General features: G+C 68.9%; 31 protein-coding genes, 1 tRNA gene and 2 pseudogenes. 13 read left to right on the top strand and 21 right to left on the bottom strand.

From position 1 onward, the window contains the following. The 4 genes and pseudogenes from ACZ43N_RS10450 to ACZ43N_RS10435 form a co-directional block, all read right to left on the bottom strand. Nucleotides 1-226, bottom strand: a pseudogene (locus tag ACZ43N_RS10450) (hypothetical protein); the annotation flags it as partial. A gap of 140 nt (nt 227-366) precedes the next feature. After that, nucleotides 367-1,863, bottom strand: a complete 1,497-nt coding sequence (locus tag ACZ43N_RS10445; protein WP_468096530.1) for a vanadium-dependent haloperoxidase — start codon at nt 1,861-1,863, stop codon at nt 367-369. Between the two features lie 397 nt (nt 1,864-2,260). Continuing rightward, on the bottom strand, nt 2,261-4,156 hold the full coding sequence (locus tag ACZ43N_RS10440) for a PA domain-containing protein (RefSeq protein WP_468096528.1): 1,896 nt from the start codon (nt 4,154-4,156) through the stop codon (nt 2,261-2,263). Nucleotides 4,157-4,735: 579 nt separating this feature from the next. Continuing rightward, complete coding sequence (locus tag ACZ43N_RS10435) at nt 4,736-5,581, bottom strand: DUF4394 domain-containing protein (RefSeq protein WP_468096526.1); 846 nt, start codon at nt 5,579-5,581, stop codon at nt 4,736-4,738. A 353-nt stretch (nt 5,582-5,934) separates the two neighbouring features. Here ACZ43N_RS10435 and ACZ43N_RS10430 point away from each other — a divergent pair, with 353 nt between their 5' ends. From ACZ43N_RS10430 to ACZ43N_RS10420, 3 genes are all read left to right on the top strand, one after another. Then, nucleotides 5,935-7,188, top strand: coding sequence for a PucR family transcriptional regulator (locus ACZ43N_RS10430; RefSeq protein WP_468096524.1), 1,254 nt, complete (start codon nt 5,935-5,937; stop codon nt 7,186-7,188). Nucleotides 7,189-7,860: 672 nt separating this feature from the next. Continuing rightward, complete coding sequence (locus ACZ43N_RS10425) at nt 7,861-10,347, top strand: phospholipase D-like domain-containing protein (protein ID WP_468096523.1); 2,487 nt, start codon at nt 7,861-7,863, stop codon at nt 10,345-10,347. Nucleotides 10,348-10,630: 283 nt separating this feature from the next. Next, nucleotides 10,631-11,311, top strand: a complete 681-nt coding sequence (locus tag ACZ43N_RS10420; protein ID WP_468096521.1) for an esterase/lipase family protein — start codon at nt 10,631-10,633, stop codon at nt 11,309-11,311. A 521-nt stretch (nt 11,312-11,832) separates the two neighbouring features. Here the strand turns inward: ACZ43N_RS10420 and ACZ43N_RS10415 are convergent. Next, on the bottom strand, nt 11,833-12,318 hold the full coding sequence (locus ACZ43N_RS10415; RefSeq protein ID WP_468096519.1) for a DUF4265 domain-containing protein: 486 nt from the start codon (nt 12,316-12,318) through the stop codon (nt 11,833-11,835). A gap of 528 nt (nt 12,319-12,846) precedes the next feature. Beyond that, nucleotides 12,847-13,611, bottom strand: coding sequence for a hypothetical protein (locus ACZ43N_RS10410; protein WP_468096517.1), 765 nt, complete (start codon nt 13,609-13,611; stop codon nt 12,847-12,849). Between the two features lie 644 nt (nt 13,612-14,255). Between ACZ43N_RS10410 and ACZ43N_RS10405 the strand changes: the two genes are divergently transcribed. The 5 genes and pseudogenes from ACZ43N_RS10405 to ACZ43N_RS10385 all read left to right on the top strand — a co-directional run bounded on the left by ACZ43N_RS10405 (nt 14,256) and on the right by ACZ43N_RS10385 (nt 17,790). Then, nucleotides 14,256-14,849 (top strand): RNA polymerase sigma factor, encoded by a 594-nt coding sequence (locus ACZ43N_RS10405; RefSeq protein WP_468096515.1) that lies wholly within the window; start codon nt 14,256-14,258, stop codon nt 14,847-14,849. A 1-nt stretch (nt 14,850) separates the two neighbouring features. After that, entirely contained in the window at nt 14,851-15,798 is a 948-nt protein-coding gene (locus tag ACZ43N_RS10400) for a CU044_5270 family protein (protein WP_468096513.1), read from the top strand. A gap of 12 nt (nt 15,799-15,810) precedes the next feature. Continuing rightward, nucleotides 15,811-15,948, top strand: a pseudogene (locus ACZ43N_RS10395) (tyrosine-type recombinase/integrase); the annotation flags it as partial. Between the two features lie 517 nt (nt 15,949-16,465). After that, nucleotides 16,466-17,632: a PQQ-dependent sugar dehydrogenase gene (locus ACZ43N_RS10390; RefSeq protein ID WP_468096511.1), complete on the top strand. Its 1,167-nt coding sequence runs from the start codon at nt 16,466-16,468 to the stop codon at nt 17,630-17,632. A gap of 5 nt (nt 17,633-17,637) precedes the next feature. Beyond that, nucleotides 17,638-17,790, top strand: coding sequence for an LAETG motif-containing sortase-dependent surface protein (locus ACZ43N_RS10385; RefSeq protein WP_468097063.1), 153 nt, complete (start codon nt 17,638-17,640; stop codon nt 17,788-17,790). A gap of 435 nt (nt 17,791-18,225) precedes the next feature. Here the strand turns inward: ACZ43N_RS10385 and ACZ43N_RS10380 are convergent, their stop codons facing one another. Beyond that, the gene (locus ACZ43N_RS10380) at nt 18,226-20,034 is read right to left on the bottom strand and encodes an RICIN domain-containing protein (protein ID WP_468096509.1); all 1,809 of its coding nucleotides are present in this window, start codon (nt 20,032-20,034) and stop codon (nt 18,226-18,228) included. A 564-nt stretch (nt 20,035-20,598) separates the two neighbouring features. On the opposite strand from ACZ43N_RS10380, the gene ACZ43N_RS10375 reads away from it, so the two are divergent. Continuing rightward, nucleotides 20,599-20,730, top strand: a complete 132-nt coding sequence (locus tag ACZ43N_RS10375; RefSeq protein WP_468096507.1) for a hypothetical protein — start codon at nt 20,599-20,601, stop codon at nt 20,728-20,730. A gap of 281 nt (nt 20,731-21,011) precedes the next feature. Next, nucleotides 21,012-21,635, top strand: a complete 624-nt coding sequence (locus ACZ43N_RS10370; RefSeq protein ID WP_468096505.1) for a thiamine pyrophosphate-dependent enzyme — start codon at nt 21,012-21,014, stop codon at nt 21,633-21,635. A gap of 51 nt (nt 21,636-21,686) precedes the next feature. Here the strand turns inward: ACZ43N_RS10370 and ACZ43N_RS10365 are convergent, their stop codons facing one another. The 5 genes from ACZ43N_RS10365 to ACZ43N_RS10345 form a co-directional block, all read right to left on the bottom strand. Further along, the gene (locus ACZ43N_RS10365; RefSeq protein WP_468096503.1) at nt 21,687-23,084 is read right to left on the bottom strand and encodes a carotenoid oxygenase family protein; all 1,398 of its coding nucleotides are present in this window, start codon (nt 23,082-23,084) and stop codon (nt 21,687-21,689) included. Between the two features lie 89 nt (nt 23,085-23,173). After that, entirely contained in the window at nt 23,174-24,511 is a 1,338-nt protein-coding gene (locus ACZ43N_RS10360; protein ID WP_468096502.1) for an FAD-binding protein, read from the bottom strand. 87 nt (nt 24,512-24,598) lie between these two features. Then, the gene (locus ACZ43N_RS10355; protein WP_264933411.1) at nt 24,599-25,225 is read right to left on the bottom strand and encodes a TetR/AcrR family transcriptional regulator; all 627 of its coding nucleotides are present in this window, start codon (nt 25,223-25,225) and stop codon (nt 24,599-24,601) included. 294 nt (nt 25,226-25,519) lie between these two features. Beyond that, on the bottom strand, nt 25,520-26,449 hold the full coding sequence (locus ACZ43N_RS10350) for a nuclear transport factor 2 family protein (RefSeq protein WP_468096500.1): 930 nt from the start codon (nt 26,447-26,449) through the stop codon (nt 25,520-25,522). Nucleotides 26,450-27,183: 734 nt separating this feature from the next. Then, nucleotides 27,184-27,257 (bottom strand) — tRNA-Gly (locus tag ACZ43N_RS10345). Nucleotides 27,258-27,843: 586 nt separating this feature from the next. Between ACZ43N_RS10345 and dcd the strand changes: the two genes are divergently transcribed. Both dcd and ACZ43N_RS10335 read left to right on the top strand, forming a co-directional pair. After that, nucleotides 27,844-28,419: a dCTP deaminase gene (dcd, locus tag ACZ43N_RS10340; protein ID WP_055717030.1), complete on the top strand. Its 576-nt coding sequence runs from the start codon at nt 27,844-27,846 to the stop codon at nt 28,417-28,419. Nucleotides 28,420-28,421: 2 nt separating this feature from the next. Continuing rightward, on the top strand, nt 28,422-28,931 hold the full coding sequence (locus ACZ43N_RS10335; protein WP_468096498.1) for a phosphoribosyltransferase: 510 nt from the start codon (nt 28,422-28,424) through the stop codon (nt 28,929-28,931). Nucleotides 28,932-29,290: 359 nt separating this feature from the next. Here ACZ43N_RS10335 and ACZ43N_RS10330 read toward each other — a convergent pair whose 3' ends face one another. From ACZ43N_RS10330 to ACZ43N_RS10300, 7 genes are all read right to left on the bottom strand, one after another. Continuing rightward, nucleotides 29,291-29,464 (bottom strand): hypothetical protein, encoded by a 174-nt coding sequence (locus tag ACZ43N_RS10330; RefSeq protein ID WP_468096496.1) that lies wholly within the window; start codon nt 29,462-29,464, stop codon nt 29,291-29,293. 286 nt (nt 29,465-29,750) lie between these two features. Beyond that, nucleotides 29,751-30,077, bottom strand: coding sequence for a DUF7336 domain-containing protein (locus ACZ43N_RS10325; RefSeq protein ID WP_468096494.1), 327 nt, complete (start codon nt 30,075-30,077; stop codon nt 29,751-29,753). Nucleotides 30,078-30,488: 411 nt separating this feature from the next. Beyond that, the gene (locus tag ACZ43N_RS10320; protein ID WP_468096493.1) at nt 30,489-30,707 is read right to left on the bottom strand and encodes a hypothetical protein; all 219 of its coding nucleotides are present in this window, start codon (nt 30,705-30,707) and stop codon (nt 30,489-30,491) included. 337 nt (nt 30,708-31,044) lie between these two features. Further along, entirely contained in the window at nt 31,045-31,449 is a 405-nt protein-coding gene (locus ACZ43N_RS10315) for a hypothetical protein (protein ID WP_468096492.1), read from the bottom strand. A gap of 114 nt (nt 31,450-31,563) precedes the next feature. Beyond that, nucleotides 31,564-37,728 (bottom strand): DNRLRE domain-containing protein, encoded by a 6,165-nt coding sequence (locus ACZ43N_RS10310; RefSeq protein ID WP_468096490.1) that lies wholly within the window; start codon nt 37,726-37,728, stop codon nt 31,564-31,566. 592 nt (nt 37,729-38,320) lie between these two features. Then, nucleotides 38,321-38,584 carry a hypothetical protein gene (locus ACZ43N_RS10305; protein WP_468096488.1) on the bottom strand — a complete coding sequence of 88 codons (264 nt, stop codon included), beginning with the start codon at nt 38,582-38,584 and terminating at the stop codon, nt 38,321-38,323. Next, entirely contained in the window at nt 38,581-38,763 is a 183-nt protein-coding gene (locus ACZ43N_RS10300; RefSeq protein ID WP_468097062.1) for a hypothetical protein, read from the bottom strand. The genes ACZ43N_RS10305 and ACZ43N_RS10300 overlap by 4 nt, the downstream gene beginning before the upstream one ends. A gap of 273 nt (nt 38,764-39,036) precedes the next feature. Here ACZ43N_RS10300 and ACZ43N_RS10295 point away from each other — a divergent pair, with 273 nt between their 5' ends. Further along, nucleotides 39,037-39,300, top strand: a complete 264-nt coding sequence (locus ACZ43N_RS10295) for a GntR family transcriptional regulator (RefSeq protein WP_468096486.1) — start codon at nt 39,037-39,039, stop codon at nt 39,298-39,300. 125 nt (nt 39,301-39,425) lie between these two features. Here ACZ43N_RS10295 and ACZ43N_RS10290 read toward each other — a convergent pair whose 3' ends face one another. Together ACZ43N_RS10290 and ACZ43N_RS10285 are read right to left on the bottom strand one after the other, a co-directional pair. Next, nucleotides 39,426-39,764: a hypothetical protein gene (locus ACZ43N_RS10290; protein WP_468096484.1), complete on the bottom strand. Its 339-nt coding sequence runs from the start codon at nt 39,762-39,764 to the stop codon at nt 39,426-39,428. Between the two features lie 133 nt (nt 39,765-39,897). After that, nucleotides 39,898-40,911 carry a Yip1 family protein gene (locus ACZ43N_RS10285; protein ID WP_468096482.1) on the bottom strand — a complete coding sequence of 338 codons (1,014 nt, stop codon included), beginning with the start codon at nt 40,909-40,911 and terminating at the stop codon, nt 39,898-39,900. Nucleotides 40,912-41,035 lie beyond the last annotated feature (124 nt).

Genomic DNA, 41,035 nt, shown 5'->3' with positions numbered 1-41,035 from the left:
CGCCCGCCCGCCCCAGGAAGACGCTGTCGACGGGCTTGCCGAGCCAGGCGAACAGGCCCATGACGAGCAGCACGCCGTGCACCGTGGCCGACACGGTCGCGGCGGCGAACGTCCAGCGGAACCGCACGCTGAGGTAGATCAGCCGGGCCACGGCGGCGATGCCGCGCGCGATGAGCGCGTCCCGGCGCAGCTCCCTCCTCGGCCACTGCCCGACCCGACCGCGTCTGCCGCGGGGCGGTGTGCTGGTCGCCGACCGCGACCGGAGCCGAGCCGGCCGACGTGCCCACCGCCCCCGGCGTACTGCGGTGACCGGCCTGGTGTCGCCGGGAGACCCGGGCGGCACCAGGCCGACAGGCCCGGAGGTGGTCAGATGGCGAGGGTGGTGCCGTCGAAGCGGCTGAGAGTGAAGGCCGCGTCCTCCAGCGTGGCCTCCTTGGCCTCGCGCAGGACACCGATGGCGATCTCCTCGCCCAGGCGGACCGCCTGGGTGTAGTCGGTGCGCCAGTGGACGCCGGCCATGTTGCGGCCGGTGGCGATGTTGGCGGCGACCTTGTTGAGCTCGCCGCCGACGGTGAGCCGGTCGGCGTCCGGTCCGGTGTACGGCTCCAGGGCGGTGCCGTCCGTGGAGGGGACGACCGGGTCGGCCAGGATGTGCGACTCGTCGAACCAGGCTTTGAGGATGGTCACGCAGGCCCCGGCGACCGTGGCGTGTCCGGAACCGTACGAGGGGTGGGTCGGGCTGCCCTCCGGGAATGCCTGAGGCAGCAGGTAGCTGCCGTGCTTCTCGAAGACCCGCTTCACGGCGACGGAGTCCAGCACGCCGGAGTCGATCGGGTACTCGCGCTGCCCGCGCAGCTGCTGGTGGACCCGGCCGCCGAACTCCTCCGGGCGCAACCGCCGGTGCACGTACCACTTCTGGAACCACACCGCCTTCAGCGCGCGGGTGGCCACCTCGGTCACCAGCGAGAGGATGTGCGGTCCGCCGTACGTCCCGAAACTGATCTGGTTGCGGGAGAAGTTGTACGGATTGCCCGCGTCCACGGGCGCTTTGTTGCCCAGCAGGATGAGCGCGGCGTTGAGGTACGCCTCGTACAGCGCATCGAAGTGGACGTAGTGCGCCAGGTCGCGCGGGGTCTGGATGTAGCGCCGGGTGGCGAAGTCCCGCTCGTCAGGCTCGGGTTCGGAGCCGTTCTGCACCTCCAGCCAGTCGCCCCAGGTGGTCAGATGGTCGACCGGGCGGACCAGGGTGTCCTGCCGCTGGTCGATCAGCAGCGTGCCGTACGGGATGTCCTTGAGCAGGAACTGAGACAGGTACGGCCCGGCCAGATCCCCCCGGGTGTCCCCACGGAAGATGGTCTGCGGGGTGACCTGACCGTCCAGCTTCGGCGCCCGGAAGTCCGCCAGCCCGCTCAGTTCACCGGCCGCTTCGGCGACCAGGTCGCTGTCACCGAAGCGGGTGAACAGCACATCACGGCACAGCGCCATCCAGTACAGCTCGACGGCTTCGGCGGAGTTCTGCGCACTGTCGATGCGCGGCGCGGGCGGCATGGACAGCGCCTGGGCGTCCGGGCCCTGCGGGTCGAAGGCCAGCCCGGCCTGCGGGTTGGTCAGTTTGCGGGTGTCTGCGAGCGGGATCCGCTCGAAGTCCTCGTAGCTGCCCGTGGCCAGCGCCCGGCGGAGCAGGTGGTACGCGGCCGGGTCGACCTCTCCGAACTTGTTGTGCGGTAGCGCCTTGGAGTAGCTAGCGACGAAGGGGTGGTCCGTCTCCTCCCCGTTGGCGGCGTGGACCGGTACATGGCGCTGGAACTCCGCCTCGGCGGCCCGGACCCGCGCGTCGCGCGCGGCAAAACGACGATCACTCATACGAATCCCCCGTGTGTCCCCGTGTGTCCCCGTGAGTTGTGCGTGACATCGCACTCATCTCATGAGACATCAGGTATCCCGGATTCGTTGCCTGATAAATGGCAATGGAGGACATCTGCACAAATGATGGACAGGATTCCCTGTGGGGGCCTGGCGGCGATCGGGGTGGTGAAGCTCCCGAGGGATGCGGCGTGAGGAGGAGCGAGAAGGGCGGTGACGGGGCGACATGAGCGCGGGCGAAGGGACTCCGTATCCGACCTGGCCGGTCGAAGGTCCAGGCCGCCGGACCTTCTCGAGCGCACGATGCCGAGGCGTTCACAGCGCGACGTGCGGGGCCGCGCTCACATCGGCCCGGCCCCGCGTTGTCACTGGTCCCGATCCGGATCGGGACCGCTGCTCACATTCCTCCTGTGTACTCGAAGATGTAGAGCCCGTGGTCGCGGTCCGAGGCGGCGACGTACTCCTTGCCGCCCGACTCGAAGACCTGGGCGCCCCAGAAGTTGTTGCCGCCCTCGTCGATGTACCGGCCCACCTCGACGATCTCGTCGTCGACGATCTTCGCGACGCGCAGACCGGCGGCGTAGTACGAGAAGTAGAGCAGGTCGGCCCGCTTCTCCGAGACGGCCACCTCATGGATGGAGAGGTCGCCGGAGCCCGACGCGTGGGCGGGGTCGTGCGCCTCGGGAACGGCGTAGGTGTCCAGCTCGGTGAGCTTGCCGCTCTCATTGCGGTAGAGGTGCGCGTAGCCCCAGCCGTCGAAGTACGACGAGAAGGTCAGCCGGTCGCCCTTGGTGCCGAGCGCAACCGGCAGCTGCGCGGGGCCGGTTCCGGCCATGCAGGCCGCGTCGTCGTAGGCCTGCCCGAAGAGGGCGAAGCCCTGGCCGCGTGGTGCGACGCCGAAGGTGGGGATGTCGCCCTCGACGCTCATGCCGAGCGTCTGGTCGCAGGCGTCCGTGCCGGTGCGGTTGAAGACGAGCACCGCGTCGTAGCCGCCGGCCGCGATGACGCTCGCGACCTTCTCGCTGAAGGTGCACACGCCCCGTTCGACGACGGCGACGTCCACGGCGTTCGGGTCACCGGCGGGCACCGCAGGGTCGCCGGGACAGGCCCGGCCCGCGAAGACCGAGTCGCCGGTGATGCTCTGGCCCTCCTCCAGGCGCGTGGTGTTGCTGCCCTGGCTCGCCGTCAGCCCGGTGCCGTCGGTGAGGTTGCGGGCGGTGAGCGCGTACGGCCCGAAGTCCTCGTCGGCGCCGACGACGTACTTGTTGTCCAGGGTGAACTCGGCCTGGTGGGCGTTGCCTTCGGGCGCCACCTCGAATCCGCTCTCCAGCGCCTCGGGGTCGAGAGCGGCGAAGTCGGTGTCGCCGAGGTAGGTCGCCTTGGTCGGGTCGGTCACGTCGAGGGTGACGTAGCCGCCGTCCCAGTAGGAGGCGAGCATGATCTGCCGGCCGCCGATCTCCTTGACGACCATGTCGTGCAGGAAGATCTCGGTGAGGTTGGCGGGGGCGTTCTGGACGATCTGCGGGAAGGTTTCGTCGAGGTCGTACTCGGCGATGACCTTCGCCTTCTTCGGGTTGGTGATGTCGACGATGTCGACGTCGGGACCCTCTTCGTTGTCGACGATGACCGCGTACGCCTTGCTGCCCGCGTCCCAGGCGTAGACGCTGTGGATCTCGTTGGCGTCCTTCTTGCCCTGGCCCATGACCGTCTTGTCGCCCACGCCCTCCGCGAGCGGGGTGGGATGCGCCGGATCGCTGACGTCGTAGATGTTCATGCCGCCGAACCCGGCGGTGTCCTTGCACTTCTCGTTGTTGCTGACCAGCACGTCCCCGTTGAAGTACGGGGTGTCGATGTGCAGGGTCTGGATGCCCTCGCCGGGGTAACTGCCCTCCTTCGCCTGGACGAAGGCGACCTCCTTCGGCGCGGCGGGCTTGCGGATGTCCACCACGTGCACGCCGTTGTACTTGCAGGTCGCGCCGCCCCAGGCGGCCAGGTAGGCGTACCCCTTGAAGACGCCGACGTCGGCGATCTTCTCCGGTTCGACGTTCTTCAGGCCCAGTTTGCTGACGAGGCGGACGTTCTCACTGCCGGCGGGGAGATGGCCCTCGTCACCACCGTGCTGTTGGCTGTGGTGATCGTGTGTGGCCTTGGCGTTGTCGATACCGCCGTCGTCGGCGGAGACACCGTCATGTGCTCGGGCGACGCCGGCGAAGGAACCGGCGACGAGGCCCGCCGCCGCGAGACAACTCGCGGCACGTACGCGGACCCTCGCTCTGCCCATGGCTCTTCCCATGGCTCTCCTTGGTCTGAGAGTGAAGAAGGCGCGGGGGGCAGCCAGGGCAACTTAGTCTGTGCGAGACCTGTGAGGGAAGGGGTGTGGCGCCGCGTTGACGTGATCGTCTTCACCGTGACCTCGGACGGAGTGCCGGGGGCGGCATCTCGGCGGTCTGATGGATCCGGAAGCTCCCCGTGCACGCCCAGCGTACGGTGACGGACAGCAGCACGCTCGCACTCGCAGCAGGCGGCGGTCATAGCTCGCCCGGGGGGCGGACCGCTACGGCGTACCCGAGCAGCCGACCCGCACCGTGCCCGAGGTCTTCGCCGTCGCCGACTCCATCGCACCACGTGCCTCATCCGTCGCACCCGTCACCTCCGGGCAATGGTCGCGACACCGAGTACCGAGGTCATGACAGCCGATGGCACTGAAACGGTCAGGGGTTGGGCTCGTCGCGTTGTCTGCAGCCGTGCTGTCACCTCGTGCAGCGCGTCAGTGAAGCAGAGTTCCACGTCGTCGGGTCGAGGACCCCGGTTCGGGCTCGCCGCGGCCCGGGAGCAGCCGGGCCGCGGCGAGCAAGTGATCTGCGGGAGGGGCTCAGCTGCCGGTGAGGGAGATGGCCAGGTCCGTGATGTTCAGGGGGAACTTGGACGTGAGGGCGTCGGACACGAGCGTGGCCTCGCCGGTGAAGAGGTTGATGCTGTAGAGGGAGGGCCTGTTGGCGCCGGGGGCGGTGAGAGCGGCGAAGGCGGCGTTGCTGACCGTCTTGCCGCCCGACAGGGTGCTGAAGATGTCCATGCCCGCGTTGATCTGCGCGTCGATGCCGAGGCTGCCGGTCGGCGCCAGCGTGCCGTTGTTGGCCGGGGACTGGATGACGACCTGGTCGCTGGCCGTGTTGATGTCGAACAGCGTGGTCCCGGTGGTCCCGTTGAGGTCGTTGTTCGTGTAGGCGGCCGCGGAGACGCCCTTGGTCGTGCCCTCGATCGGCGGGGTGGTGAGGTTCAGGTCCTGGATGGTCGTGTGGTCGTTGAGGTTGTGCCGCAGGTTCTGGCCGTTGTCGCTGATCACGCGCAGCCGGTCGGCGGCCGGGTTGAAGTCGACGCCGAAGTTCGTGCCGTTCAGCGGGTACTGGAGCTGGGACACCTTGGTGATCACGACGTCCGCGGTGGCCGGCGGGGTCTTGATCGTGTAGATGCCGCCCTTGTTGCCGACGCCGTACATCAGGCCGTTCTGCACCCGGAAGTCGATGCCGATCAGAGCCGTGTCGCCACTGAGCCCGATGACGTCCCTGACCCAGTCGAGCACGTTCGGCCGGTCGGTGGTGAACGTGGCCATCTGGGTGCCGTCACCTGTGATCCCGAACGCGCGCAGGCTGGGAGTGGCGGCGGGAGCGGCCGAGCCACTGCCCGGCGCGCCCAGCATGAGCGCTGTCGACGTGGCCATGACCGCTACCGCCGCCGCGATTCTCTTTCTCGTTCCTGCTTTCACCGGCGTTTCCCTCCCGTTTGAAAAAGCACCATTGAGTGGCGCGCAGATGAGAGATTCACGTACCGATTCCCGCGCTGATCCCGAGTGGTGTCCGGAATGAATGCTGTGATGTTCCCCCACGGGCTGGTACGCGGTTCCCATTAAGGCCAGTTCACAGCGTCTCCACAAGTGGAACAGGCGTTGGGAATGCCCCGATCCAGGGATTTTGCGCACTGTGACAATCTGCCCCAGACGCGGTCGTCTCCGATGTGCGCAGAGTGATAAATGTCGTCCGGTTTTCCCCTGACGGCTTCTTCGACCGGAACGGCATGCTCGCGCCCATGGGGAGCTTCTTCGCCGAGCTGGCTCGGCAGGCGTCGGCCAACGCGCGCCGGGAGGTCGAGGCGTACGCGCGCGAGATTCCGGAGTTCGGGTTCCTGGACACGAACTCCCGGGCGCGGGCCGAGACGCTGGAGTACGCGTTGTGGTTGCGCCGCCGTACGGTCGAATTGTCCCCGGACAACAGCGAATTGAGCGACGACGACCTCGGCTACATCGCGGCGATCGGCGAGTCGCGGGCCACCGCCGGGATGTCGCTGGATGCACGGCAGCGGGTCCTGCGACTGCACACCTCACTCATGCTGCGCGAGATCAACGAAGCGACCGAAGCTCAGCGTGGCGTCGGCGTCGACGAACTCATGCGGATGATGAGCTGGTTCGCCCCGCAGGGAGAACGCGGTATCCGTGCCTACAGTCAGGGATTCGTCACGGCGCTGCGACACCGTCTCCCGTACGTCGAGCAGGCCGGCCTGCTGGCCCGGTCGTTACTGAACGGAGACCCCATATCGGCGGAACTCGCTTCGGCCCTGCGCATGGAACTGCCCGAGCGCTGCGCAGTGACGGTGATCCGGGTCCCGGACCGTCCCGCCGGCGATCGCGACCTGGAAGGCGAGATCGAGTCGCTGGTGAAAACCCACCACGCGCCGATCACGTGGTGCCCGGGCAAGGGAAGCAGGAGCGGTGAGCTGATCGCCCTGATTCCCCTGCATCCCGCCACACCCCCGGCGTCTCCGGGGCCCAGTACCGCCGAGACCGTACAGCCGCACGCCGTACCCGACCTCGTATCCGATCTCGTACGGGACTTCGCCCAGGCTCTCGGTCGCCCCTGCGCCGCCGGCACGGCCATCTCACCGCTGTCCGAGGTTGCCGACGCCCTCGACCTGGCCCGGCGGATCAGCAGGGCGGCGCCGCTGCGACGGGCGTCCGCTCGGCTGCGGCCGCACACGGTGTCGGACGTGTTCGTCGAGCTCGCGCTTGCCGACGCGCCGTTCGTCGACGAATGGCTCCACGCCGTGGATCGGAGCCTGCAGCCCGGTCCGGACCTCCTTGTCACGCTTGACGCGTACTATCGCCATGACATGCACCGCGGCGCCACGGCGGCAGCCCTCAACGTCCACCCCCGCACCCTGGACTATCGCCTCCGCCGGGTGCGGGAGCTCACCGGCGTCGATCCCGGCTCGACGCGCGGCGTGCGCATTTTCAGCTCGGTCGTCACGCGGCGCCTGTCGGAAGCGTGGCACTGAACCGGGCGATCATCCAGAGCCGAGATGCGTGCCGAGGCGGGCGGCTGGAGGGTACGTGGCCCCCGGTGGCGCGTCGGCCGCCGTCATGAGGTTCTGACGGCGGCGCCTGCGGGGCATCGTACTGTCCGACCTGTGCTGTCGTGGTTCGGCTGAGGTGCGGTGCGGTGAGGCCGAGTTCAAGGCTCGGGGCTCGCGTTACTTGCTGGTGCAGGGTGCGGCAGCTTCCTGGCCCGCAACGCTGCCGATCGGTGACGCCGCGAAGCCGGGCTCGTCGAGTGCCGCGGGAAGAGACAGGACGCGCCTGAGGGAGGCGGGCATGGCATCCGGACTTCGGCCTCCGGCTGTCGCTTCGCCACCGTCGGCTCCGTCTGGCCGCTCGCGGCGACGGCGGCCGAGTCGGCGGCCCACCGCACGGCGGCCGCACACCCCGGTCGATGGGGTCACCAGGTTCGTCGCGTGACTTCATCGCTCGAGGAGGGGTGCTTCCCCGCTTCGCTCACGCCCAGCCGATGTCGCAATAGTCCTTCAACGGCCAGTGCGGCGGCGTCCGCTGCACAGCCATCCGCGCGTGACCGCGGCTTCCGAGCCGTCCGCACCCCCGGTGTTGATCAAAACTTTGGTGATCCATAAGGTGCTCACGTTTCCGACATGCCACGTCAAAGAAGGGTTCACGTGCGCAGACGAATACGGTTGGCGGGCGGCCTGGCCGTCCCGACCCTCCTGGGGCTCTCGCTCCTCGCTCCCACCACGGCCGAGGCGGCCGTCGTGACCTCGGGTGACTACAAGGCGGTGTTCAACTACACCAAGCCGGGCAGCACCACCCTGGACCACGCCATCCTGAGCGACCTGGCCGAGCTGATCGACTTGGCGGCGAACGGTTCGACCATCTACATGGGGATGTACCACTTCAACTCTCCGGACCTCAAGACGAAGCTGCTCGCCGCCCAGAACCGCGGCGTCACGCTCAAGATCGTCTCGGAGAAGGCGAACGAGGCCGGCACCCTGAAGTTCACCGACGCGGAACTGACGGGCAACTCCTCGTGGACATGGTGTTCCCAGGGCTGCCTCGGCAACGGCTCGGACGACACCACCGCCATCAACCACGACAAGTACCTCGTCTTCACCGCCCTGAGCGACGGCCGCGCGAACGTGGTGTGGCAGAGCTCCGAGAACCTTTACCGGACCCAGTCCGGCGAGCTGAACAACGCGCTGGTCGTCTCGAACAACGCGACCCTGGCCGGGCGTTACATCGCGCACTTCCGCGACCAGGTCAACCACGCGGGCGACGCGCTGCACACGACGTACGACTACACCACGGGCAACACCACCGCCCCGGTCGAGGCCTTCTTCTTCCCGCGGAACACCGCCTCCGACGCGACGCACTACGGCAACGCCGACATCGTCGCGTCCTTCATCGATCAGGTCGACTGCGCGAACAGCGGCCGCATCCGCATCTCCGCCGCCGAACTCGACGAGCGCTCCTCACGGCCCGCGATCTACACGGCCCTGGAGGCCAAGCAGAACGACGGCTGCACCATCGAGATCAACGGCCGCGAGCACAGCGACCCCAACAAGGACGGTGACAACGCGGGCGTCAACGAGCTCACCGGGCTGAACATCCCCGTCTACGGCAACCGTCCCGGCGGCTGCCGCTACCGGACGGACGAGGCCAGCTGCAACCGGGGCACCACCCACTCCAAGTACCTGCTCACCGAGTGGAAGAAGACCGACGGCACCCAGGTCCGGCACGTCTACACCGGCTCCCACAACTGGACCAAGGGCTCGCTGCAGCGCAACGACGAGACCCTGCTGAGGATCGACGACCCGACGATCTACCAGGCGTACGTCGACAACTTCAACGCGGTTCGCCAGGGGACCTACGACATCAACTCCGATGTGTACGGCTCCACCTCCCAGCACTACTCGCGCGTCAACGTGAAGCCCGAAGGGGACCAGCACTACAGCGCGGTCGCCTCCGGCGGTACCACAGACACGTACACCGCCGTCGTGTACGAGGACGGCGACCGTCACGACTCCTCGGACACCGAGCTCGGCACCGACGTGTACATCCGCATGTACAAGGACGGCGTGCCGCTGTGGGACGAGAAGAAGCTCAGCACCAGCGGCACCAACACCACCTGGTCCAACCAGAAGCCCGACGTGGGCGTCGACGACAACGGCAACGCGATCGTCGTGTGGACCGCCGACGACGACGGCAACAAGTTCGGTGACATCGCCGTGCGCAAGGTGACCCCCGCCGGAACCGTCACCACGCTGGCCCGCCCGCACGCCTCCGGCTCCGGTGACCAGCTGCGGCCGACGGTCGCCGTCGCCGACGACGGCGCGTACACCGTGGCCTGGGAGTCCACCGCCGACGGGTCCACCCTGAACCAGGTCTATGCGAGCGGCTGGTCCGGCACCGGCACCCTGCGCTACCAGGACGTCCAGGTCAGCACCATCAACTCCGGCGCCGCCGGCACCAACCGGCGCCCGGACGTGGCCCTCGACGACGCCGGCAACGCGGCGATCGTCTGGGAGGAGGACGCGGACGGCAACGGCGGCATCAACATCGGCCTCGCCAAGCTGAACACCACGGGCGGCTCCGCGGTCGCGCGCAAGGTGGCCAACTTCCTCACCGACGGCCAGCAGACCAGGCCCGCGGTGGCCCAGGCCGGCGACGGCCGCATGGTGGCCACCTGGGCGGACGAGTACACCACCGGCTCCGGCACTGTTGTACGCAAGGACCGGGTCCACCACCGGATGTTCTCGGCCGCCGGCGCGCCCACCGCCGCCGAGGCACCCGCCACCGAGGAGGACAACAGCACCACGGACGACCCGGACTACGTGCCCTCGGACCGCCCGATCGGCGTCCAGGCCGACCCCGACGTGACGATCTCCGACAACGGTGACTTCGTCGTGGCCTGGAAGGAGGCCTTCGTCGACGGCCTCGACGACGTCTGGGCCCGTGGCTTCAACTTCGACGGCACCACGACCTCACGTCTGCCGGTGCTCCGGATGAACGTGGTCACGGGCGGCGGCCAGGGCGGCGCCGCGGTGGCGCTCGCGCCGAACGGCCGGCTGTCCCTGACGTACTCGGACGACTACGACATGAACGGCTTCAACGACATCCGACTGCGGGACGCGTTCGCCAACAAGTAGGCGCCGCCCGACGAACCCGCGACCGGCGGCCCGGCCCCTACCCCTCAGACGGGGGCCGGGCCGCCGGGCTGTCCGGGGCGATGGCGGCGGCTTCGCCGACGTCGCAGGCCGCGCCGTGAGGGGCCGGTCAGCGACGGCCACGCTCAAAAACGCTACGACATGGAGCGAAACTGCAGGTCATCGACCCCGTTTCGATTCCTGCCCGGCTCTTGACTCTACTGACCTACTGGGGAGTAACCTCCTCCCGGCCTCCCCCCACAGAGCCGATCACCCGAGGTACGCGTTGAAGAAGTACGTGCTTTCCGCCGTCGTGAGCACTCTGCTCGCGTTCACGTCCGCCGCTCCGGTCCACGCCGCCGGTTCATCGACTTTCGGCCCCTCCAGCCACCCTGTCCTGTTCGTCCACGGGTACAGCTCGTCCGGCTCCTACTGGAACACCATGGCCGACGCCTTCCGCGCCGACGGCTGGCCGTCGTCCCACCTGGACCAGTGGAACTACGACTGGCGACAGTCCAACGCCACCACCGCCCAGCAGCTGGCCGCCGAGGTGGATCGCCTGCTCGCTGCCACCGGCGCATCCCAGGTCGACATCGTCACCCACTCCATGGGCGGGCTGTCCAGCCGGTACTACGCCAAGAACCTGGGAGGCAGCGGAAGGATCGACGCCTGGGTCTCGCTGGCCGGCCCCAACCACGGCACCGACTGGGCCAACGGATGCGGCTATACCTCGTGCTTCGAGATGCGCATTGGGTCCACCTTCCTCACCTCGCTGAACTCCGGGGACGAGACCCCGGGCACCCCGCGCTACGGCACCTGGTGGTCGCCCTGCGACACCGTCATCAACCCGGACAGCAGTGTCTCCCTGAGCGGTGCGACGAACACCCAGACCGCCTGTCTCTCTCACGTCGCCATCGGCTCGGACCCGACCGTCTACGGGCAGGTGCGCGACTTCGTCAACGGCTGAGGCGTCGCCTCATCACCGGGCAGTGGGGCCGACACTGCCCGGTGGGGAGCGCGCACTCCGCGGAACGCCGGGTCACTGTCCCGCGGCGGCGCCTCCGGGAGCCGGGCGAACGCCAACGTCAAGGCACCCGCGGGGGAGCAGAACCCCATGTCGCTCCAACCCCGGCGGTGGCACGGGGATCGCCTGCGGTCAGCCGCGCTCCAAGGCGCCCGGCTTGGTCCGACGGGGCGTCCGCGGGGATGGGAGGGCCATCGGAACTGGAGCCGACGTGGATTCGGTCGGGTTGTTTGCGGGAGGCCCAGACGCCTTCCTGCTCGTAGCCCCACCTGACGAGCCAGTTCCCGCGCCCCCTCAGCCCCGCCTCGAGCAGCCGCGCAACCGCTCCTGCCGGCCAAGCACAGCAATGAGCCCCCTACCAGCGGGTCAACCCGCAGGCAGGAGTGGTTGTTGCCGGCCACTGTTGAGCGTCCGCGGACGGCCCAGGCCCAGGGACGGCCCAGCCATGGGCCCCATGAACCGCGTCAGCCAACGGATGCGGCCCGCCATTCGGCGGTGATGCAGCCCTCTTCCATGTCCCACCACTCCCTCGCCACACCGTGCTTGAGGAGCCGCTGCACCTTGGCGAGATCGGCGGTGGGCGGGACGTCCAGGGCGACCATGCGGAACCGCTCGATGCCCTCGCCACAGACGCCGAGTTCGTGAAAGGCATTGAGCACGCTCTGCCGTGCGGCTCCAGAGCCGCCGTCACGGAGCACGATGAGGCGGATGGTGCAGTTCTCGGAACGCTGTACCACCTCGCCGGCCCAGCGCAGGCCCTCCTCGTCGGGCTCGGTGGCCACGACGTCCCCGCACGCGATGCCTCGGACGAACCACGGGATGTTGTCGAGCCGCGCGGTGCCGTCGCCCTGGTCGACGGCCCACAGGCTCTCCACCGATGCCGGGGGCCAGTCGTCCTGGATCTCAAGCCGAAAATGCACCTTCACGTACCGGCCTTCGGGATTGGTCATGGAGCCCAGGATGCACAGTCCTGCCGCGCCTGCCGCAGCTGGGGGAACGGAGGCACCTATGCCCAAGCCGGCGAAAGCCAGCCACGACGGCGGGTGCGCGACCGACCATGCGCGGCGTGTGTCTCGCTGCACCCCCACCGGCCTCAGCCCCGCTGCCATGTCGTCGACCAGGCCAAGCTGGGACGGCCGCCCCGTAACGACGGTGCCTGAGCCCCTCAGCTCGGGAAACTGAGGTGATCCGACGCTTACCTGCTGAGCGGTATAGGTGCCTGGCTGGTGCGAGGCCATTTCATTTCCCGGTGTTTCCCGGTGTTTCCCGGTGTGTCCCGGTATTCCCCGGTGTGTCCCGGTATTCCCCGTGGTCCCCTGGACATCCGGCACGGGCCTGGCGCGACCTCTTCGCTCGCGGTCGGCCGGCGCAAGGCATCGGGTCCGCCACGATCGCGGCGGACCCTACGCCTTTACCGTTTTACCGTGGTAGCCGTTACCGTCGGCTCGGCCCCCACCAGCCCGCCGGCACCGCGGACATCACTTCACCACGATGTTGTCCCCGGACGACGTCGACGGCCCGGTGGTGGTGTTCCCGTAGTACACCCAGCGCCACGTACCCGTCTTGGAGGCCTTCACGGTCGTCCTCAGATCACCCGAGCCGTTCGCGTATACCTTCTTCACCGTGGTGTAGGAGGCGGTGCCGGCAGGCTTGAACTGCAGGCTCACCAGGCGGCCTCCGTAGGAGGCGTACTTCCTGGTCTCCCAGTTGGCCCGCGTGAGCTTCCCGGTGACGGTGATGGTCCTGTCCTTGGACACCGGTTCGGGCGAGGCGTTCACGGACAGGCGGGAGTTGCGCTTGACGCGGACCGTCAGATCCTTGTCGTCGGTGTCACCGCCGCCGCCCTCGAAGTGCACCTCGGCCCCGACCTTCCAGAGCCCGGCCTCGCTGTTACGCATGTCCCACACGCTCGGGTCGAAGTACATCGTCTCGTTGAAGTCGCAGACGCCCGAGCTCACCTTGATGCAGTCGCTCGTCTCGACGGCGTGCCACAGCCGATCACCCGCGCCACCCCGGTACAGGAACACCGCCGGCCACTTCCACTTGTGAGTGGTCGCCATCCGGAAGGAGGCGGGCACCGCGACCTCCTTCGACACCCCGATCACAATCGGCCTGCCGCCGTTCACCTGGACACGGGTGAACGAGGCCCCACCCTCGGCCGCCCCGGCCGGCGCTGCAGCCACGGCCGTGAACGCCGCCGCCGCACCACCGGCTACGACGACTCTCCAGACCCGCTTCCCCACCTGATCCCCAATCTCCTTACGGAAAACCACCGAAGGCTCACTCCTCCAGCGCCTTACAGACGGCCAGCATCCGCATGGGGTTGTACACCCGCGAATCACAATGGGGCATCAGACAGTCCCCGCCTTGCGCGAGGCGAGAGGTCGGTACGGTGCCCGGGATCCCGGCGGCCGCCAGGAGGCTCGCGGTGGAGGAACCCCTCCCCAGTGGGCCATGCATGGGCCGAGGGCGGCTTGCGGAGGCATCCCCCTCGCAGGCGTTGGTCAGCGCGACGGACAAGTACCGCGGAGCACGGGAGAACTGCTCAGCGGGAACAGGCATTTCGTCGAGCAGCACGTTCATCCCGGAGACACGGTCGAATAGGTGAACACCAGCTGCGGACACAGGCAATCTTGCACGTCACCGGAAGCATGATGCCACCGCTGCCGGTGATGCCGGGTGGGAAACCGTGCAAGGTCGTGAGTGCTCTCCGTCCAAGGACCATAGCGACCTGCGACGTTGTCGTGTCTCCATCCGGAGTGCTAGCTCACGTGGGCTGTCCGGGCACACGAACTGGCGCATCCCTGCGCGTGAACCCTCCTGGCCGCTTCGGACAACAGGGGGTGGAATGCACTCCACTCCTACTGCACGAAGAAGCGAGGGCCTCGTGGGGGATCCACCCACCGACGACGCGCTGGTCATCCAGGAATCCCTGGAGCAACCGGAGATATTCGCCAGGCTCTACGACAGACACGCCGCCGAGATCCACCGGTATGTGATGCGCCGGCTGGGCGACAGTCACGCCGACGACATCACGGCGCAGACCTTCCTCATCGCCTTCCGCAACCGCGCCCGCTACGACGTCGCGCGCGCCAGTGCCCGGCCGTGGCTCTACGGCATCGCCAGCAACCTCATCGGCAGCCACCGCCGCTCCGAAGTGCGGGCGCTGCGGGCGCTGGCCCGTACCGGCGTCGACCCGGTGGCCGAGTCCTGGTCGGAACGGGCCGACGAGCGCGTGACGGCCGAGGCCTCGCAGCAGGCGCTGGCCGGGGCGATCGCGGCCTTGCCCGGCAAGGACCGGCATGTGCTGCTGCTGGTCGCCTGGGCGGACTTCACCTACCAGGAGTGTGCCGACGCCCTCGGGGTGCCGGTCGGCACGGTCCGCTCCCGGCTGAACCGGGCGCGGCGCAGGATGCGTACGGCGCTCGGCGCCGACCCCACCCTCGTAAACGACCACAACGGGGCGGTAACCCATGGATGACATGACCAAGATGCACGAGTTGCGCGCCGATGCGCCCACGCCGGACCGGGTGCGGCTGGTTCCTGGCAGGCAGAAGCTGCTGGGAGCAGCGCAGCAGGGCTCTGCCCGCAGGATGCGGCTGGACTGGCGCGTGACGGCTGCGGGGGGCGCCGCGACGGTGGTCACCATCGCGGTGCTGGTGACCATGCTCGTCGGTGGCGATGGACCCGAGCGCGGCGTGCAGCCTGCCGGCCCGGACCTGACGTCCGCGACGGCACTCCTGGAGCAGGCGGCGGAAGTGGTGTCGCAGCAGCCGGATCTGCATCCGCGCGACGGCCAGTGGGTCTACCTGAAGACCGCGCAGTGCCAATTCGGAGCGTCGGACGCGGCGCCCGACGCCAAGCCCGAGGTGAGCGAGGAGTGGGTCCAGTACGACAGCCCCGTGAGGGAGGACGACAAGGACGGCGACAACGAGCCCTCGCAGCGGCGGCTGTATCGCCTGCTCGCCTCGCTGCCGGACGACCCCGCCGAGATCCGGAAGCAGGCGGCGGACATGTTCCCCATGGGCAAGGACACCGGCTTGACGGGTGAGCAGCTCGAGACCTTCGCGCTCCTGGCGACCCTCGACGAGGCCTATCCCGTGCATCCGCAGGGGATGGCCAAGCTGTACCGGGCCCTGGCCGCGGACCCTGGGATCGAGGTGGTCCCGCACCTGGTGAAGGACCCCCTGGGGCATGACGCCATCGCCATATACCCGGACCTGGGCAGCAAGGCCGTTCAGCGTCGGGAGTACCTCCTCGACCCCGACACCTTCCAGTACCAGGGGAACCAGTCGGTTGCGGTGCGCGACTACGAGGAGAAGTATGAGGACGGCTCGTCGGCCGGGCGCTCGCACAAGAAGGGCGAGGTCACATTCTGCGAGATGAAGATGACCCAGTCCCTCGTCGACCGGGACGGCGAGAAGCCCTGAACCGACCTGGTGGAAAAGGGCGCTCCCTTCCGGCGCACCTCCTTCGGCCGGGAGTGGCGGCGCGCCCGGACTGTCGCCGGCCTCCCGGACGGCTTCCGCTTCTACGGCCTTCGTCACACCGGCCACACGCTCTCGACCCGTTCAGGCGCGCGGTCCTGCGGGTCGGATCACACCGCTGTTGACCGTGGCTGTCCGCTCTTACGGGCTTACGGGCTTACGGGCACGGATTGGGTACGGCTTCGAAGAACGGCGGATCGAGCGTGTGCACGAACGAGTGTGGCGCCTGGCTCTGTTGGTTCGTCGGTCCGGCTCGGGGAGCCTTCGCGAGTGCACTGGGCTCCGACGCATTACGCCCCTGCGCTCCGGGATCGACTGTCGTGCCTCCCTCGGAACTGCCTGCCCGGCTTTGGCGCCGTCACCGTTGAGTGTCTGTGTGCCGGGGAACGGGGAGGCTCAGGCCGCGACGGGAAGCGGAGCGGAGGAGGTAAAGGGGTGGCGGAGTGTGGTCTATTTCAACAACCCCTGCCCCGGTAGCCTCACCTGTGGCCAGTAGCGCACCATCCCCCCACCCCCCAGGTATGCGTGCCGGCGTGGACGACACCCGCCTGTTTCTGCCCCTGGCAGCCGGGTGACTCTCCCCCCGTTCGCCGCCTCTAGGAGGATCACGGTGAAAGTTCGCACCAGAAGCTCGGCGGTCATCGGCGCCCTCTGCCTCGTCGCTTCCCTCGCTTTGACCACGGCGTCTGCTGACGAGATCAGCTCCCCACGCCAGGCAGCAAAGGTCGTGCTCAAGAAAGTGGCAACGGCCCGGAATCCATCCGCTGGCACCGCCGGTCCCGGTGGCACGGTCTGGATAGCCGAACGCGCGGGCAAGGTAAGGGTCTTGGGCGACGAAGGGCTCGGCGACCCCGTCATCGACATATCCGGCGAGACCACCACCAACGGCGAACGTGGCCTGCTGGGCATCGCGTTCGACAAGGAGTTCGCGCACTTCTACATCTCGTTCACGAACCTCCAAGGCACCAGCACCGTGGACGAGTTCGCGGTGCGGGACGGCAAGATCCAGCCGGGCACCCGGCGCACCGTCCTCACCCAGCCACAGCCCTACGCGAACCACAACGGCGGCGACATCGCGTTCGGCCCCGACGGCTACCTCTACGTCGCGCTCGGCGACGGAGGCTCGGCCGGCGACCCGCACGGCAACGGGCAGAACCTCGGCACGCTGCTCGGCAAGCTGCTGCGGATCGACCCGAGCGGCGGCAAGCCCTACGCGATCCCGCCGGGCAACCCGTTCGTGGACGACCCGAACGCGAAGGACGAGATCTGGGCGTACGGGTTGCGCAACCCGTGGCGGTTCTCCTTCGACGCGGGTACGGGCGATCTGCTGATCGGGGACGTCGGCCAGAGTGCCTGGGAGGAGATCGACCGGGCCCCGGCGACCAGCAAGGGTGGCGAGAACTACGGCTGGTCCCAGATGGAGGGCAACCATCCCTTCCGGGGCGGCACGGAGCCCGCGAACCACGTACCGCCGATTTACGAGTACGACCGCAGCGGGCCTGGCTGCTCGGTGACCGGCGGATACGTCTACCGAGGCGAGGCGATCCCGGACCTCAAGGGCCAGTACGTGTTCAGCGACTACTGCGACGGCACCGTCCGTGCTCTGCGGATGGAGAACGGCGAGGTGACCGGCGTGAGCAACCTCGGAGTCGACGGCGGCCGGGTCGTCTCGTTCGTGCAGGGAGGCAATGGCGAGCTGTACGTACTCGACCTGCGCGGCAGCGTCTCCCGCATCGACCCGGCGGAACGACCGACGGATGAAGAAGCCGCCGAGTAGCCGGAATCACCCAGGTCGGCTGGATCACCTCCGGGATCGCCGAGACTGGCGCGTCGAGCAGCATTCCCGTCCTCGCGGGTGCCGGTCTCGCGGTCACGGCGGTCGGTGCCGCCGCGGTCTACTGCGCGCACAGGCGCCTCACGAGCGAGGAGAGGTGACGATCAGTCAGTGACCCCACTCGAGCAGAGCAGGCCGCCCGCAGTGCCGCGGGCGACCTGCTCTGCTTGGCTACGGACGGCCGGAGTGCAGCCCCCCAGCCACCCCGGGGCCCGTGCCCCGCGAACTCACAGACGCGAAGCGTCAGTTGCTGACGGAGGTGGACGGCGCCACCGGCCGGGTCGTCCTGAACAGACGGGCCGCTGAGGTGACGCGGTCCACGCCTTCGCGAGGTCTCTCAGCCGGCGGTACGAGGATGCGACTCGGTTTCCCCGCCGTCATCTGTCAGCGCGATCATCCCCTTCGCCAAGGCCGCCTCTGTCGGCGCCCGCACCGACGGCGGCGATGGCCGGCGCCGACGGGATAAGTCCTCGGCCCGACGAAGACGACGAAATGCGCCCCCATCGAAGAGATGAGGGCGCATTCGTCAGCTTCGCCTACTTGAGTGGTGTACCACCCGACTTGTGATAAGCGATCGTCTTGCGGATCAGGTTTCCGCCGTCGGTCTCGGGCGTCGTCTGCTCCGTCCACCCCGCCCCGAACAGCAGGCCGGCGATGTGGGCGTTCGCCACCTGGTCCATGTGGGCGAAGAACCAGTCCACCTTGTCGTCCTTGTAGTGGTCGGGCGTGTTGTTCTGCGCCATGTTGCCCACGGGGATCTGCCACAGGACCACCGGCTTGCCCACGGACTCGGCCATCGTCTTCCAGAACTTCAGCGACGCGGCGGCCTTCTGGTCGGTCCAGTAGGTGTCACGGCTGCCGTGGGCCGGCAGCGCGTACCAGCCCGCGTCGCGGTCCGACACATCGGTGACCAGGAAGTCGGCGTTCTTCGCCCCGAGGTCCGCGTAGTCCTTGACGCACTTCTGGAGGTCGGTCTCCCAGTCGAAGCAGGAAAGGTGCAGCCCCACGGTGGCGTTCGGCGCGTACTTGCGCGTCATCTGAATCAGGCACTGGGCGAGTCCGGCGGCGCTGTTCTCCTGCGATCCGCAGTCCGTCGGGTTGGCGCCCGAGACCTGTGCGGGAACCTGGTGCAGATTGCCGAGCGTCCGGGCGAAGCCCCAGAAGTCAGGCTCAAGGTCGATCGCGTCGTGCGACTTGCCGATCTTCTGGAGGAAGAAACGATAGTCGTTCAGGTACCGGGTGAGCAGGTCACGCCGGTTGATGGCCTTGACCTCGCCCGGACCGTCGCCCTCGCCTGCCGCATCCCCGAGGTCGCGCAACGAGTACCAGGTCCAGAGCATCTTCTGCGGACGCGGGCTGCCCTTGTACGTCGCTTGGGCCGCCACGCTGTCCCGCCAGGTCACGTAAGTGCCGGGCGCCGTGGTGCTGCCGTTCCAGCAACCCCACCAGCCGGACCACGCGTCCTTGCAGCGCGCTGCCGTGTAGTAGTCCGACGAGGGTGCGGGCTGGCTGTGCACATAGGCGTATCGCACGTCGAACGGCGCGGCGTTCGCCGAGGCGTCAGTCATCGAGCCGCCGATGAGCACCGTGTCACTGCCCATGAAACGCTTCGTCGACGTGCCGTTGGTGGCGGCCGGAGACGCCGGCGGCGACGCCGGGCTCGGAGCCTGGCTCGCCGGAGTGCTGGCGCTGGGCGTGGGCGTGCTGCCGGAGTTCCCCGGGTTCTCGGTGCCGCTGACGCTACCGGCCGCGACGAGCTTCCACTGCTGGTTGGCGCGGCCCCGGTCGCGCTTCTGGACGATGTCGCCCCCGTTGGCCTTGGTGGCGTTCTCGACACCCACAACCATGCCACTGAAGCGATTGACCAGACGCACGTAGCCGTCCGAGGACTTGGCCAGTTTGAACTGCTGGTTGGTGCCGTTCAGGTCCTTCCACTGCACGATGGCGGAGCCGGCGGCCTTCGACCAGCCGAAGTCGTCCAGCACCTTGCCGGAGTTGCGGTTCTCCAGCCGGTAGTACCCGTCACCCGATTCGATGAACCGCCACTGCTGGTTGGCCCCCCCTTTACGGCTCCACTGCTCCACTTTCGCGCCGTCCTTCGTGGCCACGGCACGGTTGTCCAGCACCTTGCCGCTGTTGCGGTTGACCAGGACGTACCACTTCTTCAGATTCAGGGTTTCCTGCTCCGCCGAAGCCTGGTTGACCACGACAGCCGAGCCGGCCACGACCACCGTGGCGAGACCCGCCCAGAGACCCCGCCGCGCGAGCAACCGACGGCCACGATGCTTCGGGCGATCACCGCGCGCGCCGCCGTCGGCGCGGTGGCCGCCGACGCGGGACGCCACCGGTGACGTGGGTGGGCCTGGGACATGTCTGTGCTCTCGTTCCAGGGACATGCCTGTGCTCTCGCTTTCAGCCGTTGCATCTGACCGGACCGCTTGGCCGGACAGCGCTTAGTGGTCCGAGAGGCCGAAAAGGTTGCCGCGAAGATCCACAGATTTTTTCGCCTTGACCGCTCCCCGTTCGCTGCGCAGCACGGCAGGCCTGACGCCGGCGGTGGCGAACGCCTGATGCTGGTCGGGGAAGGTGGGGGACAGCAGCGCGATCCCGGCCCGGCAAGGCCGCTCCGAGCGCCTCGCCGACCTTGCGGCAGCCACCGGTAGCACCCACTGTCCGTGCGGCACCGGTGGTCTGTTGCCTCGACGCCGGCCCCTTCGACGCCCACGGCATTCCCGCGCTGCCCTTCCCCACGCCTGGGGATGACCCACTCTGGCAGTGGGCCCGCCGATCCAGCTCTGGCAGTGGGCCCGCCGATCCAGCAGCCTGTGGGCCCTGAGCAAGATCGGGCCCGATGCGCTTGCGGACCACCTGGCCGCCCCACGAGAAGCCCACCGTCCTGGACCCCACCCGTGACGGTCGCCCACCCCGCGTACCGCCGGAGACCGGGCGAGCTGCGCGAGATGGGCGGGCTGCGCGAGATGGGCGGGCTGGTCGGCTCGTACGAGCCTCACTCACCGGCCCAGGGCCGACAGTGGTGCTGATCGATACCGCTGGGAGGGACTGGTCTTTGCAGACCGCCTGGAAACGCGACCGCTGATCACCCCCACACAGCAAAAAGGCCCGGGTCTCTGACCTGGGCCTTGATCATGGAGCACCGGCCGAACCGGGCCGCGCCATCCCGGCCCGCGTCCCCGTCAACGGCGACATCAGGACAGTCCTGGAGCAACTGCTCACCGCCCTGCCCGAGGACACACACGCCTCCCCGGGCCGCACGGAGCGCCTCCTCCAGGACATCACCGCCCTCGACGCCGCCGTCGACCGCATGGCACTCGACGACAGGGCCCCGATCCATCCCGCCCGCGTCATCCGCACCGCCCGCTCCGTCTTCCCCCGCGACACTGTCCTCGGCGTCGACGTCGGCGCCCTCGCCCAGCACATCGGCGGCGCGTTCCCCTTCTTCCGCGTCTACCGACCGCGCTCCGTCATCACTTCGTCCAGCTTCTACGGCATGGGGTTCGCGGCCGCAGCCCTGCCCGCCGCCCGCCTGGTCCACCCGCGGCGGCCCGCCCTGTGCTTCGTCGGCGACGGCTCCTTCCAAATGGTCATGAACATCGTGCCGATGGCCGCCCAGTACGGACTCGCAGTCACCTGGTGCGTGCTCAACGACGACGCCCTCGGCTCCATCCGGGACCTCCAGGAACACACCTACGGCAACCGCATCCAGGACACCGAGTTCCCCTTCCGGCCCGACTTCGCCCGCCTGGCCGAGGCCTGCGGCGCGTACGGCGAACGCGTCGACGACCCGGCCGCCGTGCCTGACGCCCTGAAGCGCGCCCTCGCGGAGAACGCGGCCGGCCGCCCCGCCGTCCTGGACTTCGCCGTCGCGCGCACCCGGCTCGCGCAGACCAGGGAGCACTACTTCACGACCCACCCGCAGGACGACTGATCGGCGCCCGCTTCGGGCCCTCCGAAGCGGGCGCCGACCCAGGGCTCCTTGTCAGCCGGCGTCGGGGATCCAGCTGCCGTGGAAGCCGAGGGGGACCCGGGCCGGCAGGTGAACGGTGGCCACGGGATCCCCTGTGATGTCCTGGGCGGACAGGATGACCAGGTCCGTGGCGGAGCGCTCGGGGTTGTGCGCGAACGCCAGCACGTGACCGTCGTCCTCGGCCACGCCGCCTGCCGCCTGCACGAAGACCGGCTCGCCGAGGGCCTGCCCCCGGCCGAATGTGCGGATCTCCTGGGTGCCGCGGTGCAGGTCGTGTTTGATGATCCGGTTGGAGAACGCGTCGTCACCGAGTTGGTCGAGTTCACGGATGCCGGCGAAGGACTCCATCAGATCGGTGGTGGCCGCCGTGTAGCCGTAGCGGTACGGCAGCGAGATCAGCCGGTCGTTGATCCGGGGGAACTCCTGCGGCCGGTCGTCGAGGCGCTGCACGGCGGCCTTCCCCGCGGCCGGGTCGAGGGTGTAGCGGTCCAGGGCGGGCGTGCCGTGGCCTTCGATGGAGCTGGTGGCGTTGGACATCATCCTCGGGTGGGTGACCACGTCCAGAACCACGCGCTCCCCGTCGTCGTAGGCGTTCAGCGTGTGGAAGATCCATACGGGATCCACCTCGACCCACCGCACGTCGGCCGCGGTTCCCGCCCGCGGCATCACCCCTATGCGGGGCTGGTGCGCGTCGTTCCACTCGTAGGGAACCGGTGCGCCGCGCAGGGCGGCCTCGCGGCTGAAGGTGACCGGCAGGTCGTAGACGAGGACGTGGTTCTGGGTCAGGGCGAAGTCGTGCATCATCGCGCCTGACGGCACGGAGATGTTCTCGGAGCGGGTGACCCGGCCCTCGGGGCCGACCACGTGGTAGGTGACGTAGGGCAGGCCCGCCATGTAGGCCACGGCGTGGAGTTCACCGGTGGCGCGTTCGAGCTTGGGGTGGGCGGTGAATCCCCCGGGCAGGGTGCCCTCGAAGTCACAGGTCGACAGGGTGGAGAGGTCATCGCCGAGTTCGTAGGGCAGGGTGCCGCCCTCGACCAGGGCCAGCGTCCTGCCCGCGTGGCCGATGACGTGGGTGTTGGCGGCCACCTCCACGCCCCCGTAGACCGTGGCCTTGCGCGGTGGTTCGCCGAGCATGCGGTTGACCGCGCTCTGGCGCACCCAGCGGTTGCGGTACCACTCCGCCCGGCCGTCGCGCAGGCGCACGCCGTGCACCATGCCGTCACCGAGGAACAGGTGGTAGCGGGCGTCGTCGACGGCGATCGGGTTCGGGCCGTTGCGCAGATAGCGGCCGTTCAGTTCGGCCGGGATGGTGCCGGTGACCGGGAGGTCGAATGCCGTGACCTCTTCGCGTACGGCGGTGAAATCGCCGCGCAGAAAACGGTTGGGGCCGGCTGCGGGATCGCTCATGAAGGTGACTCCTTGGCGTGTTCCGGTGGACCCCGAGGGCGGTAACACCGTTACCCCTCGGGTGTGATCGGTCGGTTCTGGACACCGGGTCAGGACACGGGCAGACGCCTGAGAACTCCGTCCGGGTCGTACCGGCGCATGGCGGCGGTCAGCCGCGGCCACTGCGGGCCGAAATGGGCGGACCAGTCCTCGGCGGTGCGGGCGACGGCGCCGACCGGGTCGGAGGTTCCGCCCAGGGCGCGGGCCCGCTCGGATCGGGTGCGGTTGGCGGTGGCCGTCCGCCGGGCCCAGTCCGGATCGTCTTCGGGGCCGCAGGGGAAGAACGCGACCATGAACACCACCGGTTCCCCCTCGGGCACCCGGAACAGGGGAGTGGTCAACCGCTCGGTGGAGATGGGGTACACCTCGATCGTGCCCATGGCGCCCATGTCGCTCGGCGGGACTTCCGCCGTGAGTCGTTCGATGTACTCGGTGACGGCTCCCGGGGACAGGAAGACGGCGAACCAGGGGTGCGCGTGCGGTGTGTCGGTGGTGACGCACGGGAAGGTGTCTTCCGCGCCCAAGCGGTAGAGGAACTTCCGGTAGGTCGTGTCGGTGATCCGCACGGTCTCGCGAGGACGGTTCAGGAGGGCCAGCAGGGCCTCGTCGTCGGGGCGTCGGCGTGCGGGGTCGTACTGGACCGCCGCGTCGACGGCGTACAGCCAGCCGTCGGGACCCGGCGGGATCCATCCCTCCAGATGGTCGAAGGCCCCGGTGCGCAGGAGCCGCCCCTGCTCGGTGACGAGGTCGTCCGCCGAGTCGAACGCCGTCTGGTACAGGCGGACCCGCTGCGGGGCGGGAATCAGCCGCAGGGTGACCTTGGTGACGACCCCGACCTGGCCGAGGCCGCCCAGCACCGCGTGGAACAGCTCGGGCTCACGGTCGCGGGAACAGATGAGCGTCCGGCCGTCCCCGGTGACCACTTCGAGCTCCAGCACCTGGTCGGTCTGCGCGCCGTGGCGGTGCGAGGCACTGCCGAGGCCGGCGAACGAAAGGGTGCCGCCCACGGAGACACTCAGGAAGTCGGTGAGCACAGCGGGAGTCAGGCCGTGTTCCAGGGTCGCGTCCACCACGGCGGACCAGGTGGCGCCCGCGTCCACGGTGACCCGGTCCTCGCCCACTTCGTGGACGGTCGACAGGGCGGACATGTCGATCACGATGCCGTCGGCGACGAGGGTCCGGCCGTGCACCGACCGGCCGCGGCCGCGCACGGCGACGGGCAGGGAGAGGGAGGCGGCGAGCCGGAGCGCCTCGGCCACGTCCGCAGCGCCGCTAGGGCGTACCACGGCATACGGCGGCTGCGTCGGGGCGACCCTTCCGAAGTCGTCGGCCGCCGCGACGGTGGACTCCTTGTCCGTCAGCAAGGTCAGGCGGGGTTCTTCCGGCATGGCCGGGTTCCTTTCTGCAGCAGCAGACGGTAACAGCGTTACCGCCTGCCTGTGGACAGGGGCGGGAGCCGGGCGGCAAGGCCGCCGTCAGAAAACGTGGTCGGTCAAGTGCGCCTCGATCACCGTGTCGAGCAGGGCGGCATGCTGCCTCTCCGCGGCCTCGTGGGTCAGGTAGCCCGTGAGTTCGAGGCTGACCACCCCGTGCTGGGTGGCCCACAGCATGTGGGCCACCTGTTCCGGGTCGCTGTCCGCGGAGAACCGCCCGGACGTCACGCAGGCGGTCACGGCCCGGACCAGGATCTCGAAGACGGCACGACTGTGTCCCCTGGCTTCCTCGCTCGGCACGAACCCGGGGATGGTCTGTTCGAACATCACCCGGTAGTAGTCGGGTACGGCGAGCGCGTTCTGCCGGTAGGCCACTCCCAGCGCGCGGAGGTGGGCGACCGGGTCGTCCTGAGCCGGAATGCGCAGCAGTCGCTGCCGGAACCGTTCGAAGCCGTCCGTGAACAACGCCTCCGCCAGGCCGTCCTTGCCGCCGAACATCGTGTACACGACCTTGGTGGTACAGCCCACGTCGCCGGCGATACGCCGCAGCGTCAGCGCCCCCGGTCCCTCCTCGACCAGGAGACGCCTGGCCGCCTCGAGGAACGCCCTGCGCAACGCGCCCTGCCCGCTGCGCAGGGCGCGCTGATATGCCGTCACCTCTACGGCCATGCTGGTCCTCCGTCGCTGGTAACACTGTTATCAGTGTGCGACGGTGTTACCGCCGCCGTCAAGGGAGCCGGTGACGAACCGGACGCCGGCGGCCCGGCCGCTCGGTGGACTGCGAGGGCTCGCCTGAGCCGGGTGAGCCACGGCCGGTCGACCAGGTGCCCTGTGGTGCCGGGCACCGTCTCAGCCCCAGGCGCCCATCCCGCAGCCCTGCCCCGACTCCTGAGGCTCCATCAACCCGGCCACACCACCTGAACGACGCCGCCCTGGGACAGGGCCCCTCGTGAAAGCGCGAGGCTAGAACATCCCGTTGTCATTCGCGGACGTGGCCGGCACATCCTGAAGCACATCCCAGTGCTCCACGATCTTCCCGCCCCGCACCCGGAAGAGATCCACAACCGCCTGCCCTCGCTCCCCCGGCGCGTTCACGTAGTGGCTGTGCACCGCGACCAGGTCACCCTCGGCGATCACCCGCTTCGGGGTGACCTTCAGCTGCGGGAACGCCTTGAAGTACGCGCCCAGCCCCGACTTCGCGCCCTCCACACCATCCGCGATGTTCGGGTTGTGCTGGTGGTACTCGGAGCCCCAGTACCGGTCGAGGGCAGACAGGTCCTTGCGCACGATCAGCTGGTCGAAGGCCTGCGTGACGAGCCGCTCGTTGCGCGCGGTCAGCCACGGTGCCCCCGGCTCCTCCGTCTGCGGCCAACTCACCGTGGAGAACATGTCATTCCCGTTGGCGGACTCCGGTACGTCCTGCCCCACGTCCCAGTGCTCGGCGATCTTCCCGCCCTGGAAGCGGAAGATGTCGAAGACGGCCTGACCGCGCGTGCCCGGTGTCAGCACCACGTTCGAGTGCACCAGCACCAGGTCGCCCTCGGAGATGACCCGCTTGATGCCGTACTCGGCGTCCGGGAACTGCTGATGGACGGCCTTGCCGAGGTTCTTCAGCGTCTCGGCGCCATCGGGCGCGAGCGGGTTGTGCTGGATGTAGTCCGGGCGGACGTAACGGTCGACGACCTCCGTGTCGCCCTGCTCGAACACGCCCTTGAGGACGCGGGCGGCGACGTACTTCTGATAGGCGAGGCGCGCCTGGTCGCCGTACCCGGCGTGGTGCGCGGCGGCGCCCGGCGTGGCCGCGATGGCGGGGGTGGCGGCGACGGGGACGGCGAGGGCCGCCGCGGCGAACGCGGCGACGAGGGTCCTGCGGGCGGGCGTGGTGGGGGTCACAGTGCTCTCTTTCCAGGAATCTTGAAAGTTCAAGTAGATACTCACCAAAGGAAAGCACTAACTAGTAGTTAGCGTCAAGGTCGAGGCCCAAGGGGTGAGTTACTTGTCTGGAGCGCGCTCCGCGCGACTGGCGTGCACGCCGTGAGTACCAGCGGCTCGGACGCACGGCACTCAAGGCCGGCCCGGCTCATCCTCGGCGCGCGGCGGCCGCCGCCCCTGCGCAGGAGCGGCGGCCTTGGGCACGGTGGTCGGGTTGATCACCAGGCGACTGTCTCCGGAGAGGACCCTGGGCCAGGGAAGCGCCCGCGACACCAACCGCCCGCTCGCCTCCCTTGGCATTGCATGATCAACCCGGCCATACCAGTTGACGACGCCGCCCTGATGGCAGTGCCAGGAGACTCGCTGCGTTGAGGAAGGCAACGTGAGGGCCCCGGCCAAGGCGGAGCTTTCGACGAGTGAACCTCAACGAGGCTCACTCGGCGGCCATCGGGTAAAGCCGTTGCGAAGTCGCTTTTGCTAAAGCGACTTCGCGCTTGCCCCACCGTCAAGTGGTGCAGGCCACGCCGAATGCGTCTCGCCGGCCGAGACAGCTTGGGGTTGTTGCTGCCGAAGTGGCGCTTTGGGATTCCCGAGTGGCCTCAGGAAGGGGATTTAAGGGCACGCGAAGGGCATGTCATCCTCAAATTGGTCTAGACAACAAGCAAACCCCAGGCTGCTGACCTGGGGCTTCATTGTGGAGCGGGTGACGAGAATCGAACTCGCGCTCTCAGCTTGGGAAGCTGATGTTCTACCATTAAACTACACCCGCGTAAGACACCGGTCGGTGCCGGTGTCGGAACGCTTCGTTACTTTACCTCATGTCGGGCTCCGCGTGTTGATGGCGTGGGGCCCGGGTCTGTTTCCGGGGTAGGGATGGGGCTGCGGGGCGCGGGAGTTGGGGCGTACGGTGGGGGCGCGGCAGAGGGTCCGTGTGGGCCTCCGCTGGATCGGAGTGCCGCCTGGAGGGTCGTCCTATTGATCCCGTAATGTGGCTTTCGTCGTCAGGCCGACGGGAGGTCGGCCATCAGACGCGGCTTTTGGGGAAGGGACTCTTGGACTTGATGGAGCGCACCGTCGTCCGTTGTGCCGATGGGCACGTGTTCAGCACCGCTTCGTTCCCGATGCAGCAGGCCGAGCGCCTCGGTCCCGGCCGGCTCATCCGCTGTCCTCGCTGCGCCCGGCTGCGCAGCGTTGTGCCGGTCGCCTTGCAGAAGCGGTAAGCGGCAGGAGGAGTAGCAGGAGTGCGGCAGTGGCATCGCGGGCAGTACGGGTGCGGCGCCGACTCCAGTGATCGTGAGACGCGCGGTTCCCCGCCCGAATGCGGAGGGTCCGCGCGTCTTGCGTATCCTCGGGGCGTGCTTCTCTCAGACAAGGACATCCGGGCCGAGATCGACGCGGGACGGGTGCGGATCGATCCGTACGACGAATCCATGGTGCAGCCGTCGAGCATCGACGTGCGGCTCGATCGCTTCTTCCGGGTGTTCGAGAATCACCGGTACCCCCACATCGACCCGTCCATCGAGCAGGCGGACCTCACCCGGCTCGTGGAGCCCGAGGGCGACGAGCCGTTCATCCTGCATCCCGGGGAGTTCGTCCTCGCCAGTACGTACGAGGTCATCACGTTGCCCGATGATCTCGCCTCGCGGCTCGAGGGGAAGAGCTCGCTCGGGCGGCTCGGTCTCGTCACGCACTCCACCGCCGGGTTCATCGACCCCGGGTTCTCCGGGCACGTGACGCTGGAGCTGTCGAATCTCGCGACGCTCCCGATCAAGCTGTGGCCCGGTATGAAGATCGGGCAGCTGTGCATGTTCCGGCTCAGCTCGCCTGCCGAGTCCCCGTACGGGAGTGAACGGTACGGGTCGCGGTACCAGGGGCAGCGGGGCCCGACCGCCTCCCGGTCCTTCCTCAACTTCCACCGGACACAGGTGTGAGCGTGTCCCAGGTCCGGGAGAACCTCACGTACGAGGCGTTCGGCGCCGCCGTGCGCGAACTCGCGCAGACCATCGCCGACGACGGGTACGAGCCCGACATCATCCTCTCCATAGCCCGTGGCGGTGTCTTCGTCGCCGGCGGCCTCGCTTACGCCCTCGACTGCAAGAACATCCACCTGGTCAACGTGGAGTTCTACACCGGCGTCGGCACCACGCTCGATATGCCCGTCATGCTCGCGCCCGTGCCCAACGCGATCGACTTCTCCGACAAGAAGGTCCTGATCACGGACGACGTCGCCGACACCGGCAAGACGCTCAAGCTCGTCCACGACTTCTGCCTCGACGCCGTGGCCGAGGTCCGGTCCGCCGTGATCTATGAGAAGTCGCAGTCCCTCGTGAAGTGCGAGTACGTGTGGAAGCGGACGGATGAGTGGATCAACTTCCCGTGGAGTGTTCTGCCTCCGGTGCACAAGTCCGGAGCGGCGCCCAAGGAGAACAGGGAAGCGCTCTGACCTGCGGCTGCCCCGCCCGGTTTCCCCGTGTGAGCCCTCGGAGATCATCCGGGGGCTCTTGTGCGTCTGGGTTGCCTTCTGATGTGCAGCTCTACAGAGACCTGTCATGTGGCTCTACAGAGACCTGTCACTGAGGGCCATACGGGCTGGCTGAGGGGGCCGACAGCCGTTCATCGAGTCCAGGTGCGAGACACAAGGTGGGCGGCTGCTCCGGGTCGTGCCGGCGGGTCATCCTCTGCGCAGTGGCGTCGGGGTGCAGGGCGTCCGCCTTGCGCCGAGGGACGTGCGGGCTCACCGTCGGCATCCGCGCCGGACCCGAACCGCGACGACGCCTGTTCAAGTCCGCCCCGTCCGCACGTTCATGATTGGTCGTGGTGCGTGAGGCGGCCGCCGGTGAGCTTCCAGTAGCGGCGGTGGTCGCTGAAGCGCCAGGTGTCGGGGGCGGCGAGTGCCCGGTCGAGACACTCGCCCAGCTCGGGCAGGGCGTACGTCCGCAGGGCGGTCCGTGTGCCGGCGCGGTCGGCCGCGGGCACGGCTAGGACGGAGATGCGGAAGACGGCCGCCTCGGGATGGACTCCGCGTCCGCAGTTGAACGGTTGCTCCGCGGTCCACTTGATCCCGAGGACGTATCCCTCGTCGCTGTGCCGGTGAGGAATTCGACGTCGCCGACGTGCGCCATCCGGTCGCCGAGCGCTTGGCTGACGTCCGTGGCCGACAAGGGCCAGGAGCGAGTGCGAGGGAGTCGACGGCTCCGGGAGGCCACGAGGGAGAGGACGCCATGTCGGGCGGCCCCGGCGGCCGGATCCGGCCCAGGGTGGTTCAGTCCGACTCCTCCGCCATGTCGGAGCCCTCACCACCGGTCGTGACGGTCTCGAAGCCGTCCTTCCACTCGTCGGCGTCCACGGTGAACGGTTCGATGTAAAAGCACCGGGGCTCGTCACGGAACCCCGGAAGCGGACGCGCCCGGACGATGCGTTCCTGGGCCTTTTCGCGGCTCGAGTAGACACCCAGGAGTTTGACGTCGTCGCCCTCCTCCTCGTCGGCCCAGAAGTCGTCGGCCGCGGCGAAGTGCTGGACCTCCGATCCGTCGGCCGGCTCGGCATGCCTGACGTGCCACAGCAGATAAGCCCGGCTCGGTCCGTGCATCGTGATCACCTCGTGTCTCACATGGGAGCCGCGGCCCGTTCGGTGTTTGTACGTCGGCGCGGGCCGCGGCTTCTCGTTTTCCCTGGGCCCTCAGGTCCTGCTCAGTTGTGGGACAGGTTCGCCTTCCCGGATTCGCGGGCCTCCCGCCACAGGGTGCGGACCTTGTGATGGCCCACTTCTTGTCCTTCCACCAGATCAGGCCGATGACCGCGACCAGCGCGACCACCGCGCCGACACCGAGCACGGTGAGCACCGTGCCGGCGCTGACGCCGAGGCCGCCATGCCGACCAGGGTGACCGCCGTCGTCCTGCCGTCGAGGTCGATCAGGTGTATGGGGTCGCCGCAGACGTACTCGTCACTGTTGCGGCTGCCGCCCGTGACGGGGTCGACGGACGACGACGGGTGCCTTGCTCACGTCCGGCGGGGGCTGGAGCGCCACATGCCGTGGATGGTCGTGAACTCCGGTTCCTTGTCACCGGTCTTGCCGGTGATCGCGGCCAGGGTGCCGGAGGGGGACCGCACGCTGCGGCTGACGGCTCCGCTCGCGGTGTCCCCGACGATTCGGCGGAGATTGTCGCTGTCGTCGCCGTGGTGGCTGACCGCGGAGGCGGTCTCCGCCCGGGCCGGCATGCCTGGCCCGGAGGCCGTACCCCGCCGATGCCGGTCCGCGCCCCGTCTCTCGCGACGCGTGTGATCACGACGGGCGGCCGGAGCCGGGCCTACCGGACTTCGTCGGTCCCGCTCGGCGCGGCAGAGAACCTGCCTCGTCCGTCCGCCGAGTGGGAATCTCTGACCGGCCGGGCCCACCGGATGTGTGCTCACTGTTCGTCGTGGTGGGTGAGACGGCCGTCGGCGAGCGTCCACCGGGCCTACCGGACTTCGTCGGTTCCGCTCGGCGCGGCAGAGAACCTGCCTCGTCCGTCCGCCGAGTGGAATCTCTGACCGGCCGGGCCCACCGGATGTGTGCTCACTGTTCGTCGTGGTGAGTGAGACGGCCGCCGGCGAGCGTCCAGGACCGACGGTGGTCACTGGAGCGCCAGGTCTCAGGGGCGTCGAGCGCCTGGTTGATCCACTCGCCCAGTTGGGGCAGTGCGTGCGTCCGCAAGGCAGTCCGCGTGTCGGCGCGATCAGCCACAGGCACGGACAGGACATCGATGCGGAAACCGGCTGCTTCGGGATGAATTCCGCGTCCGTAGTTGAAGGGTTGGGTCGCGGTCCACTCAATCCCGAGGACGTTTCCCTCTTCGCCGTGCCCGGTGAGGAACCTGATGTCGCCGACGTGCGCCATTCGATCGCCGAGTGCTTCGCTGATATCCGTGAGAGTCAAGGGCCAGGAGCGATTTCGAGGCAGTCGACGATTCCGTGAAGTCATGAAGGGAAGTATGCCATGGTGCGATCGGCCCCGGAGAGTGCATTTCGAGGACGTGACGGTCACCGAAAAGCCAAAAGGCAGCCGGGGTGAACCGGCTGCCTTCCGGGTCCTACGCTACTTCCTGGTCAAATGTTTCTTGATCTTCTTCCATTCGTGGCCGTTTCGGCGCTCCTTGGGGGTTGGATTACGCCCGTAGTGCTCGCGGAATATTCGATCCACCGCTTCGTCGATCGATTCTCCGGCCCGCTTTCCCTTTCCTCTGGCCCAGGAGGGAATGTCACTGGCGGTTTCTTTCCCTGACTTCTTGGATGCTTTCGCCCAGAGGATCTTGATCTTGTTGATGGCCCACTTCTTGCCCTTCCACCAGATCAGGCCGATGATCGCGACCACCGCGCCCACACCGATCACGGTGAGCACCGTGCCGGCGCTGACGCCGAGGCCGGCCATGCCGACCAGGGCGACCGCCGTCATCCTGCCGTCGAGGTCGACCAGGTTGACCGGGTCGCCGCAGACGTACTCGTAGCTGTTGCAGCTGCCGCCCAGGACGGGGTCGACGGACAGGAAGCGGCCGGTCGTGGGGTTGTAGAGGCGAGCCCCCATGAGGAGGAGACCGGTCGGGGTCTCGGCGGAGCGCTGCTTCGCGCCGAGCCAGCCGTAGCGGTCGGCGCCGCCGCCCTCACGGGCGTTGCCGTACTCGTCCGTGTCGATGGCGACCGGTGCCCGGCTCACGTCCAGCGGGAGCTGGAGCGCCACGTCGCCGTGGACGGTCGTGAACTGCAGCTCCGTGTCACCGGTCTTGCCGGTGATCGCGGCCAGGTCGCCGGAGACGGACGCCACGTTGCGGCTGACGGCTCCGCTCGCGGTGTCCTCGACGAGCCAGCGCGGGTTGTCGCTGTCGTCGCCGTAGTGGTTGACCTTGGACCCGGTCTGGGTCCAGGCGGAGCCACTGCCGGTCTCGGTCTTGAAGGAGCGGAAGCGCATGGCCGCGTCGAGCTGCCAGGTCTGCCGCTTGCCTCCCGCGGTCTGCCGGTAGGCGAGGTCGTTGGCGTAGTAGTCGACGGTGCCGCCCGGCAGGGCGGTGGTGCGGCCGAACGCGTCGTAGGAGTAGCCGGAGTCGACGAGCCGGTCCGCGCTGTCGTAGGCGTGGGTGGTGGTGGTGCCTCCCGAGGTGGGGCAGGCGCCCGAGACCTCGCCCGTGGCGGTGGTCAGACCGGTGCGGTTCGACCGCTTGTCGAAGGCGTACGTGCGCTTGGTGCACACCTCGCCGACGGTGTCCTCGACCGTGGTCAGACGCCCGGCCTTGTCGTAGCCGTAGCGCTGGTCGGACCAGCCGGAGTGGCTGGTGGTCCGTCCCTGGGCGGAACGGGTCACCACGTCGGTGTAGACGGTGGTGCCGTCGCTGTCGCGGGTGTAGGCCCTGGACGTCGGGGCGCCGGTGGCGTCCTCGGTGACGTTCAGGGTGTAACCGCCGGGCAGCTTCTCGGAGGTGACGGACCCGTCCGCGTCGTACGTGGCGGAGAAGTCACCCGCGACGGAGTCGCTGGCCTTGGTGACCAGTCCGCGCGGCTCGGCGCCGTGGTCGTAGGTGTAGGTGACGGTCGACGGGACCGAGTCGCTGACCTTGACCGCGCGGTCGAGCGCGTCGTAGGCGGTGGTGGTCCGGCCCCCGTCGGCGTCGGTGTACGACATGAGGCGGCCGAGCTTGTCGTACGCCTTGGTGATGGTGCCCGCCGTCGGAGAGGTGATCTTGGTGATCGCCCCCGTCGCCGGGTCGTACTCCATGGTGGACTCCGGGACCGCCTGGCCGAGGCCGCCGGTCACCGTGGTCTTCAGCGGGCGGCCCGCGTCGTCGTACGACCGGGTGGTCGTGCGTGACTGGCCGTTCGCGGTGTCGGTGACCTTGGTCGGCTGCCCGAAGTAGCCGTACTCCACGGTGGAGTCGGTCACCTCGTCGGGCCGGCTGCCGCCACCGGTGATCTTTCCGGCGGGGCCGCTCCAGCAGACCTGGTCGGCCCACTCGGGGCGGCCCTTGCAGAAGCCGGTGCCGTCGGCCGCCCAGTACTCGGTGACCCGGGTGGCGGCGTCGTCGCCCGTGCCGCCGGGCGGCACGAGGTCGGTGATCCGGCCCTGTGCGTCGTAGGCGGCGGTGGTCGTCAGGTTCAGGCCGCCGGAGTCCTGGATGACCAGCTTCGGCAGGCCCTTGGCCCAGTCGTACTGGGTCTCGGTGACCCGCTTCTCACCCATGACCGAGTAGTAGTCGCGGACCCGGGCGCCGACGATCTTGAGCGTGACCTGGTCCTTGACCTTGGCCGTACCGTCGGTGGGCCGTCCCTCGTCGTACTCGTTGACCGTCCAGGTGCGGGCGGGCACGGAGGTGTCGGCCTTGACCAGGACGGTGGTCCCGTCCTTGAGGTCCGCGGTCAGATCCATCCGGTGGAGCGGACCGAACTCCTCCAGTTCCCGGGTGCCGGCCTCGTTGAACAGCGAGGTCGTCGACAGCAGGTGGGCGCGCTCGGCCGAGGGCCGGGAGATGATGCCCAGACCCGTCAGGGTGTCCTTCTGCGCGTCCGTCGTGCCGAGCGCCAGCGCCCGGTTGGCCGCGCTCAGTTCACGGACGGTGTTGCCGAACCGGTCGTACTCGACGGTGCTGATGTGCTTGCCGGGCTCCGCCGTGTTCACGGTACGGCCCGAGGCGTCGAGGTAGTGCACCTCGGCGCGGGTGTAGCCGCCGCCGGTCAGGTCCGCGCCGTCGTGGGACGCGGGCACGGAGTCGGCGGGGAAGACGGCGGTGGCGTCGCTCGGGGCGTCGAGCTGCCCCCACTTCGCGACATCGCCGCCGCCCATGGCGTGCGGTGCCTTGGTGCCGGTCAGCGGGACGCCGTAGACGACGCTGGTGACCGCCTCGCCGTCGGTGGTGTCCGCCGAGCCCTGCTTCAGGGTCGGACGCGAGACGCTGAGCAGCATCCCGGCGCCGGGCGCGGTGCCACCGCCGGCGTTGCCGTAGTCGAAGGTGTACGGCAGCACGCCCGACGGCTGGTACCAGGTGACCCGGCCCTCGTCGTAGGCGTACTGGATCTCGGCCTGCTGACCGATCCGCGGGTCCCAGTACTGGCGCAGCCGGCCGGCGGAGTCGTACCGGTAGGAGGCGACGGCCGTCGAGGTCGCGGCGGCGGCGCCGGGGGCGGTGGCCCACAGCTTGATCTGCTTGACCTGACCGGTGAAGTCACCGAAGTCGGCGTCCGTCCCGGTGCCGGTCGCCGTCGTGGCGGTGGCGTAGACGAACTCCAGCACCCGGCAGCCCTTGGTGGCCGGATCGGCCTCGCACGCGGCGGCCGTGACGGCCGAGGTGGGGGCGATGATCCGCTTGGGACGGGACAGCGTCCTGCCACCCGACGTCACGGTCTCGGAGACCACCTTGGTGGTGGTGTTGGTCAGACCGTCGATCAGGGCGGTGGAGACCTGCCACGTGGTGGCCGCCGAGCCCGCCTTGGCGAACGTGGTCACCGAGCCCTCGGTGTCCGACAGCGTGAACGAGCCGGTGACACTTCCCTTGAGGGTGAGCGCCTCGGCACCGGGCTCGGGCACCCAGCCGGTCTTCGCCGCGTTGGCGGTGAAGTGCACCGCGTCGCCCTCGGACAGCACCACGTCGACGGCGGTGTCGGAGACCCTGCGGATGTGGCTGTACTCGGAGGTGGTCTCGTCGGCGACGGTGCCGGCGACCCACTCCTTGCCGAAGATCGCGGCCTGCCCCTCCTGCTTCGCGCCCTCGTCGGGATCGCGCGAGGAAGCGGTCCGCGTCATCTCCATGCCGAAGAACGACGCATCGGTCTCCGTCAGCGTGTAGTCACCGGTGAGCAGGTTCAGCGAACCGGGACCGACCTCGGTGCTTGCCGCGCCGTCGGCGTCCCGGTCCACGACCACGGTCAGCGGCTCGGTGCTGCTGGCGGCGGAGTTCGGGCCGGTGAAGTCGGCCTTGATCTGGACCGTGCCGTCAGGGTCGACGGTGCCGGTGGCGTTCCAGACCAGCGCCGCGTTCCTGCCGTTCGTGAGCCCGACCGGCCAGGCGGTCAGCGCCGTGCCGCCGGAGGTGACGTCCCCGACGGGGATCTTCGTCCAGGAGTCGGCCTCGGAGCGGCGCCACGAGAAGGAGACCTTGTCGTACTTGCCGCCCTCGGCCTCGGCGACCAGCGGCAGCCGGCGCGCGGTGCGCTCGCCGTCGGCCGGCTGGAGGAAGCCGCCGGAACCGGCGTGGAAGGTGTACTCCTTCGCCTCGGACTTGTTGTCCGCCTTGTCGACGGACCGCACCTGGAGGGTGTGGGTGCCGTTCCTGGGCGGGGTCACGGATATCGCCTTGGCCGCGCCGGCGCCGCCGGTGGCGACCCTGGTCCAGGTCACGCCGTCCAGCGACCACTCCAGCCAGTTGTGGTCGGCCGAGGGCGGGGTCACGGTGAACGTGCCGGCCTGCCCGGCGCCCTTGACCCACTCGTCGGCCGGGTAGTCCGTGGATGCGATCCGCGTCGGGGCGGACGGGGCCGAGGTGTCGACGGTGAACGTCTTCCACGCCGACCAGCCGGTGTTGTAGTGCTTCCCGTCGTAGGGGTTGGTGCGGAACTTGTACGTCTTGCCGTTGCTCAGCACCCCGGACGGGACGGTCACCGACGCCGCGGACCCGGAGGCCACGTACTTGGAGACGATCACCTCGCCGACCTGGGCGTCGGTGGCGTTGTCGAAGATCTGGAAGGTGCCGTTGACCTTGTCACCGTCGGCGTCGACGAAGGTGTCGCGCAGCGTCGGCGTGGTGGTGTTCACGACGTAGGCGCCGCCGTAGGAGAAGAACGGCGGACCGGCCTCCTGCTTGGTGCCCGTCTTCGGCCGGAAGTTGTAGTTCAGCACGAGCTTCGGCGGATTGGCCGCCGCGTTCGCGGAGTTGACCCGCTTCCACTGCGCCATGGCCGACTCGTTCGTCGCGCGCAGACCCATGTGCCCGCGGGTGGCCTTGGCCGAGGCCCACTCCTGCGCCAGTGTGCTCACGTCGGCGTTGATCCAGCCGTCCGGCTGGGAGGTGCACGAGGCGTTGCCGCGGGTCTCGGTGGAGGTGGCCTTCTTCGCCGTCATCGAGGGGCGGTTCGACCACCGGGAGGAGGTCGACGCGGCCCCGGCGGACCACACCTCCCACGACTGCGCCGCGCAGTCCGGATGGTTGCCCGAGTGGAAGTTCCACAGGCTCAGCTTCGCGCTGGTGACCAGGGCGTCGGCGATGGGGGAGGTGTTCCAGCTGATGAAGGACTGCGCCGTGCGGGGCGTCCCGTCGGCGTTGGTGGTGCCCGGGTTGCCGAAGTCCAGCTCGGTGTCGGACGACCAGTCGACCGTCTCGCCCTGCTGCACATAGGTGTCGAAGACGTTCGACAGCGAGGACGTCGACGGGTCCACCGTCACGGGGTACCGGGTCTCGGGGTCGGCGAGGAACTCGGGGTCGGGAGTGACCACCAGGTCGACGCCCGAGTCCTTCCCGTCCCTCTCGACCACCTTCATCGACACGGGCACCCGGCGGGTGTGCTCGCCGGAGCGCTTGTCGACGGTGGAGTCCCACATCACCGGCGCGGGCATGACGGCCCGCTTCTTGTTCTTCTCGTCGGTGAACCGCAGGCCACCGTTCTTCAGCTGCTCGACCTTCAGACCGTCGGTCTCCAGCGGCAGCGTGTAGGAGAACCCGCCGGTGGCCGGCTTCTCCTTGATCTCGACGTACTGCTCGAAGCCGGTACGGGTCGCCTCGACGACGACGTCGGCGCCCGGCACGGCGTTGACGTACTCCGCCCGTGTCCCGTGCAGCTTCGGCTCCGGCAGTCCGCCCTTCCAGCGCAGCGTGATCTGCTCGTCGCCCTCGCCCAGCGTCACCAGGTCGACGGCCTTCGACCGCTGCGCGGCCTCCAGCGACTTCGCGGGCGTACCGGTCCGGCCCGCCAGGCGCAGCCCGCGCGGGTGCGCCACCGGCTCCACGCCGTCACCGGACTCGCGCAGCTCCACGTCGACGTCGACCCAGGTGCCGTCGCGTTCGAAGCGCACCGGTCCGGCCGACATCTCCGTGGTGAGGCTGCCGTCCTTGTTCACCCAGGTCGTGGAGGTCTCGGTGCGCTCCGACAGCGCCTCCACCCGCTTGCCCGACAGCCGCGCCGCGACCTTCGCGGACGCGATGTCCGCGGCGGTGGTCGCCGCCTCGGGCTTGGCGGGCTTCTGCTGCGGCACGGCCGCGGCCGGTCCCTGCAGCAGGGTCACGGACACGGCGGCGGCGAGGCCACCCGCCGTCCAGCGCAGATATCTGCTGCGCTCATGCCAAACAGTCCTTCTCCGGAAAGGAGAGGACGAATCCCCCTGTGGTCTCAACGTCCACCCGTATTCGGTTCTGAGCCGCCAAATGTAAGGCTGCTGTAAAGAATGTGGTCGATGTGAAACCTAGCTGCCGCCGGAAGAGACAAAGAGGCTTGATCATCACAAAGAGTGTGCGGGGTTCCCCTATTGCTTCTTGTGACATGGGCCACATGCAACGAGGTTGCGGGTAGGGGGAGTTGTGCAGTCGGCGCCGTGAAGGCCGCAGGGGGCGGCCCCGTGCACGGCGGCAAGCGCCAGGACCGCCGTGGGGGGATGTGGTCAAAGAAGCGGTGCCCGGCCGCGGCGTCGACGCAGCGGCTGCTGGGCTCCTGGGAAGCTTCGCGGTGTGACATGGGCGCGGGTGGACGACGGGCAGGAGGGCGCGGCGGCCGGCCTCCTGCCGCAGGAACAGCACCGTGCTGCGGTCGGTGGAGGGTGGGTGCCCGGGAGGAACCCCGGGCACCCACGGCACCACCAGCCCTGCGGCCGAATTGCCTCTACGCCGTCACTCCCTGTCCGCCGCCATGATGCCGACGCATTCTTCGAGCGCGGCGTGCAACGGAGTTACGAAGGCGGCGAGTTCGGCGTCCGACGCCTTCCCCGCCTCCAGCACTGCGCCGACGACCGTCACCAGGACGGCGGCGGCCTTCAGGGCGTGGGCGCCGGCCAGCTCCTCAAGACGGCCGCCCGGGCGTGTGACCGCCAGGGCCTCCTTGCCGGCGGCCGGGTCGAGGCCGAGGTTGCGCAGACGCGACGTACTCGTGCTCATGCGGCGGCCTCCCGCGGAACGTAGTCCTGGCCCAGTGTCGCCAGGACCGCCGCCCTGCGCCGCTCACGCTGAAGACGCCGCCGGTCACGTTCGTCCCGCTCACGCTCCCACTCGACGACGTACGGCCGGACCAGGGGCATGCCGTCGGCGGTGATGGGGTCCGACGGGTACGGACACATGATCACGGACGAGGGTTCCCGAGTGGGTGGACAGGAGATAGGGGGCAGTGGCGGCGGCGCTGCGGAGCGGTGGGCACCACGGGCGGGTAGGAAAAGGGTCAGAATCGCGGCCAGTAGGCTGCGCATAGGTCGACTCCCAAGCAGTCGGCTGAGGCCCCGGTAGGGAAGTAGCCGCTTCCCGTCGGGGCCGCTCTGTGTTGCGAACTACAGTAGCGTGGATAACCGCAGATAACCACGGATGCGCGGAATGCCGTGGTCACCCACGCTGATGTCATGGAGCTTGACCGCACACGCCCCCTGTGGCGGCAGATCGCAGCGGAGATCATCCGGCGCATCAAGAACGGCACGTATCCGCCGGGAAGCCGCGTGCCCTCCACGCTGGAAATCGCCCAGGAGTTCGGCGTAGTCAATGCGACAGCGGCGAAGGCGATGCGGCATGTACGGGAGCAGGGGTGGACGCGGGGCGAGGTCGGGCTGGGGACTTTCGTCGCCGACCCCCTGCCGCCCTCCCCCGAAGCTCCCGCCCCCTCCGCCTAGCCAACCTCGGTCGCGTTCAGTTGCCCGGTGTGCCTTTCGTCGACCACTCGTGGGTGAGGCGGGTTGGTCTGTGCCAGTCCGGGGGCGAATTCCGGGGGAGCGTCGGTGTGGTCGGAGAGGGGTGATCAGTCCCTGACGGGCGGCTCCCACAGCCCCAGCCGCTGGAGCCGGCGCTGTCTGGCGCGTTCGCACAGGGCCGTCAGCCCGAAGATGAGGCCGAACCCCAATCCGCCGCCCACGAGCGGCAGGACATCATCGACCGTATCCACACTGTCGTAATTCGCGACTCCCAGGAGCACGGTCGCCGGCGCTGTCGTCCACACGCCCACGGCGACGGGTCGTCGGGCGGCGAGCTGCTGCGTGCGGGTAGGCCGCTCCAGCCCGCCAAGGGCCCGGTCCAGGCCCCAGAACGCACGCGTGCAGCTTCTCCGAGCCTGCCTGACCAGCCGCCGGACGGTCGTCATGCCGGTGATCGTAGCGAGGCGTACCCGCACCCGGAACACTTCGAACGGGGGCGTGATCGCCTCAAGTGAGTGAGGGGCTCCCGGCCGACCGGCCGGGAGCCCCTCACTCGTGTTCGTTCGACGCCGGGTGCCTCTAGAACGTGCCCAGCTTGATCAGGGACAGGATCGCCACCAGCTGGATCGCCGACGCGCCCAGTGCCTTCGGCCACGGGAGGTCGTGGGACTTGGAGACCATCAGGGTCATCAGGGCGCCCGCGGCGACCCAGGTGATCCAGCCGAGGATCTGGACGAAGGGCGCGTCGCCGCCCGCGAACATCGCCACGACCAGGCGGGGCGCGTCCGTGAGCGCCATGATCAGCATGGAGAGGCCGACCGTCGGCTGCCAGGCGCCGTCGCCGCCGAGCTGGCGGGCGAGGGTGTGGGTGACCACGCCCAGGATGAAGGTGCTCAGCACCATGGTCACGGCGGTGACGAGGACGATCGGCACGGCGTTCGACAGCGTCGCGTTGATCGCGTCCTCGCGGGCCGTGTCGAAGCCGAACACGGCGAGCAGGCCGTAGACGAACATCACGGTGAGGGCCGGGCCCCACACCGCGTAGTCGCGCATCACCAGGAACGTCTGGTTCGGGCTGGTGACGATGCCCCTGAGGAGGGCCTTCCAGGGCAGGCGGGGGCCGACCGGGGCCGCGGGGACGTTCCCGGCGCGGTAGGTGTCGCTCTGCTGGTAGGGGTCCTCGCCCACGGCGAACATCTGGGTGTGGCCCGGGTTGTTGGCCGCGTACGGGTCCGCGCCGCCGTGCCGGCCGCCGTCGTCGCCGAAGTACTCCGGCTCGCCGTGGTGCCCCTGATGGCCCTGGGGCCCGTAGGTGCCGGGTCGGCCGCCGTGCGTCTGGGGCCAGCCCTGGTTGCCGCCCCGGCCGCCGCCGTACGGCGGTCCTGAGGGCGTCTGGGGATAGCCGTACGACGGGCCGCCGGCCTGCGGGGCCTGCTGTCCGTGCGGGGGGTGTTGCGGTCGCGCTTGAGGAGCGCCGTTGTCCCGGCCGCGTCCGATCCTGAATCCAGCCACGTCATCGAACGTACCTGGTCCCGGCGAGCGGTGTGCGGGACCGGGGGTCACCGGCCCGCCTTTGCGGCCGAGCTGTGACATCCCCTAAGAAGTCCTAACGAAATGATCTCCGAGGTGGTTGGATCACTCCGGGACCGATGATCCGGGGGTGCGAGGTGGCGCGGCCGAAGCCGTGGGAAGTCGACGACGAGCTGTGGGCGGTGAT

Source organism: Streptomyces sp. NPDC030814 (genome assembly GCF_055572155.1).
This window is presented reverse-complemented; position numbering and strand designations above follow the sequence as displayed.

Excerpts from the sequence above, each read along its gene's own strand:
- ACZ43N_RS10435 (WP_468096526.1), bottom strand. The coding sequence starts at position 5,581 with ATGGCCACGTCGACAGCGCTCATGCTGGGCGCGCCGGGCAGTGGCTCG.
- ACZ43N_RS10370 (WP_468096505.1), top strand. The coding sequence starts at position 21,012 with ATGGCACTCGACGACAGGGCCCCGATCCATCCCGCCCGCGTCATCCGC.
- ACZ43N_RS10400 (WP_468096513.1), top strand. The coding sequence starts at position 14,851 with ATGACCAAGATGCACGAGTTGCGCGCCGATGCGCCCACGCCGGACCGG.
- ACZ43N_RS10355 (WP_264933411.1), bottom strand. The coding sequence starts at position 25,225 with ATGGCCGTAGAGGTGACGGCATATCAGCGCGCCCTGCGCAGCGGGCAG.
- ACZ43N_RS10315 (WP_468096492.1), bottom strand. The coding sequence starts at position 31,449 with ATGACTTCACGGAATCGTCGACTGCCTCGAAATCGCTCCTGGCCCTTG.
- ACZ43N_RS10300 (WP_468097062.1), bottom strand. The coding sequence starts at position 38,763 with ATGTGTCCGTACCCGTCGGACCCCATCACCGCCGACGGCATGCCCCTG.
- ACZ43N_RS10305 (WP_468096488.1), bottom strand. The coding sequence starts at position 38,584 with ATGAGCACGAGTACGTCGCGTCTGCGCAACCTCGGCCTCGACCCGGCC.
- ACZ43N_RS10290 (WP_468096484.1), bottom strand. The coding sequence starts at position 39,764 with ATGACGACCGTCCGGCGGCTGGTCAGGCAGGCTCGGAGAAGCTGCACG.
- ACZ43N_RS10440 (WP_468096528.1), bottom strand. The coding sequence starts at position 4,156 with ATGGGAAGAGCCATGGGCAGAGCGAGGGTCCGCGTACGTGCCGCGAGT.
- ACZ43N_RS10320 (WP_468096493.1), bottom strand. The coding sequence starts at position 30,707 with ATGCCGGCCCGGGCGGAGACCGCCTCCGCGGTCAGCCACCACGGCGAC.
- ACZ43N_RS10325 (WP_468096494.1), bottom strand. The coding sequence starts at position 30,077 with ATGCACGGACCGAGCCGGGCTTATCTGCTGTGGCACGTCAGGCATGCC.
- ACZ43N_RS10430 (WP_468096524.1), top strand. The coding sequence starts at position 5,935 with ATGCTCGCGCCCATGGGGAGCTTCTTCGCCGAGCTGGCTCGGCAGGCG.
- ACZ43N_RS10285 (WP_468096482.1), bottom strand. The coding sequence starts at position 40,911 with ATGTCACAGCTCGGCCGCAAAGGCGGGCCGGTGACCCCCGGTCCCGCA.
- ACZ43N_RS10360 (WP_468096502.1), bottom strand. The coding sequence starts at position 24,511 with ATGCCGGAAGAACCCCGCCTGACCTTGCTGACGGACAAGGAGTCCACC.
- ACZ43N_RS10365 (WP_468096503.1), bottom strand. The coding sequence starts at position 23,084 with ATGAGCGATCCCGCAGCCGGCCCCAACCGTTTTCTGCGCGGCGATTTC.
- ACZ43N_RS10295 (WP_468096486.1), top strand. The coding sequence starts at position 39,037 with ATGGAGCTTGACCGCACACGCCCCCTGTGGCGGCAGATCGCAGCGGAG.
- ACZ43N_RS10445 (WP_468096530.1), bottom strand. The coding sequence starts at position 1,863 with ATGAGTGATCGTCGTTTTGCCGCGCGCGACGCGCGGGTCCGGGCCGCC.
- ACZ43N_RS10415 (WP_468096519.1), bottom strand. The coding sequence starts at position 12,318 with ATGACCAATCCCGAAGGCCGGTACGTGAAGGTGCATTTTCGGCTTGAG.